Here is a 55,102-nt window from a genome sequence, read left to right as displayed (position 1 = left end):
CGCGTCAGCTCCACCGGGCGCGTGCCGCGGTGGACCTCGCGGGTCGCCAGGTCCATCCGCAGGTCGGCGAAGGCCAGCACGTCGTCCTCGCCCGCCGCGCCCGCGGCCGACGCGTACGAGCTGCGCCGCAGCAGCGCGCGGATCCGGGCGAACAGCTCGTCCAGTTCGAACGGCTTGACCAGGTAGTCGTCGGCGCCCGCGTCCAGACCGGTGACCCGGTCGCCGACGGTGTCGCGGGCGGTCAGCATGAGGATCGGCACCGTCGACCCGGACGCGCGTACCCTGCGGGCCGCGGTCAGGCCGTCCATCCGCGGCATCTGGACGTCGAGCACGATCAGGTCCGGGGCGTACGCCTCCGCCTTCTCCAGCGCGTCGATGCCGTCGACGGCGACCTCCGTGCCGTACCCCTCGAAGGCCAGACTGCGCTGGAGCGCCTCCCGGACGGCGGGCTCGTCGTCCACGATGAGGATGCGTTCGCCTTCACGGGGGGTCGTCATGGCACCAGCCTCGCACGCACTCAGCTGCTGCCGCCGTCGCGCAGTGCGTCGAGGTCGCCCTTCACGGTGTCGATCGGGATGGCGAAACCGAGGCCGACACTGCCCGCGGTGGAACCGGTCGCGGAACTGGGTGAGTACATGGCCGAGTTGATGCCGATGATCTCGCCGTTCATGTTGATGAGGGCGCCGCCGGAGTTGCCGGGGTTGAGGGACGCGTCCGTCTGGAGGGCCTTGTACGTGGTCTTCGAGGAGCCGGTGTCGCCGTTGAACTCCTGCCCGCCGAACTCGAACGGCCAGTTGCCGCCGCCGCCCTGTTGCCCCTGCCCCTGGCCCTGGCCCTGCCCCTGACCCTGCCCCTGGTCCTTCGCGACCGTCACATCGCGGTCGAGCGCGGACACGATGCCGCTGGTGACCGTGCCGGTCAGACCCTCCGGCGAGCCGATCGCGACGACCTCGTCACCCACCTTGACCTTGCTGGAGTCCCCGAGCGCCGCCGCCTTCAGCCCCTTCGCCCCGTCCAGCGCGATGAGCGCCAGGTCCTTGTCGGGATCGGTGCCGACGACCTTCGCGGTGTACGACTTGCCGTCGTCGAGCCGCACCTTGACGGTGTCGGCGCCCGCGATCACATGGTTGTTGGTGATGATCTCGCCGTCGGAGGTGATGATCACGCCCGAGCCGGTGGACTCACCGGCGGAGGTGGTCGCGTTGATCTCCACGATGCTCGGCGACACGGCCTGGGCGACGCCCGCGACGGTGCCGGCGGTCGTACGGGACACCGTGGTCCCGCTGACCGCCGAGCCGGCCGAGTCGCTGCCGTTGCCGGCGAAGTGCTGGACGAGGACGGAGGTTCCGCCGCCGACGACGGCCGCGATGAGCGCGACGGCGGCGATGAGGGCGACGGGACGCCTGGCCCTGGCCCGGTGCGTGGCAGGCTGTGCGGGCTCCTCGGGGCCGACCGGGTCGTACGGCGGGGGCGGCGGGTAGGAGGGGCCGCCGTCGAACACCGGGGCGGCGGTGTCGTACGGGTGCGCGCCGGTGGTGTACGGCTGCGGATGCGACTGCGCTGGATAGTGGTCCGTCATGCCGATGACTGTTCTCCTGCCGGATGAGAACAGTCTGAGGCGCTTCTGAGAACCACCCGAGAACCGGCGAAAGCCAGTCCCCGCACCGGGCCACGGCCTCCCGGCGCCGGACATGGGCCGCGCCGGCGCCCGGCGCCCGACAGACTCAGGCGCAGCCGCAGGACCGGCGGATCACCAGGCCCGAGGGGAACTGCTTCACCCTCTCGCGGCGCGAACCGGCCACCCGCAGGCCGTCGTCCAGCACCAGGTCCACCGCCGCCCGTGCCATCGCCGGGCGGTCCGAGGAGATCGTTGTCAGAGGCGGGTCCGTCAGGGCCGCTTCCTTGACGTCGTCGAAGCCCGCCACCGCGAGCTCGCCGGGCACGTCGATCCGCAGTTCCCGGGCGGCCCGCAGGACACCGATCGCCTGGTCGTCCGTCGAGCAGAAGATGGCCGGCGGCCGGTCGGGGCCCGCCAGCAGCTTCAGGGCCACGAGATACGCGTCGTAGCGGTTGTACGGGGCCTGGAACAGCCGGTCATCGACCGAGCGGCCGGACTCCAGCATCGCGCGGCGCCAGCCCTCGACGTGGTCGGCGACGGGGTCGCCGACGGCCGGGGTGGACTCCATGCCGCCGAGACAGGCGACGTACGCGTAGCCGTGCTCCAGGAGGTGCCGGGTGGCCAGCTGCGCACCGCCGACGTCGTCGGTGACCACCGCGACGTCGTCGATCGCCTCGGGCCGCTCGTGCAGCAGCACCACCCGCGCGTCCCACGCCTCGATCTCCGCGGCGGCCCGCTCGCTCGGTCCCTGGCTGACAAGGATCAGACCGGAGACCCGCATCCCGAGGAAGGCCCGCAGATAGTGGACCTCGCGCTCGTCGCGGTAGTCGGAATTGCCGACGAGGACCATTTTCCCGCGCTCGGCCGCGGCCTGTTCCACCGCGTGCGCCATCTCGGCGAAGAAGGGCTGCCGGGCGTCCGGGACGATCATTCCTATGAGATCCGTGCGCCGCGACGCCATGGCCTGGGCGACCCGGTCGGGCCGGTACCCCAGTTCCTTGATCGCTGCGAGAACCCGTTCGCGCGTGGCCGGGGCGACCGGCCGGGGTCCGTTGTTGATGACATAGCTCACGACGGCGGTCGACGTACCCGCCAGTCGCGCAACATCGTCCCGCGTCACCTTGGCCACGCGCGGCAGTCTACGCGTGGTGACCTACCTGTGTGCAGGGCGTACGGCCGCTTCCTCCTCCGAGGTCCCCTGCTCCGTACGGGTGGCCGAACCCGCCGCCTTCGCCTTGGCCTCCTCGGCCGCGCGCTCGACCTTCTCCGGCGCGACGAAGCGGTATCCCACGTTCCGCACGGTGCCGATGAGCGACTCGTGCTCCGGGCCCAGCTTGGCGCGGAGCCGGCGTACGTGGACGTCGACCGTCCGCGTGCCGCCGAAGTAGTCGTAGCCCCAGACCTCCTGGAGCAGCTGCGCGCGGGTGAAGACCCGGCCGGGGTGCTGCGCGAGGTACTTGAGCAGCTCGAACTCCTTGAAGGTCAGGTCCAGGACCCGGCCCTTCAGCTTCGCGCTGTACGTTGCCTCGTCGACCGACAGATCGCCGTTGCGGATCTCCATGGGGGAGTCGTCGGAGGTGATCTGCTGGCGGCCCGTCGCAAGGCGCAGCCGTGCCTCGACCTCGGCGGGGCCCGCCGTGTCCAGCAGTACGTCGTCGATGCCCCAGTCCGCGGTGACGGCCGCGAGGCCGCCCTCCGTGACGACGAGCATCAGCGGGCAGCCGGGCCCGGTGGAGCGCAGCAGCTGGCACAGCGACCGCACCTGTGGCAGATCGCGGCGTCCGTCGACCAGGATGACGTCGGCACCGGGGGTGTCGACGAGAGCGGGGCCCTCGGCGGGGGCGACCCGCACGTTGTGCAGCAGCAGTCCGAGGGCGGGAAGCACCTCCGTCGACGGCTGGAGGGCATTGGTCAGAAGCAACAGTGAGCTCATCGGGCTCCACCTGCCCAGGTCGTCTGCGTCTGACGGGGTTCGTGCACGGTTCGCTCGCCCATAACGTCGGTTCCTCCTCGGTCCCTGCGAGGACGTGATGCGGCCCTGCTTCGTTCTTCGGCTCCCGCGCGCCCTTGAGAGCCTTTGTTCACCTGCCTGTAACAACGGCCGGAAAACGCAAAAGGACCCGGGGGCTGCGTTGCCCGGATCCTCTGCCCAGCACAATAGCCCACATGAGTTCCGAGGCAGAGGGCTGATGTCACATGGTGGATGTTTCCTCGATCACCCGTGGCCCTCGGCGCGCAACCCTGCGGACCGCGGACGGGGTCCGCATCGAGGCGCTCCGCACGCCATGGGTACACGGCAACAGTGACACCGCGATCGTCGTCGCGCACGGGTTCACGGGTTCGGTGGACCGGCCGGCCGTGCGCCGGGCGGCGGCCGTCTTCGCGCAGCGTGCGGCCGTGGTCACCTTCTCCTTCCGCGGGCACGGGAACTCCGGCGGCCGCTCCACGGTCGGCGACCGCGAGGTGCTCGACCTCGCCGCCGCGGTCGAGTGGGCGCGTACCTGCGGCCACCGCCGGGTGGTCACGGTCGGTTTCTCGATGGGCGGTTCGGTCGTGCTCCGGCATGCGGCGATGCACAGGGGGCGCAGTGAGGCACGGACCGACGCCGTGGCCTCGGTGAGCGCCCCCGCCCGCTGGTACTACCGCGGTACGGCTCCGATGCGGCGGCTGCACTGGGTGGTGACCCGGCCGCTGGGCCGCGTGGTCGGCCGGTACGGCCTGCGGACCCGTATCCACACCGAGGACTGGGACCCCGTGCCGCTCTCGCCGGTGGAGGCTGTGCCGCTGATCGCGCCGACCCCGCTGCTGATCGTGCACGGCGACCGCGATCCGTACTTCCCGCTGGACCATCCCCGGATGCTGGCGGCGGCCGGGGACGCCGAACTGTGGCTGGAAGCGGGCATGGGGCACGCCGAGAACGCCGCCGACGACCGGTTGCTGGGCCGTCTCGCGGACTGGCTGGTCCCCGCGTGGCCCATGATGGATGCCGACGAAAGGAAGGGCGCCATGGCAGCGGGAACGATCCGCTACTGGGCCGCGGCGAAAGCGGCGGCCGGGATCGCGGAGGAGCCGTACACGGCGGAGACGCTCGCCGAAGCGCTCGACGCGGCACGCGAGAGGCATCCGGGAGAGCTGACGCGTGTGCTGAAACGGTGCTCGTTCCTCGTCGACGGTGATCCCGTCGGGACCCGTGACCATGAGACCGTACGCCTTGCCGAGGGCGGCACGGTCGAGGTGCTCCCGCCGTTCGCAGGAGGGTGAACCGCACACCATGAGCAGCGACCAGCAGTATCCGTACGGGCCGTACGGGCAGCAGCACGGGCAGCAGCAGCCGTACCCGCCGCAGCCGCAGTACCAGGATGCGTACCGGCAGCAGCCGCACGACGGTCAGTACGACCCGTCGTACGACCAGTCGCACGCGCAGGAGCCCTACCCGCAGCAGTCCCACCCGCGGCAGGGGCATCCGCAGGAGTCCCACCCGCAGCAGCACCAGCAGCAGGGGTATCCCCAGCAGGCGTACCCGCAGGCCGCGCAGACCTGGGAGGGCGAGACCTGGGACACGCAGTACCAGCCGGTTCTGCCCCCCGCGCAGACCCCGGTCGCCGCCGACACCGCGTATCTGCCCGTGCAGGGCGCCCACCCGCTGCCGCCCGAGACCCCCGCGTACGCCGAGCCCGCGGCCGAGCCGGTTGTCCCCGACGCATCCCCCGCCGCACCGGCGGGCGAGGGCTACAGCACGCCCACGCTCGGCGGGAACGCCCGGATCACGGACGCCCAGCGCGCCCGCGCCGAGGGCCGTTCGCCGATCATCCCGCCCGGCATCCAGCCCGCCGGGCTGACCGCCGCTCTCGGCCTGCTCCTCGCCGCCGGCGCGGCCATCGGCCCGTACGCGCTGCTCGTGCCGCTCGTCCTGCTCCAGGCCGTCACGGCCGCCGGCTGGTTCCGGCTGAACGGCATGTGGCCGGCCCGGCAGGGCATCGCGCTCGCTTTCGCGGGCGGGCTCACGGCCGACGTCGTCCTGCTCTCGGTCGGCCGGGAGAACGCACCGGCGGCCATCGTCGGCACGCTCGGCGTGTGGGTGCTCATCACCCTCGTCCTCCAGCTGCGCAGCCGTGCGGGTGCGGACGAGCGGATGCAGGGCCTGATGGCGACCGTGGCATCGTCCGCCCTGGCGATCCTTGCGACCGGCCATCTGGCGGCCGCCGACGACGCCGTGGTGATCGGCGGGATCGCCGTCGCCGTGGCGACCGTGGCCCGCGCGCTGCCGCTGCCCCCCGTCGCCTCCGTCGTGCTGTCGCTGCTCGCGGCCACGGGTGCGGGCGTCGCCGCGGGAGGCGCCACCGGCATCGGCGCCTCGGGCGCGCTGCTCGGCCTCACGGCGGGCGTCCTCGCGCTCGTCGGCCTGCGGGCGGCCAGCTACGACTACCCGTCCCGCTTCGTCCACTTCACCGCCGGGGTGGCGCTGCCGCTGACCGCCGCGGCGCCCGCGGTCTACCTGATCGGCCGCGTACTGGTCTGAGGCGGCGTACCGGTCTGGGGCTGGGGGGCCGGTCCGGGGGCGTGGGGAACGTGTGTGCGGAACCAATGCCCCCGCCCGGACGTCGATCACAGACGAGAAGGCGTCGTCCGGTCTTGGTTAGGCTCACGGGCGTCACGGGGGTCTGACGAATAAGGGTGGGGGACACCGAAGCAATGCGCGCACTGCGAATACTGCTCATCATGGCCGTCGTCCTCGGCGGCATATTCGTCGCCGCGGACCGGATCGCGGTGAACATGGCCGAGTCCGAGGCCGCCGACAAGATCAAAAGCAGTCAAGGGCTGAATTCCACTCCCGAGGTCTCCATCAAGGGCTTCCCCTTCCTCACCCAGGTGCTGGGCAAGGAGCTCGACGAGATAGACGTGAGCATCAGCGGGATCACCGGCAGCGCCGGCGGCCACACGGTGAACGTCACCGAGGTGAAGGCCGAACTGCTCGACGTGAGGATCAACAGCAGCTTCTCCTCCGCCACCGCGAGCCGCGCCGACGGCTCCGCCCGTGTCTCGTACGCGGATCTGACGAAGGCCGCCCCGAAGGGCGCCACGGTCTCCTACGCCGGTCCCGAGCGGGCCGCCCGGGGCCAGGTCAAGCTCACCGGGCCGCTGGACGAACTGCTGGACGGCGCGGGCGTCGAGATTCCCGGCGCGCTCGAAGGACTGGTCAAGGGCCGGACCGTTTCGACGTACAGCAAGGTCTCGCTCCATGCCGGCACCACGCTCCGGCTGAAGGCGGAGACGCTGCCCTCCCTGCCGGTGCCCGGCTTCGACGAGAAGCTGCGCGAGCTCGTCGACTACGACCTGAAGATCGACGGTCTGCCCGCCGGCATCAAGCTCGACAAGCTGGAGGCGACGAAGGAGGGCCTGAGGTTCTCCGGCGTCGGCAAGGACGTGTCGCTCGCGGGCTGACCCGCGCCGCCCGGGCACGGCCGCATGGTGAGACGGCCGTGTCCGCTGGGCAGATGAACACGAGGCGGGGACCGGTCCGGAGACCGCGGGGAGCGGTCCGGGCCGGTCTGCGTACCACATGCTGGACGATCGCGTCTCAGAATCCGACACGCCGGTGACATGGCGGCCGACTCGTCCCTACGATCGGTGGCATGAAGCAGCGACAGGCGGACCTCACGAAGCGGCGGGCAGTAGACCTGTGCCGCGTCGCCGCCATGCTCTGTCGCGCTGTCTGAGCGGGAGCTTTCTCCCGTTTCCCCCGGGCCCTTCGATGGTTTTCAGGGCCACCCCCGGCGCTTCGCGCAGTGCCCTCGCGCATCCGCGCAACCGCGCCCCCCGCCTCTTCGCAACACCCGCCGCACACTGCCCCGGAGGAGAACAGCATGAGCCGCAGCGACGTCCTGGTAGACGCCGACTGGGTCGAGGCCCACATCGACGACCCGAAGGTCGCCATCGTCGAGGTTGACGAGGACACCTCGGCGTACGACAAGAACCACATCAAGAACGCGATCCGGATCGACTGGACGAAGGACCTCCAGGACCCGGTCCGCCGTGACTTCATCGACCAGGAGGGCTTCGAGAAGCTCCTGTCGGCGAAGGGCATCGCGAACGACACCACCGTCGTCCTCTACGGCGGCAACAACAACTGGTTCGCCTCCTACGCGTTCTGGTACTTCAAGCTCTACGGCCACGGCGACGTCCGCCTCCTCGACGGCGGCCGCAAGAAGTGGGAGCTCGACTCCCGCGACCTGGTCGACGAGGTCCCCGAGCGGCCGGCCACGGACTACAAGGCCAAGCCCCAGGACGTCTCGATCCGCGCCTTCCGTGACGACGTGGTCAAGGCGATCGGCTCCCAGAACCTGGTCGACGTGCGCTCGCCCGACGAGTTCAGCGGCAAGCTGCTCGCCCCGGCGCACCTCCCGCAGGAGCAGTCGCAGCGCCCCGGCCACGTGCCGAGCGCCCGCAACATCCCGTGGTCCAAGAACGCCAACGACGACGGCACCTTCAAGTCGGACGAAGAGCTCAGGGCCCTCTACGAGGACGAGCAGGTCGACCTGTCGAAGGACACCATCGCCTACTGCCGTATCGGCGAGCGCTCCGCGCTGACCTGGTTCGTGCTGCACCAGCTGCTCGGCCAGGAGAACGTCAAGAACTACGACGGTTCGTGGACCGAGTACGGCTCCCTCGTCGGCGTGCCGATCGAGCTCGGCGCCAACAAGTAACCGACCCCGACCTTTCTGGAGAGCAGTATGTGTGGAGCGAAGGCCGGCGGCCCCGACGCCTCGTCGATCAAGCCCGGTGAGACCACCATCCAGGGCCACGTGACCCGCGACGGCGAGCCCGTCACCGGTTATGTGCGTCTGCTGGACTCGACCGGCGAGTTCACCGCCGAGGTCCCGACCTCGGCGACCGGACAGTTCCGCTTCTACGCGGCCGAGGGCACGTGGACCGTGCGCGCCCTGGTGCCGGGCGGTACGGCGGACCGTACGGTCGTCGCCCGGACCGGCGGCCTCTCCGAGGTCGCGATCGCGGTCTGAGCCGCTGATCGGGCACACCTGAACGGCCAAGGGCCGCACCCCCGGGGGTTGGACGCCACCGGATGGGGGTGCGGCCCTTCGGTCGTACGCTGGAGACATGTACGCACGGCGTCGGCGCGGCTATTTCTGGCTGATGGGCGGATGCGTGGTCCTGTTCGTGTCCGCCTGGTCCGTGGTGCGGCTGTGGTCGGTGCCGGTCGCCGTCGGTATGTGTGTCGTCGCCATGGTCATCCCGCCGTTCGCGGCGATGATCGCGAACCGGCGGGGGCCCGAGGACCGCTGGTGGGACGACCCGTCGGGCGACAAGCAGTCCGACGACTGGTGGGACGAGTTGGACGGCAAGAACCGACGGCAGTAGTGGACTCGGTGGCTCCCGCGGACTGCCGTACCCACTCGTGACGGACCGTCAACAAGGCGGCAGGCGCAGCTAGTAGACGAGAGCCTGCACGCCGTCGCCCATGATCTCGCTGACGAAGACCTGCGCGCCCGCGATGCGTACGCCCTCGATGACGTCCTTCTCTGTGATGTCCCGGCGGGCCGCGCACTGCGTGCAGAGCGTGATCAGCCCCACCGCCTGGATCGACTCGATGAGCGTCGGCAGCGGCGCCGCGTGCGGCAGTTCGAACTCGGCGGCCCGCCCCGGCAGCGCGAACCACGCGGACTCACCGGTCAGCCAGAGCGACACCTCCACCCCGCTGGCGGCGGCGACGGCCGCCACGGTGAACGCCTGCGAGCAGCGCTCGGGCGCATCGGAACCAGCGGTGACCTTGATCACGAGCTTCTTCGCCATATGCCGAACTGTAATGCGCGGCGGTGCAACCCACCCCGGGGCCGGTGGGTCTGTTGGGTGTGCACATACCGGAAGATCAAGAGAAGCCTGGTGAGCCCGAGGCTCCCGAGGCGGCGGCCCCGCGCGGGCGGGGCCGTACGGCGCTGGTCGTCGGGGCGGCGGCGGTGCTGGGGGTGCTGGCCGGAACGGTGACCGGCTACGCCGTACAGATGGAACGCGAGCCGACACCGCTGGCACCGTTGTCGCAGCCGGAGTTGCGGACGCCGAAGACGGTCGCCGCCGGTCCGGATACCACCCCGCTGACGGTCAGCGCGAACCGCCGGCACGCGACGGACGGCGATCTGCGTCAGCTGCTCGTCAAGAAGCCGAAGGGTGCCCGGACGGACCGGGCGGTGGTGTCCGACGGCTGGACCGACGTCGTCTCGTTCTCCGACGGCTTCGAGAAGCCCGACCGGCAGTTCACCTACCTGGCCGAGCTCGACATCCGGCGCATCGCCACGACCGCCTGGGAGCAGCGGGGCGGCATCTTCGTCACCGTCCATCTCATCCAGTTCCGGGACACGGCCAGGACCGCGGCGGCGGACTGGGTCTCCGACCAGCAGTCCTACATGCCGACGGAGGAGTTCGCCGGGCGATCCGGCGAACTCATCGCGGGCAGCAACAACGGGCGGGTGTACGTGTTCGACGAACCCGTTCGCAAGGCGGGTTACGAACCGCTGTACCAGGCCCGGGTCCTCGCGTACCGCGGTGATGTGGCCATGGAGATCTGGTACGTCGACAACAGCAGCAAGATCTCCGAGAAGGCCGTGACGGCCCTCGCCGAGCAGCAACTGGGGCGCCTGTGAACGAGCAGCCTTCCATCCCCGGGCCGCCGGCGGGCGAGGAACCTGCCGTCCCGGACCCGCCCGCATCACCGCCGGTCGTCTCCGGCGGGCAGGGCGCGGCCGGCGAGCCGCCTTCCGGCCCCGCCTCGCAGGAGCCGCTTCCCGAGGTCCTCGGCTCTCTCAAGGAGCCGCGGCGTGTGCGCCCCGGACTGATCGCTGCGGTGTCGGGGGCCCTCGCGCTCGCCGTGGTCGCCGGTGCGGGTGTTCTGGCGTTCGACCGGCTCGGTGACGCGGACCGCACCGCGCCCACCGTGGTGTGGGTCAATCCCCCGCAGCTTCCCGAGAAGCCGGCGGCGGAGCCCACGGGCCTCGCCGCCAAACTGCCTCCGGTGCCGTACGCATACCGGCTGGGACCGGACGTGGACGGCCTGGGCAACAACACCGTCCTCGGCAGGAAGCAAGCGGTCGTCAGGTTCAAGGAAGGAACCCGCGGCCTCACCCCCGCGCAGCGCAAGGCGAGGGACAAGGCGATCGACAAGCTGCGGCTCCAGGGCCTCGCCGTGCGCAGCTATGTCTCCCTCGACCAAGGGCTGATCGTCGAGATGCAGCTCGCGCAGATCGAGAACGCGAAGGACGGCCGGAAGCTGGCCGCCTTCCAGAGCGAGTTCGCCGACGCGCTCGGCGTGCTGCGCAAGGGCCCCACCGTCCCCGGCTTCGAGAACGCGACGTGCTTCCTGACGCCGAAGAGCACCGAGACGAAGCTCGACGCGATGTTCTGCAGCGCCTACGAAGGCGACGTGCTGGTCAACGTGTACGCCTACGGCCTCAGGCCGCTGGGCACCGCATCCGCCACCGAGTTGCTGAAGCTCCAGCTGGAGCATCTCGAATCCCCCGGGGAGTCCGTGTGATCGACGAAACCCGCACGGCACCCGGGGTGCGATCCGTGCACGAGGCAGACCCGGCCGCGCCGCAGGCCGACGGTGGCGCTCCACCGCAGGCCCCGCATGCCCCGGAGGCTCCGGAGGGCCAGGTGACCTCGGCGTCCGCCGCACCCGCCGCGACGCTCACGCCCGCCGCGCCCATGGTGACCTCGGCGTCCGCCGCACCCGCCGCGACGCTCACGCCCGCCGCGTCCGCCGCGCCCATGGTGACCTCCGCCCCCGCGGCGACGCTCACGCCCGCCGCACCCGGCCGCCGGAGGCGCCTTCGGACCGTGCTCCGCTGGACCGCCGCCACGGTGGTCTTCGCCGCCCTGGGAACGGCCGTCGCGTACGGCATCACCGAGCAGCAGCGCACCGACGTGCCCGGGCTCGCCACCGAGAACGACGGCCGCTGGGCCTACCCGAAGCTGGCGAAGCCGGTGCTGCCGGCCGGGGCGGTCGATCCGTTCGACCGGACCAACGAGGGTCAGGTCCACTACGCGGATCTGAGCGCTCTGCTGCTCCCCCCGCCTGCCGGGGCCCGCCCGGACAAGCAGCTCGGGGGCGGACGGGTTCCCGTCGGCCGATTCCTCGCCGAGTTCCCCGGGCACCAGCGCGAGGACCTGGACCAGGACCTCGTCGACGGGGGGCTGCGACACGTCGTGGCGCGGGGCTGGACCATGGCGGACTCCACCAGCACACGGATCTATCTGCTGCGTTTCCACTCGGCCGTGTTCGCCGACGAGTTCTTCTCGGCACACCTCGGCGGGGAGCCGGAGGCGGTCGCGCCGCTGAACGGGGTGGACCAGGTCGCGCCGGTCGACGAGTCCTACCCGGCCACCACCGCGGGCGTTCCCTCGACCGACCGCCATGTGTACGGCGAGTCGGAGCCGGGAGCGGTCCACGTGCGGCACGCTTACATCACCGCCGGCGACACCGTCGCGCTGATCGTCCAGTCCCGGAAGGGCACGTCCGCGGCGGTCCCCTTCCACCAGACCGTCGTCCTGCAGAATCAGCTGCTCGGCTGACCTCGCAGAGAGGCGTGACCGTCAACCCATTAGGCTGGGCACCGGCCCCGTTCCGCCACATCGCTCATCCGAGGAGCACCCCGTGCTTGAGGCATTCTTCGAAGCCCTTCTGGTCCTGGTCTGCGTCGGCGTCGCCGCCTTCGCCTGGCTGACCGTGAAGAAGCTCTACCAGGGTCAGCGCTAGCCGAGCCGTACCGCCGAGCCCTGTGACGACAGCCCCATCACTACAGATCGCCTGAGTTGCTCATGATCGAGATTCCGTCCGACCTGAACCCGGACCTCGTCCCCCTCGCCTTCCTCCTCGGAACCTGGGAGGGCGCGGGCGTCTCCGACTTTCCCGGCGCCGAGAAGTGCAACTTCGGCCAGTCCGTCACCTTCAGCCACGACGGCCGGGACTTCGTCGAGTACGTCTCGCACTCCTGGGTGCTGGACGCCGAGGGCAACAAGGTCAGGCCGCTGGAGAGCGAGCACGGCTACTGGCGCATCGACAAGGACCGCAAGGTCGAGGTCGTCATGGTCCGCGACCAGGGCGTGGTCGAGGTCTGGTACGGCGAACTGGCCGACCAGAAGCCGCAGATCGATCTCGTGACGGACGCGATCGCGCGGACCGCGTCCGCAGGTCCGTACAGCGGCGGCAAGCGGCTCTACGGGTATGTGAAGAGCGACCTGATGTGGGTGGGCGAGAAGTCCACGCCCGAGGTGCCGCTGCGGCCGTACATGTCGGCGCATCTGAAGAAGGTCGTCTCCCCGGAGCAGGTCGAGTCCTGGGCCAAGGACCTCGGCGACCTCCCCGACGACGGCATCGCGTTCTTCAAGTAGTCCGCGCGGCCCGTACTCCTCGGGCAGTGCGTGCTCCTTTGCGGCGGCCCGCGATCTCAAGCAACCCGAAGAGGATTCTCAGAGTCCTCTGAGGTACGGCAGGTAGCTCTGGAATGTGACCAGAGCTGCCACCGTGCTCGTCGTGGACGACGAGCCGGACATCCGTGAACTCCTCGCCCAGACGCTGCGCCTCGCCGGCTTCGACGTCAGCTGCGCGGCCACCGGCATCCAGGCCATGCAGCAGCTCGGCGGCCATGACCCGGATCTGGTCGTACTGGACGTGCTGCTGCCCGATCTCGACGGGTTCGAGATCGCCCGCATGATGCGCAGGGCCGGGCACGGCATGCCGGTCCTCTTCCTCACCGCCCCCGGCGCGGCCGACCGCTGCACCGGGCCCGCGGGTGAGGCGGACGCGTGCGTGGCCAAGCCGTTCAGCCTCGAAGAGGTGGTGCTGCGGATCCGGGCCCTCCTCGGCCGGACGCGGGACGCGGACGCGGTGCCACCCCGCCCGGACCGTCCGATCCGCGAAGTGCCCCCGCAGACCCCCGTCCGTCGCCCGGCGGCGGACCTACACTGGGTCCCGTGGTGAGCATCGACTGGAAGAGCGATCTGCGGCAGCGCGGCTACCGGCTGACCCCACAGCGGCAGCTTGTCCTGGAGGCCGTCGACTCCCTGGAGCACGCGACCCCCGACGACATCCTCGCCGAGGTGCGCAAGACGGCGTCCGGCGTGAACATCTCCACCGTCTACCGGACCCTGGAGCTCCTGGAGGAGCTCCACCTGGTCTCGCACGCCCATCTCGGCCACGGCGCTCCGACCTATCACCTCGCCGACCGGCACCACCACATCCATCTGGTGTGCCGCGACTGCACGACCGTGATCGAGGCGGACGTCTCCGTCGCCTCCGAGTTCACCGCGAAGCTACGCGAGACCTTCGGGTTCGAGACGGACATGAAGCACTTCGCGATCTTCGGCCGCTGCGAGAAGTGCTCTGCCGAGGCTTCCACCACCGAGTCGTAGGCTGGGGCACATGCTGCAACATTCACGTACAGCCAGCCCTCTGCTGTCCCGGCCCGGCGCGGTCCCCGCCGAGGGACACGATGAAGGGGTCGCCGCGCACTACGGCGACCTGTTCCGTGAGCAGCGTGCCCTCGCGGACGGCCGGGGACTCGTCGACCTCTCCCACCGCGGTGTCGTCGCCGTCACCGGTGACGACCGGCTGAGCTGGCTGCACCTGCTGCTCACGCAGCATGTGAGCGACCTTCCGGCGGGGCAGGCCACCGAGGCGCTGATCCTCTCCGCCCACGGCCACATCGAGCACGCCCTGTACCTCGTCGACGACGGCGAGACGGTGTGGATGCATGTGGAGCCGGGCACCGAGGAGGCGCTCATCGCCTACCTGGAGTCGATGAAGTTCTTCTACCGGGTCGAGGTCGCCGAGCGCACCGCCGATGTCGCGGTGGTGCATCTGCCCGCCGGCTCCATCGCCGAGGTCCCGAGCGGCGTGGTCGTACGCGAGACCCCGCACGGCCGCGATCTGTTCCTGCCGCGCGCCGACCTGGAGACGTACGCCGACGCCAACGGCCCTCTCGCCGGGATCCTGGCCTACGAGGCCCTGCGCGTGGAGACCCACCGCCCGCGCGTCGGCTTCGAGACCGACCACCGCACCATCCCGCACGAGCTGGGCTGGATCGGCTCCGCGGTCCACCTCCAGAAGGGCTGCTACCGCGGCCAGGAGACGGTGGCGCGCGTCCACAACCTGGGGAAGCCGCCGCGCCGACTGGTCTTCCTGCATCTGGACGGCAGCGAGGTCCATCTGCCCGGCCCCGGCACCCCGATCCGGCTCGCGGCCGACGGCGAGGAGGGCCGCAAGCTCGGGTTCATCACCACCTCGGCCCGCCACCACGAGCTCGGCCCGATCGCGCTGGCGCTGGTGAAGCGCAATGTGCCGGTGGACGCGGAGCTGCTGGCGGGCGAGACGGCGGCCGCGCAGGAAACGGTCGTCGAGCCGTAGACGCGACGGACCCGGGAGCGGTCGTGCCGGGTCGCGCCCCTCAGGTCCCGCCCGGCCCCGGCCGGTCAGATCTCGATCAGTCCGGTCAGATCTCGATCAGTACGGTGAACGGGCCGTGATTGGTGAGCGAGACCCGCATGCTTGCCCCGAACCGGCCCGTCCGCACCGTCGCCCCCAGTGCTCGCAGCTGCGCCACCACCTCGTCCACCAGCGGCTCGGCCACCGGCCCGGGCGCGGCCGCGTTCCAGGTGGGGCGGCGGCCCTTCCGGGCGTCCCCGTAGAGAGTGAACTGCGAAATCACCAGCAAGGGCGCATTCACGTCCGAGCAGGACTTCTCGCCCTCCAGGATTCTCAGTGACCAGAGCTTCCGGGCGAGCTGCGCCGCCTTCTCCGCGGTGTCCTCGTGGGTGACTCCCACCAGCACACACAGGCCTTCGCCGATGATCTCGCCGACCGTCTCGGAGCCGGACTCCTCCGTCACGTCGACGCTCGCGCCGTCGACCCTCTGCACCACCGCACGCATGGAGACCAACCTATCTGGGGCTGAACGGGTGCAGAGCGCCTGCGTCGGACGGTTCGGGAGTGGCACGATGCCATGAGGCGGTGCATCCCCCCGGCCCTTCCGGGCCTGCGGAGAGCCCATGCACCGGTCGAGGGGACGGACATACGCACATGAGCACATCTGGCGCCGGGCAGACGACGGGTCCCGTTTCGATTCCCGCATTCCCACCGGCGGCGGCCCGTGCCGCCCGCCCGCCCCAGCAGCGGACCGCGGACGCCCTGCCGGAGCCGCCGCAGTACGACCTCCCCGCGCTGCGGCTGCCCGAGCTGCGGGTGCTGCGCCGTGACGCCCAGCGCGACGAGGCGGACCTCAGCTATGTACGGCGGCTGCTCCAGGGTCGGATCGACATCCTGCGGGCGGAGCTCGCGCGGCGTACCGACCCCGAGACCCCGGTGGTGGACCGGCTGTCGGAGATCCTCGCCGACACCCCCTCCCGGCAGCGCTCCTCGGCCCGCCATGTGACGCTCTCGACGCCGCACGGCGAGGAGTACCGGCGGCTCGCGGCCGAGATGCTCTCCGACGTGGAGCTGTCCGACCTCGGCGCCCGTACGGACGAAGAGCTGCACGCCGGAATGGGGCAGCTGATCCGCTATGAACAGCAGGTGTCGCGCCGCCGACAGCTGCTGCAGCGCACGGCGGACGATTGCAGTGCGGAGATCGCCCGCAGGTACCGTGAGGGCGAAGCGCAAGTAGACGACCTGCTCACCTGAGGCGATCCTGCCGGGAGCGGGTTCCCGCCCCGGAAGGCCGACGATGAGCTCCACCCCCGCCAGCACCGCCATACCGCCGGTCCTCGCCGAAGTCGTACGTTCCGGCTTTGTCGAGGGCCATCACCGCGGGTCTCTCGTCGTCCTCGCGGCCGACGGCAGTGTGGAGTTCGCGCTCGGCGACCCGGTGACCCCCGTCTTTCCGCGCTCCAGCAACAAGCCGATGCAGGCGGCCGCGGTCCTCCGGGCCGGGCTCGACCTCTCGGGGGAGCGGCTGGCGCTGGCGGCCGCGAGTCACTCCGGAGAAAGCTTTCACCTCGATCTCGTACGGAAGATGCTCGCCGAGCACGGCCTGACGGCGGACGAGCTGCGGACCCCGCCCGACCTGCCGCTGGACCCCGCCGAGGCCGAGACGTACCTCGCCACGGGGCATGTGCGTGACCGGGTCACCATGAACTGCTCCGGCAAGCACGCCGCGATGCTGGCTGCCTGCGCCCGGGCCGGCTGGGACCGTACGACCTACCTCGACCCGGTGCATCCGCTCCAGCAGCTGGTGCACCAGGTCGTCGAGGACGCCTCCGGCGAGCAGGTGAGCGCGGTGGGCACCGACGGCTGCGGAGCGCCGCTGATGGCGATCAGCCTCACCGGGCTCGCCCGGTCCTTCCGCTCCTTCGTGCTCGCCGGCGCCGGCACGGCCGAACGTCGGGTCGCCGACGCGATGCGGGCGCACCCGGAGTACGTGGCCGGCACCCGCAGGGCCGACACCTGGCTGATGCGGGAGGTGCCCGGCGCACTGTCCAAGATGGGCGCCGAGGCCGTGCAGGCGGTGGCGCTGGACGACGGTCGCGCGCTGGCCTTCAAGGTCGACGACGGCGGGAGCCGCGCGCTCGGGCCCGTGCTGGCCAGGGCGCTGCGTCTGATGGGCGTGGACGCGCCGGTGGTGGCGAGGATCGGCCGGATGCCGCTGCTCGGCGGCGGGGCCGAGGTCGGGGAAATCCGCGCGACGTTCTGACGGCCGCGTGCAAGGCGTGGATGGACGCGCCCCCCGGAAGGCGCGACAAGCGCGACAAGCGCGACATGTTCTGACGTCTGCGGCGCGGGCGTGCCCGGACATCTCCTGACGTCCGGGGCGTCAGAGTGCCCGGACACCTGTGACGTCCGCGGCGCGGGGGCCGCTCGCGCGGTGATGTCCGGGCGGGGTGCGTTTGGTGCGCTCGGTGGTGCGTGTGGGGAGAGTTGTGTCTGTCAGCTGCCGGCGCTGATGGCGGGTGTGATGAGGAGAATGCCGCCGATGCCGGCGCAGGTGGCGTTCTCGGCCTTGACTCCGATGGTCAGCAGAGCGAGCCCTACGGCGGCCACGAAGCCGTACCGCAGCTGCACGTACTGCTCGAGAAGAAGGGCGATCAGGGGCACGGCGATCCCTCCTCGGGCTGGGGAGTGGAACGGCAGATGTGCGGAGTCGTCCGCGAGCGGCACCCGTACGACGGTGGACGGGGAGCAGCGGAGCTACGGACTGCGGACCGGTTCGACCTACCGGCCAAGTAGCGACCAACTTCATTGAAGTTGTCCCCACTTGGTTGCAGTCCATAAACAACTTGCAGGTAACTCCCGCTAGATGGTCAGAAGTTGTAGCGTTCTGTTGTGACCCATGAGCACAGTGCACTCGACGGCACCGGAAAACCCTCGCCCCACGAGGTGGCCGACATCCTGACCGAGCGCATCCGGTCCGGCCGGCTCCGGGCCGGTGAGCGGATGCCCACGCAGGAGACCCTGGCCGACGAGTTCGGCGTCGAGCGCCGTGCGATCCGGCAGGCGCTCGATCTGCTGCGGGACGCAGGTCTGCTCACCGCCGGCGTCCGGGGCGCCCCGGCGCGCATCACGCCGCCGAGGGAGGGCGAGGCCTCAACGGAGCCGCAGCAGACCGCCGCCGGGCTGCGGCCGCGGGTGCTGGAGGCGTTCCGGTCCCGGCACGTGACCATCGACGCGATCTGTCTGACCGCCGAGTCGCTGAATCTGGCGCTCGCCGACCCGTTGCAGCTGATGCGCTCGGGCCAGGTCACCCCCGAGAGTGTGACCGTCCGGCTGCTGCTGCCCTCGCGTGATCTGGACCTTGCCTTCCCCCGGCCCGCCGAGGACGCGGCGGACGAGAGGAAGGTCCACGAGCACTGGCTGTCGCTGCGCAACAGTCACGGCCAGGTCCTGCGCTCGAGTCTCCGGGCGCTGCGTACGACCCGCGGCATCGACGTGGACGTCACCCTGAAGGCGCTGCCCTTCACGCCGCCCGTGAAGCTCTATCTGCTGAACGGCTCCGAGGCGCTGTTCGCGTACTACACGGTGAAGAAGCGCGAGGAGCAGATCGACGACACTCCCACCGTGATCTACGACGCGCTCGGCAGCGACTCGCTGCTGTTCGCCTTCGAGCGCGCCGGGGAGGCGCGGGACGAGTCCTTTGTGATCCAGTCGCAGGCTTGGTTCGACGGCCTGTGGGGCACGCTTGCCTCGGACATCACCCTCGCCGGCTGACCCGACGGCCGCCCCGCGAGGAGCCCGGCGCGATCCGGGGGGCCGGCCCTCCTCGTCAACCACCCTTTCCGGCAACGGTGTTGCGGGCAGTATGGGGAGACGGCACCGGCCGGTCCGGACCTGCCCCCCTGCCCCGACGGACGGAGCGATGTGACCGACTCGCACCCGACCGCTGTGTCCGGCCTCTTCACCGCCGCCAAGTGCGTGCTCTTCGACTTCGACGGGCCCGTGTGCGACCTCTTCGCCGGGCACGCGGCATCCGATGTGGCACGCGCCCTGCGGCAGTGGATCGCGCGGAACATGCCGGCCGGTGTGCCGCAGCCGCAGGCCGTCGACGATCCGCTCGCCTGGCTGCGGGCCGCGGCCGTCGAGTACCCCGGCGGTGGGCTGGTGACGTCGATGGAGCGCCACCTCGCCACGCTGGAGGTGACGGCGACCCTGAGCGCTGAGCCGACCGCGGGGGTGGACGAGCTGATACGGCGCCTCGGCGCGGCGAGCTTCCGGCTGGCCGTCACCACGAACAACTCCGCACGAGCGGCACAGGGTTACCTCGTCCGCGCCGGCCTCGCCGACTTCTTCGGCGACCACATACACGGCCGCGTCGCCGACCCGCTGCGGATGAAGCCGGACCCGCACTGTCTGAGCCGGGCCCTGGAGACGACCGGGTCGACTCCTGCCGAGTCCCTGATGATCGGGGACTCGGCCGCGGACTGTCTGGCCGCGGCGGAACTGGGGGTGCCGTTCCTCGGGTACGCGCCGAACGCCGGGAAGCGCCGCGAACTGATCGCCGCGGGCGCGGACGAGGAAGCGATCGTCTCGACCATCGTGGAGCTGCTGCCGGTGCTCGACGGGCTGGGGGCGGGCCTTCCGGTCGAATAGCGGCCAACTGCGGCCGGCTTCGGGGAGATGGCCACAGGGTGGCCGCCGCTGCTGTAACTTCGCAGCACGCTTCGATCGGCTGAGCGGGGTACTCGGCGCCTCTAGTGTGCTTCGAGCGGGTGAGTTCAGACTCTGCGGGGGCGAGGCTTTGCCGAAAAAGCCGCCCCGGCACTTCCTGGACGGATAGCTTCCTCGGATCACTTCCTGATCCGGAACATCAAGGGCACCAGCGATGACAGTGGACGCGGCTTCGGAGGTTCGCCGGCGGGCCGGCGCGCTGAGCCGCGACGACCGGCTGGTCATCGGTCCGCTGGAGGGCCACCACCACGAGACGTACGCCTTTCCCCTGCCGGTCCCGCTGAAGGGCCGGTTCGAGCGGGCCAAGCTGCGGGTGCGGCGCCCGGACGTGGTGTGGTTCGACAGGCGCTGCTTCGAGGTCGAGGACGAGCTCCTGATGGTCCTTCAGGACCGGATCGACCGGATCCCGGTCCAGGACGAGGTCCTTCCGGGCGTCGTCCTCACCGGCTTCGTCGAAGGCGGCCCGCTGGGCCGCCGTTCCCCGACCGAACGGCAGCTGCGCCAGCTCGGTCTGCTGTTCCGGCAGTTGGCCGCCGTCCCGGCCGACGACCTCAGGGGACTGCGGCGCACCGGCGGACACGAGAACCACGGTGTGCGGCCCGGTGACTCGGGCGCCTTTCTGAACCGGCTCGTCGGGTTCACCACCGACGACGTCCTCCGCCACAACTACCCCGCGTACGGCGAGCTGTTCACGGCGTTCGGCGTCGAGTCCGACGCCCTGGAGGCGCTCCGGCCACGCAAGGGCCACCGGGTCCTGACGAACCGCCCCTTCACCCTGCTCCACGGCGACCTGCACCGGGACAACTTCATCGTCGACCGGTCCGGCGACCTGTGGACCATCGACTGGGAGCTCGCCCTGATCGGCGACCCCCTCTACGAGCTGGCCACCCACCTGCATCTGATGCGCTACACGGCGGGGTGGGAGACCCGCGTCGCCCGGCTGTGGGCGGACGCCCTGGACGGCACCGGGGCCACCCGCGGCTGGGAGAAGGACCTGCCGCATCTGCTCGACTACAAGCGCGTCCAGTCCGTCGTCACGGACATCGTCCGGACCGCCCAGACCATCGGCGCCCGGCCCGACGCCACCGGCCCGGAGTTCCACGACGCGGCGAACCGGGTCCATCGGGCCCTGGTCGCGGCGCGCGAACCGCTGCGGCTGACCGCCGTCCCCTCGCTGCACCGGGTGATGGCGGTCTATGCCGACTGGCTCAAGTCCTCACCGCGTCCGCATCCGGAACAGCACCCCTGACACCCCCGTCGCCACCGCCATGATCCCCGCGCACCACGCCAGCGCCGTCCACGGTGTCGTGCCCACCGGCTGGGAGAGCAGCAGGCCGCGCAGGGACTCGATCAGCGGCGTCACCGGCTGGTGGTCCGCGAACGAGTGGAGCCAGCCCGGCATCGTGTCGATCGGGACGAACGCGCTGCTCGGGTAGGGCAGGAACGACATGAAGAAGGTGAAGCCGCCCGCCGCCTCCGGACTCCTCGCCAGCAGGCCCACCGCCGCCGCGAGCCAGGAGATCGCGATCAGGAACGCGATCAGGATGCCGCCGGCCGCCAGCCAGGCCGCGGGGGACGCCGAGGGGCGGAAGCCGACCAGCAGGGCGACCGCGAGGACCAGTGCCGTGGAGAGAAGGTTGCGCAGGGTGCTGGCGGCGACATGACCCGTCAGGATCGCCGTGCCGCCGACGTCCAGGGAGCGGAAGCGGTCGATGATGCCGCCCTTCGTGTCCTCGCTCACCCCTACCGCCGTGGTCGAGGCGCCGAAGGCTGCGCACAGGACGAGGATGCCGGGCACCACGTACGTCACGTACGCCGTCCCGGTGTCGATGGCTCCGCCGAAGAAGTAGATGAAGACCACCATCATCATCAGCGGCAGCATCATCGAGGTGATGACGGCGTCGACGTTGCGCCGGCTCAGGCGGATGCTGCGGCCGGACATCGTCAGGGCGGTGGTCAGCGTGGGCGCCACCGTACGGCTCAGGGCGTCAGACACGGGCGGGCTCCTTGCCGGTCAGGGTGAGGAAGACGTCGTCGAGCGTGGCCTGCCGGACCGAGAAGCGGACGATGTCCCGGCGCTGCGGGTCGAGTTCGTCCAGCAGGGCGCGGACCTCCGCCGCGGTGCCGTCCGTCGGAAAGCCGACGGTGAGGGTCTCGGGGACGCGGTGGACGGAGCGGCCGGGTGCGTGGGACTCGATCCGCAGATACGCCGCCGCGTCGGCGAGGACCAGGTCGAGGCGGTGGCCCGCGACCCTGGCCTTGAGTTCGTCGGCCGTGCCCTCCGCGACGACCCTGCCACCGTCGACGAGTGCGATACGGTCCGCGAGCCGGTCGGCCTCCTCCAGGTACTGCGTGGTCAGGAACACCGTCGCGCCCCCGGCGGACAGTTCGCGTACCACCTGCCACAACTCGGCGCGGCTGCGCGGATCGAGACCGGTCGTCGGCTCGTCGAGGAAGACCACGTCGGGCCGTCCGACGAGCCCGGCGGCGAGGTCGAGGCGCCGGCGCATCCCTCCGGAGTAGGTGACGGTCCGGCGGCGCGCGGCGTCCGAGAGGCCGAACCGTTCGAGGAGTTCGGCGGCCCGCTGCCGGGCGGCCGGGCGGGACAGTCCGCTCAGACGGCCCATCATGCGGAGGTTCTCCTCGCCCGTCTGCTTCTCGTCGATCGCCGCGAACTGGCCGGTCAGGCTGATGGCCCGGCGCACCTGCGTCCGCTCGCGCACGATGTCGTACCCCGCGACGCGTGCCTGTCCCGCGTCGGCGGTGGTGAGAGTGGCGAGGATGCGGACGGCGGTGGTCTTGCCCGCGCCGTTCGGGCCGAGCAGGGCGAAGACGCTGCCCGTCTCGACCCGCAGATCGATGCCGTGGAGCACGTCGACCTTCCCGTACGCCTTGACGAGACCGGTGGCCTCGACGGCGGCTGACTGCTTCATGACGGGCTCCCCCTTATGCGTATGCCATACGCGCTACTGCGTAAGGGTTACGCATTACTAGGATGTGCGTCAAGCGATCGGGGCAGCGAGGCGGAGAGCGATGACGGACACCAGCGGCGACGGCGGCGGTACCGGGCTGCCCGCCAGCATCGAGGCGGCGTGGGGTCTGCGGGACCGCCCGGCGAAGGGACCGAAACCCGGCCTCAACCTCGAACGGATCGTCGCGGCGGCGGTCGCCCTGGCGGCGGCGGAAGGGCTCGGCGCCGTGTCGATGGGGCGGGTCGCCAAGGAGCTGGGCGTCTCGACGATGTCCCTGTACCGGTACGTCGCGGCCAAGGACGAGCTCTACATCCTGATGCAGGAGGCGGTCATCGGCATGCCCCCCGAGCCGCCCGGCCCGGACGCGGGCTGGCGGGTGGCGATGGCGGCCTGGGCGAGCGCGCAGCGCGAGGTCTTCCACCGCAATCTCTGGGCCCTGCGCATCCCCATCTCCGGCCCGCCGGCCACGCCCCATTCGGTGGCCTGGTGGGATCAGGGCCTCGCGGCGCTGGAGGGTACGGGCCTGGACGAGGGCGACAAGATCTCGGTGATCATGCTGGTCGGCGGCTTCGTGCGGAACGAGGCGCTGCTGACGGCGGACCTGGCGGCGGCGGTCGCCAGGAGCGGCGCCGGTCCGCAAGAGGCCATGCGTGGCTGGGCCAACACCGTGAAGCGACTGGCGGACCCGGCCCGCTATCCGTCGGTGGCCAAGCTGATGGAGTCCACGGCGATGTTCGAGCCGGACGAGCCGGGCGCCGATTTCGTCTTCGGGCTGGAGACGATCCTGGACGGCGTGGAGGCGCTGATCCGCAGGCGGGGCGGCCCCTGCGCGGCGGGGTGATCACCGTGGCCGCGCGAGGCGGTGCGTAGGCTCGGGTCCATGAGCGGTGGGACGGGCCTTCGTGAACGGAAGAAGCGGCAGACGTACCGCGCGATCTCGGACGCCGCGATCGCGCTCTTCCTGGAGAAGGGCTTCGAGGCGGTCTCCGTCGCCGAGATCGCCGCGGCGGCCGACGTCTCCAAGCCCACGCTTTTCCGCTACTTCCCCGCCAAGGAGGACCTGGCGCTCCACCGGTTCGCCGACCACGAGGACGAGGCGGCCCGCGTCGTGGCCGCACGGGAGCCGGGGGTCTCGGCGCTGGACGCTCTGCTGGGGCACTTCCTCGCCGGCCTTGACCGCGGCGACCCCGTGACCGGGCTCAGCGATGTCCCGCAGGTGCTCGCCTTCCACCGGCTGCTGTACGGCACGCCGAGCCTGGTGGCGCGGCTGTACGCGTACCAGGCGCGGTCCGAGGAGGCCCTGGCGGCGGCGCTCGACGGCGGAGAACCCCGGACGGGGGCAGCCGCGGACGGTGCCGGCGTCCCGGTGACCGCCAGGCTCGCCGCCGGGCAGATCGTCGCCGTCATCCGCATCCTGGCCGAGGAGAACTGGCGCCGGATCGCGGCAGGGGAGAGCGCCGAGGAGGTACGGCCGTCCGCCGAGGACGCCGCACGGCTGGCCTTCGCCCAACTCCGCAACGGTCTCGGTCAGGTGTGACCGGGCTCAGGTCTGACTGGTCGGTCCATCGGGCGGACGCCTGGATGAGTCTCGGTTAAGAATGTAACTCGGTTACGTTATTCTCGATGGAATGACGGCACCCGACGACGCACTCAGCCATGCCCTCACTCAGGAACGCACTTTCCACGACGCCTGCCGCGCGGCTCTGACCGGCATGGTCGACGGTGCGGCCCAGGACGTCGTCGACGGCGAGAACGCCTTCGCCTCGGGAGCCGACGCCGAAGTTCTGGGCTACGAACTGCGCAGCCGGGCCAAGGCGTTGAGCGAGGAGCCGGACAGCCCGCTCTTCTTCGGCCGCCTCGACTTCGGGCAGGAGGCGACCGCCGGCGAACACCGTGGGCAGAGCTACCACATCGGCCGCCGCCGGATCACCGAACATCCCTCCGCGCCGCCGCTCGTCGTCGACTGGCGCGCGCCCGTCTCCCGCGCCTTCTACCAGGCAGGTCCTCGCGATCCACGCGGCGTCGCCGTACGCCGCCGTTTCGGCTGGGCGCCGTTGAGCAAGGGCGATTCGGCGGATCTGACCGGCCTGGAGGACGAACGTCTCGCTGATGTGCCCGGCACCGGCACACACGACCTCGTGCCGGGCCCCTCTACCAGCCGTACCAGCGCCATCGTGGCCGACGAGATCGAGCGCCCTCGCGTCGGTCCCATGCGCGACATCGCCGCCACCATCCAGCCCGAACAGGACGACCTCGTACGGTCCGGGCTCGCCGAATCGCTGTGCGTGCAGGGCGCTCCCGGCACCGGCAAGACCGCTGTCGGACTGCACCGGGCCGCCTATCTCCTCTACACCTTCCCGCAGCGCATCCGGCGCGGCGGACTGCTGGTCCTCGGGCCCAACCGCACCTTCCTCACCTACATTTCGGCCGTCCTGCCCGCGCTCGGCGAAAGCGGTGTCCGGCAGTCGACCGTCGACGACGAGATCGCCCGTCACGAGGTACGCGCGCAGGACAGCGCTGCCGCCGCGGCCGTCAAGCACGACGTCCAGATGGCCGAGGTGCTGCACCGGGCCCTGTACGCACGGGTGTTGCCGCCCGCCGCGCCGGTCGTCGTGCCCGACGGCTCGTACCGCTGGCGCGTCCCGCTCCCCGAACTGCGGCGCATCGTCGACGAGGTGCGGGCGCAGGCGCCGCCGTACGCCGTCGGACGGGAACGCGTCCGTACCCGCGCCGTCCGGGCGATCCTGCTCCAGGCGGAGCGGCGCGCCGGGCCGATGGGCAACACCTGGGTGCAGCGGATCAGCCGTTCCCGCCCGGTCTCCGCCTTCGTCGACGCGGTCTGGCCGCGAACGCAGCCGGAGGAGGTTCTCACCGGCCTGCTCACCGACCCCGCGGATCCGCTCCTCACCGCGGCGGAGCAGGACGCGATCAGGTGGACCAGGCCTCCGCGCTCGTACAGGTCCGCGCGATGGACGGCGGCCGACCTCGTACTCCTCGACGAACTCGCCGGGCTGATCGAACGCCCGGAGGGTTACGGCCACATCGTCGTCGACGAGGCGCAGGACCTGTCGCCCATGCAGTGCCGGGCCATCGCGCGGCGCGCCGGGTTCGGATCGCTGACGGTGCTCGGCGACCTCGCCCAGGGCACCACACCGTGGGCGGCCCGCAGTTGGCCCGAGCAACTGGCCCATCTCGGCAAGGAGAACGCGGCCGTGGTCCCGCTGACGGAAGGCTTCCGTGTCCCGGCGGCGATCGTGGCCTTTGCGAACCGGCTGGTTCCCTCGCTCGGGGTCGACGTGCCGCCGGCGCGTTCGCTGCGCGGCGACGGCGCGCTGAGTGTCCGCGAGGTCGGCGACGTGGTGACCGCGACGGTCGCAGCCGTACGGGCGGCGCTGGAGCACGACGGCTCGGTCGGAGTGATCGCGGACGAGCCGGACACGCACCGGCTGCGCACCGCGCTCGCCGGGGCGGGCATCGCGACCGCCGCCGCGGACGACCTCGCGGCGGCCGCCCGCGTCACCGTGCTGCCCGCGGCGGCGGCCAAGGGCCTGGAGTACGACCATGTCGTCGTCGCCGAACCTGCCGCCATCGCCGGGGCGGAGGCCCGTGGCCTGCACCGGCTGTATGTCGTCCTCACTCGGGCCGTGTCCCGGCTCGATGTCCTGCACACCCGCCCGCTGCCGGGCGAACTCGGCCCGTAGCGACCGGTGGGGCGGTCAGGCGCCGACCGTTCCGTCGATCCCCTCGCGGAGGAAGTCGGCGTGGCCGTTGTGCCGCGCGTACTCGTGGATCAGGTGCAGCATCACCAGCCGCAGCGAGACGTCCTCGCCCCACCGCGCCTGGTAGCCGGTCACGTCGAGGGACGCGGCCTCCTTCTCGATCCGGCGCGCGTGGTCGAGCTCCGTCCGCCAGGCCGCGAACGCCTCCGCGCCGGTGGACCGGCTCGCGTCGTACGCCACCTGGTAGTCGCCCTCGTCCGACCAGACGAGCGGGATGTCCTCGCCGTTGATCACCCGGCGGAACCAGGTGCGCTCCACCTCCGCCATGTGCCGCACGAGCCCCAGCAGGGTGAGTGTCGACGGCGGCATCGACCGGCGGCGCAGCTCGTCGTCGGTGAGTCCCTCGGTCTTCATGGCGAGGGTCGCCCGGTGGTAGTCGAGGTAGGCGCGCAGCGTCTCGCGCTCGTCCCCCCGCATGGGCGGGTCGATGCGGTCGTCGGTCACGGTGGGTCCTTTCGGGAGGTCGGTCCCGAGGGCACCGACCCGGCGGCGTGCACCGGACCATGGTGGCAGGGCGGATCGCGGACGGCACGGGGTTTCGGGACGGGGTGAGGACGGGCCTCAGCAGGGCGGCGGGCGGCCGGGCAAGCGGCCGGAACCGTACGGTCCGTGGTGTTCTCACGGCGCGTACCGGCGGATCTCCCGCGAACCTCTGGCAGGCTCGGAGTGCGAGTGCGAGCCGCCCGTCGCCGGGTAGGCGGCCCCCAGGGCCGTACGGGTGTTGCGTGGAACACTATTGCAAGCAGTTGCTTGCAATAGTTAGCGCGAGTGTGCACCATCGAGAACATGGCATCACTCAACGTCGGCAGTCTCGGTGAGTATCTGCGGGAGCAGCGGCGCACGGCGCAGCTCTCCCTGCGGCAGCTCGCCGACGCCGCCGGAGTGTCCAATCCGTATCTGAGCCAGATCGAGCGCGGGCTGCGCAAGCCGAGCGCGGAGGTGCTCCAGCAGGTCGCCAAGGCCCTGCGGATCTCCGCCGAGACGCTGTACGTGCGGGCCGGGATTCTCGATGAGCGGGATCGGGATGAGCTGGAGACGCGTGCCGTCATCCTGGCCGACCCCTCGATCAACGAACGCCAGAAGGCCGTACTGCTCCAGATCTACGAGTCCTTCCGCAAGGAGAACGGATTCGAGGCCGAGGACGGCGCGGTCACGGAGGACACCGACGTTGAAGGGCCCCGCACGGCCGACGGCAGTGTTGCCGACCCACCCTCACAATGAATCTGCGTTCCGGGAGGACCACAGTCATGGCCATCACCGATGACCTGCGCAAGACCCTCACCGACCCGACCCCCCTCTACTTCGCGGCCGGCACGGCCGACCTCGCCGTCCAGCAGGCGAAGAAGGTCCCCGCGCTGATCGAGCAGCTCCGCGCCGAGGCGCCGAGCCGCATCGACGCCGTGCGCAACACCGACCCCAAGGCTGTCCAGGAGAAGGTCTCCGTCCAGGCCAAGGAGGCCCAGGCGACCGTCCAGGCCAAGGTCACCGAGGTGCTCGGCACCTTCGACGCCGACCTGAAGAAGCTGGGCGAGAGCGCCCAGGACCTGGCCCTGCGCAGCGTCGGCGTCGCCGCCGAGTACGCCGTGAAGGCCCGTGAGGCGTACGAGAAGGTCGCCGAGCACGGCGAGCAGACCGTGAAGACCTGGCGCGGCGAGGCGGCCGAGGAGATCAACGAGATCGCCGTCGCCGTCGAGCCCGATCCGGAGCCGAAGGTCACGAAGCCGGCCGAGGCGAAGCCCACGGTCGCCGCGGTCGTTCCGCCGGCCCCGGCCGCCAAGAAGAGCGGGCCGCGCAAGCCCGCGCCGAAGAAGACGGGCACGCCGCCGGCCAACTAGGGCGGCGCCGGCAACGGCGTACGGAGAAAAACGGGCCGGGCACCATTGAGGTGTCCGGCCCGTTCTCCCGATAGCTTTGGCGGCGAGGCGCTCCTTCACGACTCACGAGGCGGTACTCCATGTTGCGCGCGGGATTCGACTTCACACTCTGGCTGGTGCTGGACCTGGTCTTCCTGGTCACCTCGGTGACCGCTCTGATCATGGCCGCGCTGGCCCGCAAGGACGCCTACACCGCCGCCGACAAGCAGACGAAGAACTTCTGGCTGATCATCCTGGGCATCACGGTCGCGGTGAACCTGTTCGTGTCCGTGCTGTTCCTGTCGATCGCCGGACTGATCGCCAGCATCGTCTTCTTCGTCGACGTGCGTCCCGCGCTCGCGCAGGTGTCCGGGGGCGGCAGGCGCGGCGGCTCCAGCAGCGACGGCCCGTACGGCCCCTACAACGGCGGCAGGTAGCCCGCGGCGCGGCCACTCGCGCCGTCACGGCATCGCCGTGCGACGGCTCAGGCCGTCTGCCGGTCCCTGCTCAGCAGCAGTACCGCCACGTCGTCCGTGAGGTCGCCGCCGTTCAGCTCGCGTACCTCCGACACCGCCGACTCCAGCAGCGCCTCGCCCTCGAGCCCCTCGCCCAGCTGCCGGTTGATCATGTCGAGCATGCCCTCCTGGCCCAGGCGCTGTTTCTCGCCCGGCCCGGCACGGCCCTCGATCAGCCCGTCGGTGTACATCATCAGGCTCCACGCGCCGCCCAGCTCCACCTGGCGGCGCGGCCAGCGGGCGCGCGGCAGCAGACCGAGTGCCGGGCCGCCGTTCTCGTACGGCAGCAGCTGCGCGGCCTTGCCCTTGCGGGCGATCAGCGGGGACGGATGGCCCGCCAGGCACAGTCCGGCCCGCCGGCCGTCGGGGGCGATGTCGACCGTGCACAGCGTCGCGAAGATCTCGTCGCTCTCCCGCTCGTGCTCCAGCACCTTCTGCATCGTCGAGAGCAGCTCGTCCCCGCACAGACCCGCGAAGGTCAGCGCCCGCCAGGCGATCCGCAGCTCCACACCGAGCGCCGCCTCGTCCGGGCCGTGGCCGCAGACGTCGCCGATCATGGCGTGGACCGTGCCGTCCGGGGTGCGGACGGTGTCGTAGAAGTCGCCGCCGAGCAGCGCCCGGGAACGGCCGGGGCGGTAGCGGGCGGCGAACCGCAGATTCGAGCCCTCCAGCAGGGGGGTGGGCAGCAGGCCGCGCTCCAGCCGGGCGTTCTCCTGTGCGCGCAGCCGGGACTCAGCGAGTTTCATCTGCGCGGTGTCGGCGCGCTTGCGTTCCACGGCGTACCGCACGGCCCGGCTGAGCAGCCGGGCGTCGAGCTCGTCGCGGAAGAGATGGTCCTGGGCGCCCAGCTGCACCGCATCGGCCGCGCGCTGGGCATCGCCGGAGGTCGTCAGGGCGAGCACCGCGTGGCGCGGTGCGAGCCGCAGGACGTGCTTGAGCGGCGAGAGGGGCTCGTCGCCGGTGCCGGGCAGGGCGAGGTCGACCAGGATGCAGTGGACGTCGTCGGTGAGCAGGCGTGCGGCCTCGGTGAGGTTGCGCGCGCTGCGGACCTTGACGCGGGCGCCGGCCGTGTCGGGCAGCTCGGGTACGGAGAAGGAGCCCGCAGGGTCGTCCTCGATCACCAGGAGCGTGAGGTCGCCGCCGCTGACACCGCTGCCGCCGCCGGATACGCCTGTGGAGCCGCCGAGGCCGCTGTCGCCGAGGCCGCCGCCGGAGCGGCTGCCGACGACTCCGGCGCCGCCGACGGCGCCGTGTGCGGTCTCCGCGACGGGGACGTTCCTCTGTCGCGGTACGGGTACGGGCATTGACTCGGTTTCCTTCCCTCCCCCCGAGGGCGCGGCAGGACGCCGATCGACGTCCCGCCCGACGGGGACCATAGCGGTAGCCCCGGCCGTAGCGGAATGGCGAAGGACATAGAGCCGGTGGCATATGCCGCGCATGGGGAGGTAGTTGACGCCGGGGCCATGACGAACATCACGCCCTGGGCATGATCCACAGCGCGGTTGGCGCCATGAGCCCGGTGGTGGCGCAGGTCACGTGCTCAGGTGCCGGGCGTAGGACGGCGAGAAGCGCTCAGGTGCCGTGGCGTACGACGGCGAGAAGGGCTCATTTGTCGGGGCGTACGACTCCGAGAATCGTCATCGAACCCGCCCCCGCGAGGGTCACATTCCGCCCGGGGCGCGGGGCGTGCACGATCGCGCCGTCGCCTATGTACATCCCGACATGGCTGGCGTCGGCGTGGTAGATGATCAGGTCGCCGGGCCGCATGTCCTTGACGTCGATCCGCGGCAGCAGCCGCCACTGCTCCTGCGAGGTGCGCGGGATGCCGCGGCCGGCGGCCGACCACGCCTGCGAGGTGAGTCCCGAGCAGTCGAAGGAGCCCGGTCCCTCGGCGCCCCAGACGTACGGCTTGCCGATCTGGGCGGTGGCGAACCGCACCGCCTTCTTGCCCTGTGCGGTCGCCGCGCCGCCGATTCCCTTGAGCGCGCCCGAACTCAGCCAGGTGGTCTGCGCCTTGTACTCCGCCTGCCGTTCCAGCTCGAGAAGGCGCGCGCGCTCCTCCTTCTCCAGCAGGTCCTGTATCTTCCTGGCCGCCGCGATCTTGCCGTCGATCTTCTTCTTGGCGGCGGCCTGCTTGACGCGGTGCGCCTCCAGCGTCTTCCAGTGGGCGCCGGCGTCCTTCGAGTACGCGGCCAAATCGGCCTGCGCCCGGGTGAGTTCGCCGAGGAGGTCCTTGGTCGCCTTCTGGCTCTGCCGGATCCGGCCCATGCCGTCGAGGAACAGCCCCGGGTCGTCCGTGAGGATCAACTGCGCCTCGGGCGGCAGCCCGCCGCCCTGGTACTGCACGCGGGCGGCCGCACCGGCACGGCTCTTGAGGTCGTCGACGCGCGCCTGGACCTTGACGGTCTCCTGGGCCAGCCTGACGATCTCGGCCGACTGCTTCTCGGCCTTCTCCTCGGCGAGTTTGTACGCGTCCGCCGCGGACGCCGCCTGCCGGTAGAGGGCGTCGAGTTCGAGACGGACCTGCTCCAGCGTCTTCTTCGGCACGGCCGGCGCGCCGGAGGAGGGCGGCGGTTCGGGCGCGGCGGTGGCGGCGAAAGCCTGTCCCGATGACGCCAGCACGGTCAGAGCGCAGACCAGAGTGATCGCGGCAGTGGCACAGTGGCGTCGGTTCACGACTTCCCCTCCGTAACCCGGGCGTGTGCCAGGAAACCTGATTTACCGTCAGTAACTTTGTGTGTGATGTCGCGATGGTGCCACGGCCTCCGTCAAAGCGACAGAGTCATTCGGGAGATCACACCCACTTCACAGGGACGAACGATCAGGGCCGCACGTTCCCCGCGGGCGCGGGTTTCACCCGGAACCGGGCGCCAGCGCCGTCCAGTTCACGGTGACTTCCCCCTGCCGCCACCGCCGGTCCTTCGACAGCGGCCAGTCGGCCGCCAGTTCGGCCACCGTCCTGACCCAGCGCTGCCGCGCGCCGAGCGAGGCGTACGGGGCGGCGGCCGCCCAGGCGCGGTCGAAGTCGCGCAGGAAGGCGTGGACCGGCTCGCCCGGCACATTGCGGTGGATCAGGGCCTTGGGTAGCCGCTCCGCCAGGTCGGAGGGGCGCTCCAGGGAGGCCAGCCGGGCCGCGAAGGTGACCGTCCGCGGCCCCTCGGGCCCGAGCGCCACCCACACGTGCCGCCGTCCGATCTCGTCGCAGGTGCCCTCGACGAGCACACCGCCGGGCGCGAGGCGCGCGCACAGCCGCGTCCAGACGGCGGCGACCTCGCCCTCGTCGTACTGGCGCAGCACGTTCGCCGCGCGGATCAGGGCGGGCGGCCGGTCCGACGGGACCTCGAACCCGCCGTGCCGGAAGGTGAGCCCTTCGCGTTCGTACGGCTTCGCCGCCGCGACCCGCACCGGATCGATCTCGATGCCGACGACCTCGCAGCGGGGGTCGGCCGTACGCAGCCGCTGGAGCAGTTCGACGGCGGTCCAGGGGGCCGCGCCGTACCCGAGGTCGACGGCGACCGGCCGCTCGCCGCGGCGCAGAGCGGCGCCGTGGGTGGCCGCGATCCAGCGGTCCATCCGGCGCAGCCGGTTGGGGTTGGTCGTCCCGCGGGTCGCGGTGCCGACGGGACGGTTCATGCCAGCGAGGGTATACGTGCCGAGGTGACGGTAATGATTTGGCAAAGCAGGGGGTGGCGGGAAATGGAAGCCACGGGTCCGCTGTTGTAGCTGGCTGGTAGGGCTGCGTGCCCGCAGTTCGCCGTGCCCGGACCGAGGAGGACATCCGACGTGAGCCAGTATGTCTCGCGCCTCGGCAGCAGCCTGGTGACCCCGCGCATCCGGTTCCCCGGCGGCCAGCGCAAGCCGCGCCGGATCGCGATGCTCAGCGTCCACACCTCACCGCTGCACCAGCCCGGGACGGGCGACGCGGGCGGTATGAACGTCTACATCGTGGAGCTCGCCAAGCGGCTCGCCGCGATCAACATCGAGGTCGAGATCTTCACCCGGGCCACCACCGGTGGTCTGGCGCCGCGCGTCGAACTCGCCCCCGGAGTGCTCGTACGCCACGTCGACGCCGGCCCCTACGAGGGGCTCGCCAAGGAGGAGCTGCCCGGCCAGCTCTGTGCCTTCACCCACGGCGTGATGCAGGCGTGGGCCCGCCACCGCCCCGGCTACTACGACCTCGTGCACTCCCACTACTGGCTCTCCGGCCACGTCGGCTGGCTCGCCGCCGAACGCTGGGGCGTCCCCCTGGTGCACGCCATGCACACCATGGCCAAGGTCAAGAACGCGGCGCTCGCCGACGGTGACACGCCCGAGCCCGCCTCCCGCGTCATCGGCGAGACGCAGATCGTCGACGCGGCGGACCGTCTGATCGCGAACACCGCGGAGGAGGCGGACGAACTCGTCCGGTTCTACGACGCGGACCCGGCGAAGGTCGCGGTCGTGCACCCCGGCGTGAACCTGGACCGCTTCCGGCCCCTGGACGGCCGCGGACCCGCGCGCGCCCGCCTCGGAGTGCCGCAGGGCGCCTTCGTCCCCCTCTTCGCGGGCCGCATCCAGCCCCTGAAGGCCCCCGACATCCTGCTGCGCGCGGTGGCACTGCTCCTGGACCGCGTGCCCTCGCTGCGCTCGAAGGTCTACGTCCCCATCGTCGGCGGCCCCTCGGGCAGCGGCCTCGCCAAGCCGGAAGGCCTGCAGAAACTGGCCGCGCGCCTCGGCATCGCGGACGTCGTCCACTTCCACCCGCCGGTCGGCCAGGACACCCTCGCGGACTGGTTCCGCGCCGCGTCCACGCTGGTCATGCCCTCCTACAGCGAGTCCTTCGGCCTCGTCGCCATCGAGGCGCAGGCGACCGGCACGCCGGTGATCGCGGCGGAGGTCGGCGGCCTTCCGGTAGCCGTACGCGACGAGGTCACCGGCCTGCTGATCCCCGGCCACGACCCCGCCGACTACGCGGAGGCGCTGCACCGCCTGCTCGCGAACCAGGACCTCGCGGGCCGCATGGGCGCGGCGGCGGCCCGCCACGCGGAGTCCTTCGGCTGGGACACCGCGGCGTCGGCGACGGCAGACGTCTACACGGCCGCGATGTACGAACACCGCCGGCGGGTACGCTCGCATCATGGCTGACCTACGGCAGGCCGCGGAGATCATCGAGAAGACACTGGGCGACGCGGACCTCGCCTGGGAGAACCCGGCACCCGGCACATACGTGGTCCAACTCCCCGGCACCCGCAAGCTGTCGACGACCTGCTCCCTGCGGGTCGGCAAGCACGCCCTCTCGGTGAACGCCTTCGTGATCCGCCACCCCGACGAGAACGACGCGGCGGTCCACCGCTGGCTGCTCGAACGGAACCTGAAGCTGTACGGGGTGAGCTACGCGATCGACACCCTCGGCGACATCTACCTCACGGGCACACTCCCGCTCTCCGTGATCACCCCGGAGGAACTGGACCGCCTCCTGGGCACGGTCCTGGAGGCGTCGGACGGTGCGTTCAACACGCTGCTGGAGCTGGGTTTCGCGAACGCGATCCGCAAGGAGTACGCGTGGAGGGTGTCGCGAGGCGAGTCGACGCGGAACCTGGACGCGTTCACAAACCTGACCGCGGAGGAGTAGCTCCCGGCACGCCGGGGGGCCCGCACCTCATGTGTCTCAGCCGCGCGCGGGAGGGGTTGCACCTGTGTGTTTTGCGGGGCCGACGCCCCACACCCCCCATGGGGCGGCAGCTTCGCGCCGCGAGGGCCTACCGCCACCGGACCGGTGCGGGGGAAAGGGGGCTTGCGGGACTGCGCCCCACGGCCCCGCTGGCGCGGCAGTTTCGCGCCGCTGAGTCACCCGCCCCTGTCCGGTGCGGGTGAGAAGAAGAAGTTCATGCAGGGCCGACGCCCCATACCCCCATGGGGCGGTAGCTTCGCGCCGCGAGCGGCCTACCCCCACGCTGGCGCGGCAGCTTCGCGCCGCTGAGTCACCCGCACCTGTCCAGTGCGGGTGAGAAGAAGGAGTTCATGGGGGGCCGGCGCCCCACGCCCCCCTGGGCGGCAGCTTGCGCCGCAAAACAGGCGCGCCTACGCGTGTGCCCGGACGCCAACGGGTCTCGCCCTCGGCCGCCCGGGAGGGGGCGTGCAGGGTCGGCCCCGCAGGGGATCGGCGGCAACACCCGGGTGCTCAATGCAAGGAACCTGTACGCCGCCGACCCCGAGGAGTCGAGCCCGGAGGGCCCCCGGACAACCACCCGAGGCCCCAAGCACCTCGCCCACCCCCCGGACCCGACGCCGGACAGACCGAGGCCCAGGCGCCTCGCCCGCGCCCCGGACCAGCACCCGAGGCCCCAGGCGCCTCGCCCACGCCCCGGACCCGCCACCGGACAAGCACCCGAGGCCCAAGCACCTCGCCCACCCCCCGGACCCGACGCCGCACAAGGGCCCGCACCCCAAAGGCCCGCACGCACCCGCACCCCGCACAACCCCCCCGCACACCCCTTCCCGCACCCCACACCCTCATGGCATGCTCACCACCAACTCCCATATGAACGTTGTTCACATTCGTGGAAGGCGGCTCATGGACACCGGTCAGCGCCCCATCAGCAGACGCACTCTGCTCGGCAGTGCCACCGCCGTCGCAGCAGCCTGTGCCACCAGCGGCACCGTCTTCAGCGGCACCGCACACGCCGCCGACCCCTCCTCCCTGTGGCGCGAGTACCGCCGCAACCCCTTCAACCACCCCCAGATCCCCTACATCGGCCGCGCCGGCCGCCACCGCGGTGACCACCACGCGCCGAGGCACCACACGCACACGCACACCACCGTCGACGTCCTCGACTTCGGGGCAAAGCCCGACGGCTCCGCCGACGCCGCCCCCGCCATCAACCGCGCCCTCGCCGCCGTCGGCAAGCGCGGCGGCGGCACCGTCCGCATACCCCCCGGCACCTACCGCATCGACGACGTCATCCGCATCGGCCACAGCAACGTCGTCCTCAAGGGCGCCGGCAGCACCCGCACCAAGCTGCTCGCCGCCAAGAACCTCACCGAGCTCATCGGCCCGTACGGCAGTCGTTACGGCGGCGACAAGTCCTCCTGGTCCTGGGCCGGAGGGCTCATCTGGCTCTGCCCGAACGGGCGTTGGGACAGCCTCGTCGATGCCATCCGGGCCAAGGACTGGCCCTTCGAGGGCTGGACCGGCAACCAGCGCGACGAGTGGCGCACCCTCGCCACCGTCCGCGCCGCCAAGCGCGGCGACTGGACCGTGACCGTCCCCGACACCCGCGAACTGCGCCGCGGCCAGCTCGTCCTGCTGCGCATCGCGGACGACGCCCAGTACACGCTGCTGGAGCACATGGCCGGAGACGGCCCCGGCCCCGAGGCGTACTTCTGGGCCGACAAGACCAAGCTGACCAGCTACATCCCGTACGAGTGGCCGGTCCGCATCACCGCGGTGAAGCGGAACAGGGTCACGTTCGAGCGCCCCCTGCCGCTGGATCTGCGCCCCGAGTGGGACCCCCGACTCGTCACACCGGTCACGCCGCTCACCGACTCGGGTGTCGAGGGGCTCACCCTGGAGGCCGTCGAGACCCCGCAGTCCCCGCACCTGCTCGACAAGGGCTACAACGGCGTCACCTTCCAGTGCGCGTACGACTGCTGGGCGGACGACGTGACGGTCCGTCACGCGGACAACGGGTTCGGCCTGGTCGCCGCGTCCGCCTGCACCCTGCGCCGTACCCGGGTCGAAGGCCGCGGCTCCCACCACCCGTACTTCTGCCGTGAGGGCTCGCACGACAACCTCGTCGAGGACTTCACCATCGCCCGGCGCACCGTCCCGGCCCCGGCCGGCACCCAGTTGCACGGCATCAACGTCGAGGGGCTGTCCAGCTACAACGTCTGGTCGCGCGGCCGGATGGAGATGGGCACCTTCGACACCCACCGCGGTATGCCGTTCGCCAACGTCCGCACCGAGATCACGGTGAACAACGACGGCCGGCACGGCGGCGACGCCGGCGCGGGCCCGCTCTACGGCGCCCGGTTCACGCACTGGAACATCACCGTCACCAACGAACGCGCAGGACTGATCAAGATCGACGGAATCGCCCCGTACAGCGCGACCGTCGCCATCTCCACGGTCCGAGAGTTCGACCAGACGGACGTACCCGACTTCACCGGAGACCTGCACTCCCGGCTGGAGGCATACGGAGCCCCGGGTGGCGTGCAGCCGCGCAATCTGCATCAGGCGCAGCGCGCTCTGCACCCGTAGGCGCCCCTGACCTCTCCCTCTCCCCGGGCGTGCGGGACACCCCGGGGAGGGGGAGAATCCCACCATGAGCGACAAAACGGGGAGTGTTGCGCCCGGTACGGCCGCTTCCGGAGCCGCCGGGCCCCATCAGACCCTGGCCCTCGCGGCGATGCTGTTCGCGGTGTCGATGACGTTCATCGACCAGACCATCGTGGCCATCGCCGCCCCGAGCATCGTCGACGAACTCGATCTCTCCACCTCGGGCGTGCAGTGGGTCGTCAACGCCTATCTGCTGGCCCTGGCCGCGTTCTTCGCCCTCGGCGGCCGGCTCGCCGACATCCTCGGCCACCGCCGGATGATGGTGATCGGCACTCTGGTCTTCGTCATCTCCTCCGTGCTCTGCGGCTGCGTCCCCGACGACAGCTTCGCCCAGACCTGGCTCATCATCTTCCGGGCCACCCAAGGCCTGGGCGCCGCCCTGATGTTCCCCGCGGCGCTCGCCGTCGTCGTCGCGGTCTTCCCGGTGGAGAAGCGCGGCCGGGCCCTCGCCCTGTTCTTCGGCCTGTCCGGCGCGCTGACCGCACTCGGCCCGCTCCTCGGCGGCTGGCTCACCGACTGGACGTGGCGCGCGATCTTCTGGGTCAACGTGCCCGTCGCGATCATCGCCCTCGTCCTTACGGCGTACGCCCGTATCCCCAACCAGAAGCGCCCCGAACGCCTCGACCTGCCCGGCGCCGTCCTCGTCGCCGTCGGTATGGGCCTGAGCGTGCTCGGCCTCCAGCAGGCGTCCGCGTGGGGCTGGAGCAGCGTCACCACTTGGGCCTGCATCATCGGCGGCCTCGCCGTGCTGGTCGTGTTCTGCGCGTACGAACTCCGCGTCGAGCAACCGCTCATCAGGCTCCAGGTCTTCCGCGACAAGGCGTTCAGCGTCGACTCGGCCGTTCTCTTCTTCGCGATGCTCGCCTTCGTCCCGGTGTTCTTCTTCGCCTCGGTGTACGCGCAGGTCTCGCTCAGCGCCTCACCGAACCAGGCCGCGCTGTTCCTCCTCTACTTCTTCATCGGCTTCGGCATCGCCTCCCAGTGGGGCGGCCGCATCCTCGACAAACGCGGTGCGCGGCCCGCGATGAAGCTGGGCACCGCGCTCGGCGCCGTCGGATTCTGGCTGTGGGCGGGCGAACTGACGAACCTTTCGATGCACGACCAGTGGCTGTACGCCGCGCTCGCCGGCGCCGGTATCGGCTTTCTGCTCGCCCCCGCCTCCACGGACGCCGTCAACCGGTCGATCAACGCCTCGTACGGAGAGGTCACCGGCATCACCCAGACCGTGCGCAACTTCGCGGCGGCGGTGGGCATGGCGGTGTTCGGCACGATCCTCACCCATGTCACCACCGACAAGGTCGTGTCGACGCTCCGGGCCAAGGGCGTACCCGAGGGCCCGGCACGGGACGCGGCCCGCGATGTCGCCGAGGCGGTCACCGGCCACCCGGACACGAAGACACCGACCGGCGACGGGCCGATCGCGACGACGATGCGCGACTCGATGAACGCCATCCGGATGGACTTCGCCGAGGCCAACCAGTACGTGTTCTACGGCATGGCCATCGCGCTCGCCATCGCGTTCGTGTGCTCGCTGCTGCACCCCGGGACGCGGGTGACGGACGAGAGGGAGGCGACGTCGCGGGTGCGGGCGGACCGCTGAGGCGCGGAAGCTGCGGCGGCCCGCCATCGGTGGTCCTCGGCCGGCGACCGCGGTCAGGCGCCGGCTTTCTCCGCCGCGCCGGTGTCCGTGAGCGTGACGGGCGTGACGGATGTGACGGGCGTGACGGGCGCGACCGGCGTGACGGGTGCGATCGGTGTACCAGGCGTATCCGGGACGGGGATCTCCGACGCGGCCGGTTCCTCGTCCGGCAGGCTGCGCATCAGCAGCCAGTACCCGAGCCCGGCCACCGTCCCGAGCACCGCGCACATGCCCCACAGGAGCCCGGCGCCGTAGTGGTCGATGACGAAACCGGCCAGCAGCGGGGCGATCAGCGCGGCGACCGACCACGACATCGTGTACATGCCCTGGTAACGGCCCCGGCCGTGCAACGGCGAGAGCCGCACGACCAGCCCGGTCTGTGTGGGGGCGTTGACGATCTCGGCCAGCGTCCACACGCACACGGTCAGCGCGTAGACCGCGATGGACCCGGCGAAGGCGGTGAGCCCGAAGCCGTACCCCGCGAGCAGCGAGGAGATGATCAGCAGACGGCGCGGGTCGCGGTGCTCGATGTAGCGGGTGACGGGGATCTGCATGACCACGATCAGCACACCGTTGATCGCGATGGCCGCGCCGAAGTCGGAGGCGGAGAAGCCGTCGGCGCCCATCGCGAGCGGCAGGCCCATGTAGCCCTGCATGAAGACCAGCGAGACGAGGAACGACAGCCCGACGACGCCCATGAACCGCCCGTCGCGCAGCACGGTCCCGAGCCCGATCCGCGGCTCCGCGGCGCCCGTGGCGGCCTCCTCGGCCGACTGCTCGGGCCGCGACTCCGGCAGCTTCACGAAGACGACGACGGCGCAGATGAGGGTCATCACGGCTTCGCCGAGGAAGCCCGCGAGATAGCTGTACTCGGCGATGAAACCGGCGGCGACGGAGGAGACGGCGAAGCCGAGGTTGATGGCCCAGTAGTTGAGCGAGAACGCCCGCACACGGTCCTGCGGCCGGACGATGTCGGCCATCATCGCCTGCACGGCGGGGCGGGAGGCGTTCGACGCCATGCCCACCACGAAGGCGACGGCCGCGATCGCCACCGGGTGCTGGACGAATCCGAGCACGGCCACGGACACGGCCGTCGAACTCTGCGCGATGAGCAGGGTGGGGCGGCGCCCCAGCCGGTCGGCCATCACACCGCCGCCGAGGGAGGAGATGACGCCGCCGAGACCGTGCAGAGCGACGACGAGACCCGCGTACGAGGCCGAGTAGCCCTCCTCCAGCGTCAGGTACAACGCCATGAAGGTGGCGACGAAAGCCCCGAGCCGGTTCACCAGCGTGCTCGTCCACAGCCACCAGAACGCCGGGGGGAGCCCCGAGACGCTTTCGTGGACGGCTCTGCGCAGTGCGGCTGTGGACATGTGTCTCCCCCGGGGCCTCGGCAGGCGTGTAAGTGGCTTCGTCGGCATCCGCAAGTTACTCAGCGGGGGGTCCCGGCCGCCAGTCAATTGACGTCTGCCGTCAACCGTGGACGCGACCTGTCCGCCCGGGAGGCGTCCATTAGGCTCGGACACATGGCCGAAGCACCGTACAAGCTGATCCTGCTCCGCCACGGCGAGAGCGAATGGAACGCGAAGAACCTGTTCACCGGCTGGGTGGACGTCAATCTCACCGAGAAGGGCGAGAAGGAGGCGGTCCGCGGCGGTGAGCTGCTCAAGGACGCCGGCCTGCTGCCCGACGTACTGCACACCTCGCTGCAGAAGCGGGCCATCCGCACCGCCCAGCTGGCCCTGGAATCCGCCGACCGTTTGTGGATCCCGGTCCGCCGCTCGTGGCGGCTGAACGAGCGTCACTACGGTGCGCTTCAGGGCAAGGACAAGGCACAGACCCTCGCGGAGTTCGGCGAGGAGCAGTTCATGCTGTGGCGCCGCTCCTACGACACCCCGCCGCCGCCGCTCGAGGACGGCACGGAGTTCTCCCAGAGCGACGACGCGCGCTACGCCACGATCCCGCCGGAGCTGCGCCCGCGCACCGAGTGCCTCAAGGACGTCGTCGTCCGCATGCTGCCGTACTGGTACGACGGCATCGTCCCGGACCTGCTGACGGGCCGCACGGTCCTGGTCGCCGCGCACGGCAACTCCCTGCGTGCGCTGGTCAAGCACCTCGACGGCATCTCGGACGAGGACATCGCGGGCCTCAACATCCCCACGGGCATCCCGCTGGTGTACGACCTCGACGCCGACTTCAAGCCCCTCAACCCGGGCGGCACCTACCTCGACCCGGACGCGGCGGCGGCGGCGATCGAGGCGGTCAAGAACCAGGGCAAGAAGAAGTAGGTTTCGTGATCACGCCCCCGACCTGCGCCGATGGCGCGGCTCGGGGGCGTTTTCGCGGCGCGGGCCTGTCGCTGGACGATGAGTTCCGTCGTCGTTGCCGGTCTGTATCACCGACGGACGACCGACCGCACCCGAGGAGAGCACCATGACCGCCACCTACACGTTCGACGTCTTCTCCAGCCTCGACGGCTTCGGAGCCGCCGGCGGCGACTGGACCGGCTACTGGGGCAAGCAGGGCCCCGAGCTCCTCGACCACCGGCTCTCCCAGTACGGGGAGGAGCAGCGGATGGTCTTCGGGGCCAACACGTACCGGCTGTTCGCGCAGATGCTGGCGTCGAGCACCGAGGAGTCCGAGGTGCGCGACCCCTGGGTGACGCGGATGAGGAGCCTGCCGGCGACGGTGGTGTCGAACACACTCGACGGGCCCCTCGACTGGCCGGAGGCGAAGATCGCGAGCGGCGACGCCGTCGACGTCGTCGCCCGGCTCAAGGAGGAGTCCGACGTACCGCTGCGCTCGCACGGCAGCCTCTCGGTGAACCGGGCGCTGATGGCCGCCGGTCTGGTGGACCGCGTCCAGGTGACGCTCTACCCGGTGATCACCGGCCGGACCGGGCTGGACCCGATCTTCCGGGGGGCGGCCGACTTCGACCTGGAACTGATCGGGCAGCGGACGCTCGACGGCCACATCCAGGAGCTCGTCTACCGGCCCGCGCTGCACGGTTGAGTCCGTCGCCGCTGCACGCTTCACGCAGGTGCGGGCCGCGCCCGGGTGCACGGACGAAAGCGCCGATGGCGTTCCTCAGGACACCCCTGGCCAGGGCCCGTTGGTGCCCCGCGGCCTGTCCGGCACGGCCGTACGGAGCCAGTCGGCGAGCACCCTGAAATCCTCGTCGGCCAGGCCCCGGCCCGCGTCCACGCGGTGCAGCAGTGCCGCTCCGGGGTGCTCGGACGCGACCCACAGGCGGTCCATCGCGCCGATCTCGTCGTCGATCCAGATGAACGGGCGCCCGCCCGCCCACTCGACGACGGTGCGCGTCTTCCAGTGCAGGCCCCGCGGTCCCTCGGGGACGGCATCCGGCCACCTCACCACCGGCAGTCTGGGCAAGCCGATCCGTGGTGCGACGACCTCGTTCGCGTCGTCCAGCCATGTCGTCGCCCACACCATCGCGCAGCCCAGCGCCGTCAGACGAGTTCCGACCGAGGGGTCGAGGCGTTCGAGCAGTGGGTTTCCCGGATCGGAGACGTTCCCGGAAACGGAAGGAGACAGACCGGAAGGCCGGCCCGATGACGGTCCGAAGGGGATGAATGGGCCGTCGACATCGAGGAAGAGGAGGGGGCGTTCCGCCGGGCCGGTCACGGGCGGAACACTAACCGCGCAACGATCCCGCCATCTCTTGGGCAACCCCCTTCACACCCCGCACAGCAGGCATGCAAAGATGCCCTGCCCCGGCAGGCGTCCGGGTAGGAGGGGAACTCAGTGAAATCAAGGAAATTGAGCCGTACGCGCCGCCGCGCGACCATATTGACGGCAGCGGTCGCCTCGGCTGTCGCCGGCGCGGCCATGCTGCCCAACTGGAGTGCCGGCGCGGCCAGTGCCGACAACGTGGCGGTGGACCCGCAGACCAGGGCCACCTTCCAGCGGCTGGCGGACGCGGTCTTCACCGACCGCACGGACGCCCTCGTGGACCGCAAGCAGAACCCGGGCAAGGCGCCGCTGACGTCCGGCTTCTCCGGCGACGTACGGCTGTCCGCGTCGCTGGAGAACAAGGAGGACTCCGCGCTCTCCTCGCTCCGCAGCCGCAAGTCCCGCCTCGCCACCCTCGGTGAGCGCTACACCTCGGCCAAGACCAGCGTCACCCTCGACAAGGCGCGGACGCGGGGACGTCACGCCACCGTCCAGGTCACCGAGACCACGACGCTGACGTACCAGAAGATCCGTGGCGACGAGCCGGGCACCACCGGTTTCCAGGCCCGCCACGAACTCACCTTCGCCGCCGACCGGCAGGGCAACTGGCAGCTGACCGGCATCCGCGACACCGATGACGGCTACATCGCGGTGAACCAGCCCGCCCAGCCGCGCACCGGGGCGACCGTCGCCGACGGCGCCATGCCGGTGGCCACGCGCGCGGCCACCACGCGGCCCGCGCCGGCCAAACCGAAGGCCCTCAACTCCGGTACGTACAACTACAAGGCCATGGCCGCGTACGCGGAGAAGTACTGGACGAAGTACAACACCGCCTACCCCAACTACCACTCGGCCGGCGGCGACTGCACGAACTTCGTCAGCCAGGCCCTGCGGGCCGGTGGGTGGAAGGACGTCCCGGGGACGACCACCACCGACTACAAGAAGTGGTTCTCCAACACCACGCGCCAGTCGGACTCGTGGGTCGGCGTGAACGAGTTCTCGTGGTTCGCCCTGTCCTCCAAGCGGGTCACCAGCCTGGCGAACGTCTACCAGATGGATCTGGGTGACGTGATGCAGATGGACTTCGACAAGGACGGGTCCAAGGACCACACGATGATCGTCTCGTACCGCAGCTCGAGGGGCGTGCCGTACCTGACGTACCACTCCAACAACACGTACCGCAGGTCGGTCGCGAGCATCATCGCCTCGTACCCGAACTCGGCGTACTACGCCTACCGCACCTGATCCGACGCACATCGCGCCTCGGCGTACGGCCACGCACGCCGAGGCGCACACGTCCACCGGCGCACAGGTGGACAGTCGGACAGATGTCGGACAGACGTCAAACAGACAAGGGCCCCGTCCGGAACCGGACGGGGCCCTTGTTCGCTGTCGCCGCCGCTAGCCGCAGCAGCCTCCGCACTGGCACGGTGCCCCCGACTGGCAGCCGCAGCCGCAGCCCGAGCCGCAGCCACAGGCACCGAGAACGGGCAGGAACGTCACGTCGGTCGTCCCGCCGGACGTTTCCTGCTGAGGGTCGGTCGTGGGGGATTCGGCCATGGGTCCCTCCTCAAGGGCGTACGAGATGTGCCGCCTCTGCCCATGTCATTCCCCCCGGGGCAGGCGCATCAACAGCGCGCGGAGGCACAATCGCCCCCGGCGACTAGGCGCCGTCCACCTGCGTCGGCTGCTGAAGCTCGTCCGCGTGCTCGCCCGTGACCAGGTACACGACACGCTTCGCCACCGAAACCGCGTGGTCCGCGAAGCGCTCGTAGTAGCGGCCGAGCAGCGTCACGTCCACCGCCGTCTCGATGCCGTGCTGCCAGCGGTCGTCCATCAGGTGCTGGAACAGCGTGCGGTGCAGCAGGTCCATCTCGTCGTCGTCCGTCTCCAGCTGAAGCGCCAGGTCGACGTCCTTCGTGATGATGACCTCGGCCGCCTTCGCCATCAGGCGCTGCGCCAGCTGGCCCATCTCCAGGATGGTCGCCTGCAGGTCCTGCGGCACCGCGGTCTCCGGGAAACGCAGCCGGGCCAGCTTGGCCACGTGCTGGGCCAGGTCGCCCGAGCGCTCCAGGTCGGCGCTCATGCGCAGGGAGGTCACCACTATCCGCAGATCCGTGGCGACGGGCTGCTGGCGCGCCAGCAGCGCGATCGCCCGCGCCTCCAGGTCGTGCTGCAGGTCGTCGACCTTCTGGTCGGCGGCGATCACATTCTCGGCAAGCTTCAGATCGGCGTCGAGCATCGCCGTCGTGGCGCGCCCGATCGCCGACCCGACCAGCCGGGCCATCTCGACCAGGCCCTCGCCGATCGAGTCCAGTTCCTCGTGGTACGCGTCCCGCATGGGATGTCCCTCTCTCAATCTGCCGGGGTCCGGAGTGGTACGGGGGTGTCTCGGGCCCCCACGCTCCCACGTTCTGTCCGGAACGCGTCCTGCTCCACCCTCGGAAGTGAACCGGCTCTATCCCCTCGGTGAACTCTGAGCGACGAGTGTTCGAGGTGCCACCCGTTTGGCTGGGAGCATGCTCGTGACCACGCCTAACCTGGAGGCATGGACGTGAACGCGGCGGTTGCCGCAGCGGCAGCGATCGCCGGGTTGTGCACCGGCGTCATCGCCATGCTGGCGTTCCGCTGGAGCGAACGCGACCAGGCGAGACCCACCCGCACCTCTCTGCACACCGACGCCGCGCTGCCGCCCGGCGTCGACACCGTCCTTTCCGTGCTCCGCTCCTCCGCGGTCGTCCTCGACGAGAGCGACGCCGTGGTCAAGGCCAGCTCCGCCGCGTACGCCCTCGGCCTGGTCCGCGGCGGAAAGCTCGCGGTCGAGCCGATGCTGCACATGGCACGCGACACCCGGCGTGACGGTGAGATACGGCAGGTGGAACTGGACCTGCCCCGCCGCGGCACCGGCCGCGGCGAAGCCCTCGCCGTGTCCGCCCGCGTCGCACCCCTCGGCTCCCGCCTCGTCCTCCTGCTGGTGGAGGACCTCACCGAGGCCCGCCGTATCGAAGCCGTACGACGCGACTTCGTGGCCAACGTCAGCCACGAGCTCAAGACCCCCGTCGGCGCTCTCTCCCTGCTCTCCGAGGCGGTCATGGACGCCTCCGACGACCCCGAGGCGGTCACCCGCTTCGCCGGCCGCATGCAGATCGAGGCGACCCGGCTCACCAACCTCGTACAGGAGCTCATCGACCTCTCCCGGGTGCAGAACGACGACCCGCTGGAGGACGCCGAGCCCGTACGCGTGGACGAACTGGTCGCCGAGGCCATCGACCGCTCCCGGCACCCCGCGTCCACCAAACAGATCACCATGGCCGTCGGCGGGACCACCGCGCCCGGTGCCGAGGGAGCCACCTCCGACCTGCACATCTGGGGCAACCGGGGCCAGCTCGCCGCCGCACTCGGCAATCTCGTCGAGAACGCCGTCAACTACTCCCCGGCCCGCACCCGCGTCGGCATCTCCGCCCGCCGCATCTCCGCGTCCGGCGGCGACCTCATCGAGATCGCCGTCACCGACCAGGGCATCGGGATCTCCGAAAAGGACCGCGAAAGGGTCTTCGAACGCTTCTACCGCGTCGACCCCGCCCGGTCCCGCGCCACCGGAGGCACCGGCCTCGGACTGGCCATCGTCAAACACGTGGCCGCCTCGCACGGCGGGGAGGTCTCCGTGTGGAGCTCCGAGGGACAAGGCTCCACCTTCACCCTGCGGCTACCGGAAGCGGGCGCCGTGCGGGACCGTTCATCCACCGGACCGGCTCGCGTCGACGAGGACGACGACCGGCCCTTCGACAGCGAACCCTCTGACCAGAACACCGTGATCCCTGCCCCGGAGGTCCTTCCGTGACCCGAGTGCTCGTCGTCGAGGATGAGGAATCATTCAGCGACGCCCTGTCCTACATGCTCCGCAAAGAGGGCTTCGAGGTCGCCATCGCGACCACGGGCCCCGAGGGGCTCGACGAGTTCGAGCGCAACGGCGCCGACCTCGTCCTGCTCGACCTGATGCTGCCCGGACTGCCGGGCACCGAGGTGTGCCGTCAGCTGCGCGGCCGCTCCAACGTCCCGGTCATCATGGTGACCGCCAAGGACAGTGAGATCGACAAGGTCGTCGGCCTCGAAATAGGAGCCGACGACTACGTCACCAAGCCCTTCTCCTCGCGGGAGCTCGTCGCCCGTATCCGCGCGGTGCTGCGGCGCCGCGGCGAGCCGGAGGAGGTCACCCCGGCCGCCCTGGAGGCCGGCCCGGTCCGCATGGACGTGGACCGCCACGTCGTCACCGTCTCCGGCGGCAAGGTCGACCTCCCGCTGAAGGAGTTCGACCTGCTGGAGATGCTGCTGCGCAACGCGGGCCGCGTGCTGACCCGTATGCAGCTGATCGACCGGGTGTGGGGCGCGGACTACGTCGGCGACACCAAGACGCTGGACGTCCACGTCAAGCGCCTGCGCGCCAAGATCGAGCCGGACCCGGGTGCGCCGCGCTACCTGGTGACGGTCCGCGGTCTGGGCTACAAGTTCGAGCCGTAGACCGGCCCGGCCCGAAGGACTCCCCTCCGGACGGCCGTCCCCGGGGCCACGACATGAGGGCGCCCCGCCGGAGTCCCGGCGGGGCGCCCTCATGTCCGCTGTCAGTGCTCCGCGTCGCCCCCGGCCGAGGCGGAGGAGGAGTCCGAGGGAGTCCCCGGCTCACCCGACTCACCGTTGCCCGGCTCGCCCGACGCTCCGGCCTCACCCTCGGCCGGCTCCGAGGCGCCGTCCGACGGCTCACTTCCGTGCTCGCCCTCCGCCGGCACGGCCGGACTCTGCGACGGCTCCGCGGGCGTCTGCGCCGGCGGCTTCGGCAGGACGCTCGGGCCGAAGCCCTGGTAGTAGCCCGCGGCCGGGTGCACGAGCGCCTCGACCTTCACATCGCCGGTCTCGCTGAAGCGGATGACGACGTCCTGCACCCCGCCGACGTTCTTCGTCAGCTCACGGCCGTTCTCCAGCACCGCGGACGCGTTGCCCTTGCCGCCGAGGATGATCGAGCCCTGGGCGGGGACGGTGACCGGGCCCGTGCCCTGGGCCGGGGACAGCTTCATGGTGCCGTTGACGCCGGGCAGCGTGATCGCGTCGATTGTCTGCGGCTCGGATTCCTCGTTGAAGATCGTCGCGGAGAAGGTCGCGGGCCCGTCGGTGTCGCGCTGCGGCTGGGTGATCACCACGGCGTTCTGGATCTTGATCGAGTCGACCGAGACCTCGGCGTTGTCGGGCCTGACGCCGAGCGTCTGGGCGTTCTCGCCCGCGCTGCAGGCACCGAGCGCGAGGACGGAGAACGCGACGGCGGTGACGGCGAGGACGCCGCGTCGAAGGCGGGCGCCCCCGGACGGAGTTTGGGGGAGGCTCACGGCGGCGGCATCTCCTTGAACGTTCGGACTGGCTAGGGACGGGCCCCCGGCGCCCGGAGGCCTCGGGGAAGGGCGAACCGGCGCAATACCGGCCGGGGCCGCGTCAGTTCGCCGACAGATTACCGAGCCACCGCTCCCGCCCCGCACCCGACCCGCCCCTACACCCGCGACGCGCCGCCCCGGGCCGCGTCACCGTCCCCGCCGGACCCCCTCCGATCATGGGCATTCGAACGCTGTTCACATATCCGCAGTGATCAATTTCCCGGACCGTCCGCATTCCCCGCGAATAGCTCCGGTGATCAATTCCGGATTGCCGGCGACATCCGTCCGTACGGGTGACCGACCGCCGAACGGAGTACGGGAAGTTCACCACTGGAAACCCGGCAAATCGGGACGTTCGGCCGCGCGCGGGGGCCTTGCGCGGTGTGTGGCGGGTGCGTTTCCGTCCGTCTGTGCAGCCGCTCCGACCTGCGAATACCTCGTTCCGCAGACCGCCCGCAGCACGTCCACGTTGCAGTTGTCAAGCCCCGAGATATGCCCTGACCTGCGAAAACGCCATTCAGAAGAAGCCGTATCCGTGTTACCCTGGATAGCCACGGAAGGGGTACCTGTCACATGACGTTCAAGGTTGGCGACACCGTGGTCTATCCCCATCACGGGGCCGCGCTGATCGAGGCCATCGAAACTCGCCAGATCAAAGGCGTGGACAAGACCTACTTGGTGCTCAAGGTCGCCCAGGGCGACCTGACGGTGCGCGTGCCGGCGGACAATGCGGAGTTCGTCGGGGTACGCGATGTGGTCGGGCAGGACGGGCTGGACCGGGTCTTCGAGGTGCTGCGCGCGCCGTACGCCGAAGAGCCGACGAACTGGTCCCGTCGCTACAAGGCAAATCTCGAGAAGCTCGCCTCCGGCGATGTCATCAAGGTCGCCGAAGTAGTGCGTGACCTGTGGCGTCGTGAGCGTGAGCGTGGTCTGTCCGCAGGTGAGAAGCGGATGCTCGCCAAGGCCCGCCAGATCCTGGTGAGCGAACTCGCACTCGCGGAGAACACGAACGAAGACAAGGCCGAGGCTCTGCTCGACGAGGTCCTCGCGTCCTGACGCAGCCGCGCCGGATGCAAAGCTGCTGTCCACATAGTGCCGCGGTGCCCGCTGACAAGCTGTGACCACAGTTCTGTCGCCGGGCGCTGCGGCATGTTCGTCTCTCGTTCACAGCGGTACCCCACCCTGTGCTGTGCCGGGCCCGGGCGGCTGGCGCAGACCGATGGTCACGGAAGGGTCCGGTCAAGGCGTCGCGCCCGGCACTCCCCCAACCTACGGTCGGGGGTACCCCAGGCCATACCCATGTCGGCCGAGGAAACAAACCTGCCGGAGTGCACCCGATGTCTGACCAAACGCGTCCGTCCCGTACCGCAGCGGTGATCCCGGCCGCCGGCAAGGGCGTACGGCTCGGCCCCGGCGCCCCCAAAGCGCTCCGCACGCTGAGCGGCACACCCATGCTCGTCCACGCCGTACTGGCCATGGCCGCCTCCCGCGCCGTGTCCCTCGTCGTGGTCGTCGCCCCGCCCGACGACGTCGCGGGCGTGAAGAGCGCCCTCGCCGAACACGCGATGTCCGACCGGACCGAGGTCCTCGTCGTCGCAGGCGGCGACACTCGCCAGGAATCCGTACGGCTCGGCCTCGACGCCCTGCCCGAGGACATCGGCATCGTCCTCGTCCACGACGCGGCGCGGCCCCTCGTGCCCGTCGACACCGTCGACGGCGTCATCGAGGCCGTACGCGACGGAGCGCCGGCCGTCGTACCCGCCCTCCCGCTCGCGGACACCGTCAAGGAAGTCGAACCCGCCGAGAAGGGCGAACCCGAACCGGTCGTCGCCACCCCCGAGCGGGCCCGGCTGCGCGCCGTGCAGACCCCGCAGGGCTTCGACCGGGACACCCTCGTGCGCGCCCACCACATCGTCCGGCCGGACGGCGAGGGCGCCACCGACTGCGCCGGCATGGTCGAGCGGCTCGGTGGCCCGGTCGTCGTCGTCCCCGGACACGAGGAGGCCTTCAAGGTGACCCGTCCCCTGGACCTCGTCCTCGCCGAGGCCGTGCTCGCCCGCAGGAGGGCCAATGACGGCTTCTAGCCACCCGCCCGTGCCGCTCATCGGGATCGGCACCGACGTCCACGCCTTCGAAGAGGGCCGCGAACTGTGGTGCGCCGGCCTGCTGTGGGACGGCCCCGACGGCGGTCACGGCCTCGCCGGACACTCCGACGGCGACGTCGCCGCCCACGCCGCCTGCGACGCCCTCTTCTCCGCCGCCGGCGTCGGCGACCTCGGCGCCCACTTCGGCACCTCCCGGCCCGAGTGGTCCGGCGCCTCGGGCGTCACCCTCCTCACCGAGGCCGCCCGCATCGTGCGCGCCGAGGGATTCGAGATCGGGAACGTCGCCATCCAGGTCATCGGCGTACGGCCCAAGATCGGCAAGCGCCGGGACGAGGCCCAGAAGACCCTCGGCGCCGCGGTCGGCGCCCCGGTCTCCGTCTCCGGCACCACCACCGACGGCCTCGGGCTCACCGGCCGGGCCGAGGGCCTCGCCGCCATCGCCACGGCACTGGTCTTCCGGGCCCCGGCCCCCGCGTCCCCGTGAGCCTCGCCACCTCGGTCCCGTCCGCGTCCCCAGGCGTCGCCGGTACGGGTGAACCACCCGGCGGCGGCCCCCTTCGGCAGCGCGTCGCACAAGGCGTCGTACAACACGTCGTACAAACGTCACGAAGTTGTCCCCGCGGCCCGAAAGGGTCGCGGGGCACTGCCGTGGGCCCACTACCCTTGTTGCGTGACCATTCGCCTGTACGACACCAGCGCCCGGCAGATCCGTGACTTCTCCCCGCTCACGCCGGGCTGTGTCTCGATCTACCTGTGTGGCGCGACCGTGCAGGCCGCCCCGCACATCGGGCACATCAGGTCGGGACTGAACTTCGACATCATGCGCCGCTGGTTCGAGTACCGCGGCTACGACGTGACCTTCATCCGCAACGTCACCGACATCGACGACAAGATCATCACCAAGTCGTCCGAGCAGAGCCGCCCGTGGTGGTCCATCGGCTACGAGAACGAGCGCGCCTTCGACGACGGCTACACCGCCCTCGGCTGCCTGCCGCCCACGTACGAACCGCGCGCCACCGGCCACATCACCGAGATGGTCGAGATGATGCGCGGCCTCATCGAGCGCGGCCACGCCTACGAGTCCGAGGGCAACGTCTATTTCGACGTGAAGTCCTTCCCCGGCTACCTCGAACTGTCCAACCAGGACCTCGACGACCTGCGCCAGCCCTCCGCCGACGGCGAGACCGGCAAGCGCGACCCCCGCGACTTCGCCATGTGGAAGTCCGCCAAGCCCGGCGAGCCCAGCTGGGAGACCCCGTGGGGCCGCGGCCGCCCCGGCTGGCACCTCGAGTGCTCCGCCATGGCGCACAAGTACCTCGGCACCGCCTTCGACATCCACGGCGGCGGACTCGACCTGGTCTTCCCGCACCACGACAACGAGATCGCGCAGGCCAAGGCCTACGGGGACGAGTTCGCCAGGTACTGGGTGCACAACGCCTGGGTCACCATGGCCGGCGAGAAGATGTCCAAGTCGCTCGGCAACTCGGTCCTCGTCTCCGAGATGGTCAAGCGCTGGCGGCCCATCGTCCTGCGCTACTACCTCGGCACCCCGCACTACCGGTCCATGATCGAGTACAGCGAGGAAGCACTGCGCGAGGCGGAGTCCGCCTTCGCCCGCATCGAGGGCTTCGTACAGCGCGTCACCGAGAAGGCGGGCGAGGCCGTACCGCCCGCGGACCAAGTGCCGCCCGCGTTCGCCGAAGCCATGGACGACGACCTGGGCGTGCCCCAGGCCCTCGCCATCGTCCACACCACGGTCCGCCAGGGGAACTCCGCACTGGCGGCCGACGACAAGGAAGCCGCCGTCGCGCGCCTCGCCGAGGTCCGCGCCATGCTCGGCGTCCTCGGACTGGACCCGCTCGACCCGCACTGGGCCGGCGAGACCGACCGCGGCGAAGACCTCCACGGCGCCGTCGACACCCTCGTACGCCTCGTGCTCCAGCAGCGCGAAGCGGCCCGGGCCCGCAAGGACTGGGCCACCGCCGACGCCATCCGCGACCAGCTCACCCAGTCCGGACTCGTCATCGAAGACGGTCCCGACGGGCCACGGTGGACCCTCGGCCCCCGCTGAGCACCCATGCAGATGTGCCGCCCGGCCCGCCGGGCGGCACACTTTCTTACATACGCACGCACGCAGACTTGAAGAAACAGGGAAACAGGTAGTCATGGCCGGGAACAGCCAGCGCAGGAACCGCCGCACGTCCAACAAGAAGGGCGCGCAGGTCGGCAGCGGTGGCCAGCGACGCCGCGGCCTCGAAGGCAAGGGCCCCACCCCGCCCGCGTCCGCCCGCAAGGGCCACAAGAAGAACCGCGTCGCCACCGCCCAGGCCAAGAAGGCCGCCGGCCGGCGCCCCGTCGCCCGCCGCGGCGGCAAGGGCACCTCCGAGATGGTCGTCGGCCGCAACCCCGTCTTCGAGGCCCTGCGCGACGGCGTCCCCGCCTCCACGCTCTACGTCCAGCAGTTCATCGACAACGACGAGCGCGTACGCGAGGCACTCCAGCTCGCCACCGGCCGCGGCAACATCCACATCATGGAAGCCCCGCGGCCCGAACTCGACCGCATGACCAACGGGCTCAACCACCAGGGCCTCGTCCTCCAGGTCCCGCCCTACGAGTACGCGCACCCCGAGGACCTCGCGGCCGCCGCCTTCGACGACGGCGAGGACCCGCTCATCGTCGCTCTCGACGGCGTGACCGACCCGCGCAACCTCGGCGCCGTCGTCCGCTCCGTCGCCGCCTTCGGCGGCCACGGCGTCGTCGTCCCCGAACGCCGCGCCGCCGGCATGACCGCCGGTGCCTGGAAGACCTCCGCCGGCACCGCGGCCCGCACCCCCGTCGCCCGCGCCACCAACCTCACCCGCGCCCTGGAGTCGTACCAGAAGGCCGGACTCACCGTCGTCGGCCTCGCCGCCGACGGCGACCGCGAGGTCGGTGACCTCGCCGAACTCGGCGGCCCGCTCGTCATCGTCGTCGGCAGCGAGGGCAAGGGCCTGTCCCGCCTCGTCGGCGAGACCTGCGACTTCCTCGTCCGCATCCCGATGCCCGGTGGCGCCGAATCGCTCAACGCCGGTGTCGCCGCCGGTGTCGTCCTCTACGAGGCCGCCAAGCGCCGCGCCTGACACCGCATTTCCGCGCTTCCGACGCGTTAACCGGCCAATTCACCAGCCTTGACGGGTCTCGGACAGATAGGGCCCGTCACGGCAGTGTCCTAAGTCCACGTCACTCGGTTAGATGAGTGTGGACACCAGAACGCCCCGGCCCGGGTTCGATGATCAGCAGCCTGCGCTGAGCATGGTCAAGGTTGACTGCGATCCCGCGCAGGTCATCGTGAACCACGCCAGCTTCCGGGTGCAGCTCGCCCAGAGCCCGCGCCCCGCACGTGCCCTCGCGGAGACCGCCCTCATTCCCGTCGTCGGCGCGGCCGGCCGGGTGGTGCGCAGGCGGGCGCCCGTCGTCTGGAGCGGCAAGTCGGCGCCCGGGGATGTCGGCGCCACCGGCCTGCTCCAAGCCGCACGCAGCACCGCCGCCGAGCGCGACGCCTACGGGAGCGACCGCTACGACACCGGCGCCACGCAGACCATCCCGCGCCTCGACCTCGCCGAGGACACCGAGCCGACCCCCGTCGTTCCCGCCCCCGGCGGCGGCGGCGACCGGCCCCTCCTGCCGCCCATGCGGCAGGCGGTCGGCGCCTACGACTCGTACCACTCCTACGGCCAGGAGCCGTACGAGGACGACGAGTTCGACCTCACCGAGAACGGCGACGACGACCGCCCGCAGCGCCACGGCGCCGACACCGTCCGGCACGCCTACTACCCCGGCCGCCGGATGAACCTCGGCGTGGTCCTGCTGCCGCTCCGCGTGTTCCTCGGCTTCATCTCCATCTACGCCGGCATGGGCAAACTGTGCGACCCCGTCTACTTCGACGGCGGCGAACGCGGCTCCATGGTGAAGTGGCTCAACTCCCTCCACCCCTGGGCCCTTGCCGAACCCCTGCGGGACTTCGCCCTCTCCCACCCCGTCGGCGCGGGCCTCACCGTCGCCTTCCTCCAGGTCGTCGTCGGCGTCCTCACCGTGCTCGGCCTGTGGCAGCGCGTCGCCGCCGTGATCGGCGCGCTCCTGTCGGCCGCCCTGATCCTCACCGTCAGCTGGAAGACCGTCCCCGCCTACGACGCGCCGGACATCATCTACCTCGCCGCCTGGTCCCCGCTGATCATCGCGGGTGCCCCGGTGTACTCCATCGACGGACGCCTCGCGGGCGAGGCATGGCGCAAACTCGGCCCCCGCTCCGAACTGTGGGAACTGCGCCGGCGTGTGCTGCGCCGCGGAGCGATCGTCGCCTCCGTCGTCGTCGGCCTCACCCTGCTCATCGGCTCCGTACTCGGCGGAGCCGTCCGCTCCACCGACATGGTCACCGTCCCCGGCCCCAACCAGGACCCGACCAACCACCGCCCCGGCTCTCCGCTGGAGCAGGAGCCGACCAGCGGACGCAGTTCCTCGGGCCCGTCCGGTGACAGCGACAGGCCCACCCCGTCCGCGAGCCGCGCCCAGACCCCCGAGCAGGAGAAGCCGACGCCCTCGAAGGAGGCCGTCCGCGAGAGCGGACGCGTCGCCGAACGCCCCAGCCAGACACAGGGAAGCAGCCAGGAACAGCCCGGCCGCTCCGAGCCGGCCGAGGAACCCCCGTCCAGCAGCTCGGGCCCCAGCTCCAGCGGCGGCAGCGGCGACGGCTCCGGCGGCGGAGGTGACGGCGGCTCCTCCGGCGGGAACTCCGGCGGCTCGTCGGGCGGATCCGGCGGCGGTTCGGGCGGCGGACGCGTGATCGGCGGCCTGCTCGGCTGACCCGGCGACGCACCGCGACGACGAGGCGGGCCCCCGGGGTGCGGGGGGGCCCGCGGCGGGGGCGCCCGGGCCCGGGGGGCCGACATGTTGCCGCGCGGGGCGGTGCCGCACGCCCCCCCCCCCCCGGCGGGGGGGGCGGCGCGCCCGGGGGCCGACGCCGCGCGTCGTGACGGCCGTGCCGCCCGCGCGCAC

At 71.1% G+C, this 55,102-nt stretch carries 57 protein-coding genes and 1 pseudogene (1 of these 58 cut by a window edge); 41 read left to right on the top strand and 17 right to left on the bottom strand.

Features of this window, described 5'->3' with window-relative positions:
- From ABTX78_RS31775 to ABTX78_RS31760, 4 genes are all read right to left on the bottom strand, one after another.
- Positions 1–497, bottom strand: partial view of a response regulator transcription factor gene (locus ABTX78_RS31775; RefSeq protein WP_352210240.1) — the 5' portion only. 229 nt of this gene lie to the left of the window's left edge; the window shows 497 of its 726 coding nt (coding positions 1–497); the start codon lies at positions 495–497; its stop codon lies beyond the left edge, outside the window.
- Between the two features lie 20 nt (positions 498–517).
- Complete coding sequence (locus tag ABTX78_RS31770; protein WP_352210239.1) at positions 518–1,579, bottom strand: S1C family serine protease; 1,062 nt, start codon at positions 1,577–1,579, stop codon at positions 518–520.
- A gap of 145 nt (positions 1,580–1,724) precedes the next feature.
- On the bottom strand, positions 1,725–2,747 hold the full coding sequence (locus tag ABTX78_RS31765; RefSeq protein ID WP_352210238.1) for a LacI family DNA-binding transcriptional regulator: 1,023 nt from the start codon (positions 2,745–2,747) through the stop codon (positions 1,725–1,727).
- 24 nt (positions 2,748–2,771) lie between these two features.
- Complete coding sequence (locus tag ABTX78_RS31760; RefSeq protein ID WP_352210237.1) at positions 2,772–3,551, bottom strand: winged helix-turn-helix transcriptional regulator; 780 nt, start codon at positions 3,549–3,551, stop codon at positions 2,772–2,774.
- Between the two features lie 263 nt (positions 3,552–3,814).
- Here ABTX78_RS31760 and ABTX78_RS31755 point away from each other — a divergent pair.
- From ABTX78_RS31755 to ABTX78_RS31720, 8 genes and pseudogenes are all read left to right on the top strand, one after another.
- Positions 3,815–4,588, top strand: a pseudogene (locus tag ABTX78_RS31755) (alpha/beta hydrolase); the annotation flags it as partial.
- 6 nt (positions 4,589–4,594) lie between these two features.
- Positions 4,595–4,879, top strand: coding sequence for a MoaD/ThiS family protein (locus ABTX78_RS31750; RefSeq protein ID WP_352210249.1), 285 nt, complete (start codon positions 4,595–4,597; stop codon positions 4,877–4,879).
- A 10-nt stretch (positions 4,880–4,889) separates the two neighbouring features.
- Positions 4,890–6,137, top strand: coding sequence for a hypothetical protein (locus tag ABTX78_RS31745; RefSeq protein WP_352210236.1), 1,248 nt, complete (start codon positions 4,890–4,892; stop codon positions 6,135–6,137).
- 173 nt (positions 6,138–6,310) lie between these two features.
- Positions 6,311–7,060 (top strand): LmeA family phospholipid-binding protein, encoded by a 750-nt coding sequence (locus tag ABTX78_RS31740; RefSeq protein WP_352210235.1) that lies wholly within the window; start codon positions 6,311–6,313, stop codon positions 7,058–7,060.
- Between the two features lie 191 nt (positions 7,061–7,251).
- Positions 7,252–7,335, top strand: a complete 84-nt coding sequence (locus tag ABTX78_RS31735) for a putative leader peptide (protein WP_350807544.1) — start codon at positions 7,252–7,254, stop codon at positions 7,333–7,335.
- A 147-nt stretch (positions 7,336–7,482) separates the two neighbouring features.
- Positions 7,483–8,322 carry a sulfurtransferase gene (locus tag ABTX78_RS31730; RefSeq protein ID WP_352210234.1) on the top strand — a complete coding sequence of 280 codons (840 nt, stop codon included), beginning with the start codon at positions 7,483–7,485 and terminating at the stop codon, positions 8,320–8,322.
- A 27-nt stretch (positions 8,323–8,349) separates the two neighbouring features.
- A complete protein-coding gene (locus ABTX78_RS31725; protein WP_352210233.1) occupies positions 8,350–8,637 on the top strand; it encodes a DUF1416 domain-containing protein in 288 nt (95 codons plus the stop codon).
- Between the two features lie 97 nt (positions 8,638–8,734).
- Positions 8,735–8,995 carry a DUF3099 domain-containing protein gene (locus ABTX78_RS31720; RefSeq protein ID WP_352210232.1) on the top strand — a complete coding sequence of 87 codons (261 nt, stop codon included), beginning with the start codon at positions 8,735–8,737 and terminating at the stop codon, positions 8,993–8,995.
- Positions 8,996–9,064: 69 nt separating this feature from the next.
- Here the strand turns inward: ABTX78_RS31720 and ABTX78_RS31715 are convergent, their stop codons facing one another.
- Positions 9,065–9,427, bottom strand: a complete 363-nt coding sequence (locus tag ABTX78_RS31715) for a DsrE family protein (RefSeq protein WP_313945539.1) — start codon at positions 9,425–9,427, stop codon at positions 9,065–9,067.
- A 23-nt stretch (positions 9,428–9,450) separates the two neighbouring features.
- Between ABTX78_RS31715 and ABTX78_RS31710 the strand changes: the two genes are divergently transcribed.
- The 7 genes from ABTX78_RS31710 (at position 9,451) to ygfZ (ending at position 15,032) form a co-directional block, all read left to right on the top strand.
- Positions 9,451–10,272 (top strand): hypothetical protein, encoded by an 822-nt coding sequence (locus tag ABTX78_RS31710; RefSeq protein ID WP_352210231.1) that lies wholly within the window; start codon positions 9,451–9,453, stop codon positions 10,270–10,272.
- A complete protein-coding gene (locus tag ABTX78_RS31705; protein WP_352210230.1) occupies positions 10,269–11,159 on the top strand; it encodes a hypothetical protein in 891 nt (296 codons plus the stop codon). The genes ABTX78_RS31710 and ABTX78_RS31705 overlap by 4 nt, the downstream gene beginning before the upstream one ends.
- On the top strand, positions 11,156–12,199 hold the full coding sequence (locus ABTX78_RS31700; RefSeq protein ID WP_352210229.1) for a hypothetical protein: 1,044 nt from the start codon (positions 11,156–11,158) through the stop codon (positions 12,197–12,199). Before ABTX78_RS31705 ends, ABTX78_RS31700 begins: the two co-directional genes overlap by 4 nt.
- A gap of 246 nt (positions 12,200–12,445) precedes the next feature.
- The gene (locus ABTX78_RS31695; RefSeq protein ID WP_352210228.1) at positions 12,446–13,018 is read left to right on the top strand and encodes a heme-binding beta-barrel domain-containing protein; all 573 of its coding nucleotides are present in this window, start codon (positions 12,446–12,448) and stop codon (positions 13,016–13,018) included.
- A gap of 115 nt (positions 13,019–13,133) precedes the next feature.
- Positions 13,134–13,607: a response regulator transcription factor gene (locus ABTX78_RS31690; protein ID WP_352210227.1), complete on the top strand. Its 474-nt coding sequence runs from the start codon at positions 13,134–13,136 to the stop codon at positions 13,605–13,607.
- Positions 13,601–14,038 (top strand): Fur family transcriptional regulator, encoded by a 438-nt coding sequence (locus ABTX78_RS31685; protein WP_313945545.1) that lies wholly within the window; start codon positions 13,601–13,603, stop codon positions 14,036–14,038. Before ABTX78_RS31690 ends, ABTX78_RS31685 begins: the two co-directional genes overlap by 7 nt.
- Before the next feature lie 10 nt (positions 14,039–14,048).
- The gene (gene ygfZ / locus ABTX78_RS31680) at positions 14,049–15,032 is read left to right on the top strand and encodes a CAF17-like 4Fe-4S cluster assembly/insertion protein YgfZ (RefSeq protein WP_352210226.1); all 984 of its coding nucleotides are present in this window, start codon (positions 14,049–14,051) and stop codon (positions 15,030–15,032) included.
- Positions 15,033–15,117: 85 nt separating this feature from the next.
- Here ygfZ and dtd read toward each other — a convergent pair whose 3' ends face one another.
- Positions 15,118–15,555, bottom strand: coding sequence for a D-aminoacyl-tRNA deacylase (gene dtd, locus ABTX78_RS31675; protein WP_352210225.1), 438 nt, complete (start codon positions 15,553–15,555; stop codon positions 15,118–15,120).
- 149 nt (positions 15,556–15,704) lie between these two features.
- Here dtd and ABTX78_RS31670 point away from each other — a divergent pair, with 149 nt between their 5' ends.
- On the top strand, positions 15,705–16,304 hold the full coding sequence (locus ABTX78_RS31670) for an RsiG family protein (protein WP_352210224.1): 600 nt from the start codon (positions 15,705–15,707) through the stop codon (positions 16,302–16,304).
- Positions 16,305–16,347: 43 nt separating this feature from the next.
- Complete coding sequence (locus tag ABTX78_RS31665; RefSeq protein ID WP_352210223.1) at positions 16,348–17,313, top strand: asparaginase; 966 nt, start codon at positions 16,348–16,350, stop codon at positions 17,311–17,313.
- Between the two features lie 233 nt (positions 17,314–17,546).
- Here the strand turns inward: ABTX78_RS31665 and ABTX78_RS31660 are convergent, their stop codons facing one another.
- Positions 17,547–17,714 (bottom strand): hypothetical protein, encoded by a 168-nt coding sequence (locus ABTX78_RS31660; RefSeq protein ID WP_352210222.1) that lies wholly within the window; start codon positions 17,712–17,714, stop codon positions 17,547–17,549.
- A gap of 228 nt (positions 17,715–17,942) precedes the next feature.
- Between ABTX78_RS31660 and ABTX78_RS31655 the strand changes: the two genes are divergently transcribed.
- The 3 genes from ABTX78_RS31655 (at position 17,943) to ABTX78_RS31645 (ending at position 21,030) form a co-directional block, all read left to right on the top strand.
- Complete coding sequence (locus tag ABTX78_RS31655) at positions 17,943–18,824, top strand: GntR family transcriptional regulator (RefSeq protein ID WP_352210221.1); 882 nt, start codon at positions 17,943–17,945, stop codon at positions 18,822–18,824.
- Between the two features lie 150 nt (positions 18,825–18,974).
- Positions 18,975–19,703: an HAD family hydrolase gene (locus ABTX78_RS31650; protein WP_352210220.1), complete on the top strand. Its 729-nt coding sequence runs from the start codon at positions 18,975–18,977 to the stop codon at positions 19,701–19,703.
- Positions 19,704–19,935: 232 nt separating this feature from the next.
- Positions 19,936–21,030, top strand: coding sequence for a phosphotransferase (locus ABTX78_RS31645; RefSeq protein ID WP_352210219.1), 1,095 nt, complete (start codon positions 19,936–19,938; stop codon positions 21,028–21,030).
- Here ABTX78_RS31645 and ABTX78_RS31640 read toward each other — a convergent pair.
- A complete protein-coding gene (locus tag ABTX78_RS31640; protein WP_352210248.1) occupies positions 20,998–21,723 on the bottom strand; it encodes an ABC transporter permease in 726 nt (241 codons plus the stop codon). The two genes, ABTX78_RS31645 and ABTX78_RS31640, sit on opposite strands and share 33 nt — an antisense overlap.
- Positions 21,724–21,769: 46 nt before the next feature.
- The gene (locus tag ABTX78_RS31635) at positions 21,770–22,714 is read right to left on the bottom strand and encodes an ATP-binding cassette domain-containing protein (RefSeq protein WP_352210218.1); all 945 of its coding nucleotides are present in this window, start codon (positions 22,712–22,714) and stop codon (positions 21,770–21,772) included.
- Between the two features lie 100 nt (positions 22,715–22,814).
- Here ABTX78_RS31635 and ABTX78_RS31630 point away from each other — a divergent pair, with 100 nt between their 5' ends.
- The 3 genes from ABTX78_RS31630 (at position 22,815) to ABTX78_RS31620 (ending at position 26,454) form a co-directional block, all read left to right on the top strand.
- The gene (locus ABTX78_RS31630; RefSeq protein ID WP_352210217.1) at positions 22,815–23,594 is read left to right on the top strand and encodes a TetR/AcrR family transcriptional regulator C-terminal domain-containing protein; all 780 of its coding nucleotides are present in this window, start codon (positions 22,815–22,817) and stop codon (positions 23,592–23,594) included.
- A gap of 39 nt (positions 23,595–23,633) precedes the next feature.
- A complete protein-coding gene (locus tag ABTX78_RS31625; protein WP_352210216.1) occupies positions 23,634–24,290 on the top strand; it encodes a TetR/AcrR family transcriptional regulator in 657 nt (218 codons plus the stop codon).
- Between the two features lie 91 nt (positions 24,291–24,381).
- Complete coding sequence (locus ABTX78_RS31620) at positions 24,382–26,454, top strand: HelD family protein (RefSeq protein WP_352210215.1); 2,073 nt, start codon at positions 24,382–24,384, stop codon at positions 26,452–26,454.
- Positions 26,455–26,469: 15 nt separating this feature from the next.
- On the opposite strand, the gene ABTX78_RS31615 is transcribed toward ABTX78_RS31620, so the two are convergent.
- Positions 26,470–26,949, bottom strand: a complete 480-nt coding sequence (locus ABTX78_RS31615; RefSeq protein WP_502994023.1) for a DinB family protein — start codon at positions 26,947–26,949, stop codon at positions 26,470–26,472.
- Positions 26,950–27,318: 369 nt separating this feature from the next.
- Here ABTX78_RS31615 and ABTX78_RS31610 point away from each other — a divergent pair, with 369 nt between their 5' ends.
- The 3 genes from ABTX78_RS31610 (at position 27,319) to ABTX78_RS31600 (ending at position 28,822) form a co-directional block, all read left to right on the top strand.
- On the top strand, positions 27,319–27,753 hold the full coding sequence (locus ABTX78_RS31610) for a helix-turn-helix domain-containing protein (RefSeq protein WP_352210213.1): 435 nt from the start codon (positions 27,319–27,321) through the stop codon (positions 27,751–27,753).
- A gap of 26 nt (positions 27,754–27,779) precedes the next feature.
- Positions 27,780–28,367 (top strand): hypothetical protein, encoded by a 588-nt coding sequence (locus ABTX78_RS31605; RefSeq protein WP_352210212.1) that lies wholly within the window; start codon positions 27,780–27,782, stop codon positions 28,365–28,367.
- A 119-nt stretch (positions 28,368–28,486) separates the two neighbouring features.
- Entirely contained in the window at positions 28,487–28,822 is a 336-nt protein-coding gene (locus ABTX78_RS31600) for a DUF2516 family protein (RefSeq protein ID WP_313945564.1), read from the top strand.
- Positions 28,823–28,869: 47 nt separating this feature from the next.
- On the opposite strand, the gene ABTX78_RS31595 is transcribed toward ABTX78_RS31600, so the two are convergent.
- The 3 genes from ABTX78_RS31595 to ABTX78_RS31585 form a co-directional block, all read right to left on the bottom strand.
- The gene (locus ABTX78_RS31595; protein WP_352210211.1) at positions 28,870–30,204 is read right to left on the bottom strand and encodes a PP2C family protein-serine/threonine phosphatase; all 1,335 of its coding nucleotides are present in this window, start codon (positions 30,202–30,204) and stop codon (positions 28,870–28,872) included.
- 301 nt (positions 30,205–30,505) lie between these two features.
- Positions 30,506–31,576, bottom strand: a complete 1,071-nt coding sequence (locus ABTX78_RS31590) for a C40 family peptidase (protein ID WP_352210210.1) — start codon at positions 31,574–31,576, stop codon at positions 30,506–30,508.
- A gap of 177 nt (positions 31,577–31,753) precedes the next feature.
- Positions 31,754–32,533 carry a class I SAM-dependent methyltransferase gene (locus tag ABTX78_RS31585; protein WP_352210209.1) on the bottom strand — a complete coding sequence of 260 codons (780 nt, stop codon included), beginning with the start codon at positions 32,531–32,533 and terminating at the stop codon, positions 31,754–31,756.
- A gap of 150 nt (positions 32,534–32,683) precedes the next feature.
- Here ABTX78_RS31585 and mshA point away from each other — a divergent pair, with 150 nt between their 5' ends.
- The 4 genes from mshA to ABTX78_RS31565 all read left to right on the top strand — a co-directional run bounded on the left by mshA (position 32,684) and on the right by ABTX78_RS31565 (position 38,817).
- Positions 32,684–34,024 (top strand): D-inositol-3-phosphate glycosyltransferase, encoded by a 1,341-nt coding sequence (gene mshA, locus ABTX78_RS31580; RefSeq protein ID WP_352210208.1) that lies wholly within the window; start codon positions 32,684–32,686, stop codon positions 34,022–34,024.
- Positions 34,017–34,511 (top strand): type III secretion system chaperone family protein, encoded by a 495-nt coding sequence (locus ABTX78_RS31575; RefSeq protein ID WP_352210207.1) that lies wholly within the window; start codon positions 34,017–34,019, stop codon positions 34,509–34,511. The genes mshA and ABTX78_RS31575 overlap by 8 nt, the downstream gene beginning before the upstream one ends.
- Positions 34,512–35,453: 942 nt before the next feature.
- Positions 35,454–37,139: a glycosyl hydrolase family 28-related protein gene (locus tag ABTX78_RS31570; protein ID WP_352210206.1), complete on the top strand. Its 1,686-nt coding sequence runs from the start codon at positions 35,454–35,456 to the stop codon at positions 37,137–37,139.
- Between the two features lie 64 nt (positions 37,140–37,203).
- A complete protein-coding gene (locus tag ABTX78_RS31565; protein WP_352210205.1) occupies positions 37,204–38,817 on the top strand; it encodes an MFS transporter in 1,614 nt (537 codons plus the stop codon).
- Positions 38,818–38,870: 53 nt separating this feature from the next.
- Here ABTX78_RS31565 and ABTX78_RS31560 read toward each other — a convergent pair whose 3' ends face one another.
- Positions 38,871–40,229 (bottom strand): MDR family MFS transporter, encoded by a 1,359-nt coding sequence (locus tag ABTX78_RS31560; protein WP_352210204.1) that lies wholly within the window; start codon positions 40,227–40,229, stop codon positions 38,871–38,873.
- 153 nt (positions 40,230–40,382) lie between these two features.
- Between ABTX78_RS31560 and ABTX78_RS31555 the strand changes: the two genes are divergently transcribed.
- Positions 40,383–41,144 (top strand): phosphoglyceromutase, encoded by a 762-nt coding sequence (locus ABTX78_RS31555; RefSeq protein WP_352210203.1) that lies wholly within the window; start codon positions 40,383–40,385, stop codon positions 41,142–41,144.
- A 145-nt stretch (positions 41,145–41,289) separates the two neighbouring features.
- Entirely contained in the window at positions 41,290–41,868 is a 579-nt protein-coding gene (locus ABTX78_RS31550) for a dihydrofolate reductase family protein (RefSeq protein WP_352210202.1), read from the top strand.
- 75 nt (positions 41,869–41,943) lie between these two features.
- Here the strand turns inward: ABTX78_RS31550 and ABTX78_RS31545 are convergent, their stop codons facing one another.
- A complete protein-coding gene (locus ABTX78_RS31545) occupies positions 41,944–42,501 on the bottom strand; it encodes an HAD domain-containing protein (RefSeq protein WP_352210201.1) in 558 nt (185 codons plus the stop codon).
- Positions 42,502–42,621: 120 nt separating this feature from the next.
- Here ABTX78_RS31545 and ABTX78_RS31540 point away from each other — a divergent pair, with 120 nt between their 5' ends.
- The gene (locus ABTX78_RS31540) at positions 42,622–43,794 is read left to right on the top strand and encodes an amidase domain-containing protein (RefSeq protein ID WP_352210200.1); all 1,173 of its coding nucleotides are present in this window, start codon (positions 42,622–42,624) and stop codon (positions 43,792–43,794) included.
- A gap of 418 nt (positions 43,795–44,212) precedes the next feature.
- Here the strand turns inward: ABTX78_RS31540 and phoU are convergent, their stop codons facing one another.
- Positions 44,213–44,890 (bottom strand): phosphate signaling complex protein PhoU, encoded by a 678-nt coding sequence (gene phoU, locus ABTX78_RS31535; protein ID WP_352210199.1) that lies wholly within the window; start codon positions 44,888–44,890, stop codon positions 44,213–44,215.
- A 207-nt stretch (positions 44,891–45,097) separates the two neighbouring features.
- Between phoU and phoR the strand changes: the two genes are divergently transcribed.
- Positions 45,098–46,390, top strand: coding sequence for a two-component system sensor histidine kinase PhoR (gene phoR, locus ABTX78_RS31530; protein ID WP_352210198.1), 1,293 nt, complete (start codon positions 45,098–45,100; stop codon positions 46,388–46,390).
- A 5-nt stretch (positions 46,391–46,395) separates the two neighbouring features.
- A complete protein-coding gene (gene phoP, locus ABTX78_RS31525; RefSeq protein ID WP_466295925.1) occupies positions 46,396–47,067 on the top strand; it encodes a two-component system response regulator PhoP in 672 nt (223 codons plus the stop codon).
- Positions 47,068–47,168: 101 nt separating this feature from the next.
- Here phoP and ABTX78_RS31520 read toward each other — a convergent pair whose 3' ends face one another.
- The gene (locus ABTX78_RS31520; protein WP_352210197.1) at positions 47,169–47,924 is read right to left on the bottom strand and encodes a DUF461 domain-containing protein; all 756 of its coding nucleotides are present in this window, start codon (positions 47,922–47,924) and stop codon (positions 47,169–47,171) included.
- A gap of 615 nt (positions 47,925–48,539) precedes the next feature.
- Here ABTX78_RS31520 and ABTX78_RS31515 point away from each other — a divergent pair.
- The 6 genes from ABTX78_RS31515 to ABTX78_RS31490 all read left to right on the top strand — a co-directional run bounded on the left by ABTX78_RS31515 (position 48,540) and on the right by ABTX78_RS31490 (position 54,910).
- Positions 48,540–49,022, top strand: a complete 483-nt coding sequence (locus ABTX78_RS31515; protein ID WP_003953493.1) for a CarD family transcriptional regulator — start codon at positions 48,540–48,542, stop codon at positions 49,020–49,022.
- Between the two features lie 281 nt (positions 49,023–49,303).
- Positions 49,304–50,050: a 2-C-methyl-D-erythritol 4-phosphate cytidylyltransferase gene (gene ispD, locus ABTX78_RS31510; RefSeq protein ID WP_352210196.1), complete on the top strand. Its 747-nt coding sequence runs from the start codon at positions 49,304–49,306 to the stop codon at positions 50,048–50,050.
- A complete protein-coding gene (ispF, locus tag ABTX78_RS31505; protein ID WP_352210195.1) occupies positions 50,037–50,555 on the top strand; it encodes a 2-C-methyl-D-erythritol 2,4-cyclodiphosphate synthase in 519 nt (172 codons plus the stop codon). Before ispD ends, ispF begins: the two co-directional genes overlap by 14 nt.
- Before the next feature lie 186 nt (positions 50,556–50,741).
- The gene (gene cysS, locus ABTX78_RS31500) at positions 50,742–52,142 is read left to right on the top strand and encodes a cysteine--tRNA ligase (protein WP_352210194.1); all 1,401 of its coding nucleotides are present in this window, start codon (positions 50,742–50,744) and stop codon (positions 52,140–52,142) included.
- A gap of 94 nt (positions 52,143–52,236) precedes the next feature.
- A complete protein-coding gene (rlmB, locus tag ABTX78_RS31495) occupies positions 52,237–53,190 on the top strand; it encodes a 23S rRNA (guanosine(2251)-2'-O)-methyltransferase RlmB (RefSeq protein WP_352210193.1) in 954 nt (317 codons plus the stop codon).
- Between the two features lie 112 nt (positions 53,191–53,302).
- On the top strand, positions 53,303–54,910 hold the full coding sequence (locus tag ABTX78_RS31490) for a DoxX family protein (RefSeq protein ID WP_352210192.1): 1,608 nt from the start codon (positions 53,303–53,305) through the stop codon (positions 54,908–54,910).
- Positions 54,911–55,102: the final 192 nt, after the last annotated feature.

Origin of the sequence: Streptomyces sp. NPDC096193 (assembly GCF_040302905.1) — a bacterium.
Classification (GTDB): domain Bacteria; phylum Actinomycetota; class Actinomycetes; order Streptomycetales; family Streptomycetaceae; genus Streptomyces.
Note: the sequence above shows the minus strand (reverse complement) of the source record. Positions and strands in the feature narration are given on the sequence as shown.

What these genes read in the sequence shown, in the direction of transcription:
- ABTX78_RS31565 (WP_352210205.1), top strand. Translation starts at nt 37,204, where the DNA reads ATGAGCGACAAAACGGGGAGTGTTGCGCCCGGTACGGCCGCTTCCGGA.
- ABTX78_RS31695 (WP_352210228.1), top strand. Translation starts at nt 12,446, where the DNA reads ATGATCGAGATTCCGTCCGACCTGAACCCGGACCTCGTCCCCCTCGCC.
- ABTX78_RS31595 (WP_352210211.1), bottom strand. Translation starts at nt 30,204, where the DNA reads ATGCCCGTACCCGTACCGCGACAGAGGAACGTCCCCGTCGCGGAGACC.
- ABTX78_RS31715 (WP_313945539.1), bottom strand. Translation starts at nt 9,427, where the DNA reads ATGGCGAAGAAGCTCGTGATCAAGGTCACCGCTGGTTCCGATGCGCCC.
- ABTX78_RS31720 (WP_352210232.1), top strand. Translation starts at nt 8,735, where the DNA reads ATGTACGCACGGCGTCGGCGCGGCTATTTCTGGCTGATGGGCGGATGC.
- ABTX78_RS31620 (WP_352210215.1), top strand. Translation starts at nt 24,382, where the DNA reads ATGACGGCACCCGACGACGCACTCAGCCATGCCCTCACTCAGGAACGC.
- ABTX78_RS31490 (WP_352210192.1), top strand. Translation starts at nt 53,303, where the DNA reads ATGAGTGTGGACACCAGAACGCCCCGGCCCGGGTTCGATGATCAGCAG.
- ABTX78_RS31670 (WP_352210224.1), top strand. Translation starts at nt 15,705, where the DNA reads ATGAGCACATCTGGCGCCGGGCAGACGACGGGTCCCGTTTCGATTCCC.
- ABTX78_RS31635 (WP_352210218.1), bottom strand. Translation starts at nt 22,714, where the DNA reads ATGAAGCAGTCAGCCGCCGTCGAGGCCACCGGTCTCGTCAAGGCGTAC.
- ispD (WP_352210196.1), top strand. Translation starts at nt 49,304, where the DNA reads ATGTCTGACCAAACGCGTCCGTCCCGTACCGCAGCGGTGATCCCGGCC.
- ABTX78_RS31575 (WP_352210207.1), top strand. Translation starts at nt 34,017, where the DNA reads ATGGCTGACCTACGGCAGGCCGCGGAGATCATCGAGAAGACACTGGGC.
- dtd (WP_352210225.1), bottom strand. Translation starts at nt 15,555, where the DNA reads ATGCGTGCGGTGGTGCAGAGGGTCGACGGCGCGAGCGTCGACGTGACG.
- ABTX78_RS31570 (WP_352210206.1), top strand. Translation starts at nt 35,454, where the DNA reads ATGGACACCGGTCAGCGCCCCATCAGCAGACGCACTCTGCTCGGCAGT.
- ABTX78_RS31550 (WP_352210202.1), top strand. Translation starts at nt 41,290, where the DNA reads ATGACCGCCACCTACACGTTCGACGTCTTCTCCAGCCTCGACGGCTTC.
- ABTX78_RS31560 (WP_352210204.1), bottom strand. Translation starts at nt 40,229, where the DNA reads ATGTCCACAGCCGCACTGCGCAGAGCCGTCCACGAAAGCGTCTCGGGG.
- ABTX78_RS31630 (WP_352210217.1), top strand. Translation starts at nt 22,815, where the DNA reads ATGACGGACACCAGCGGCGACGGCGGCGGTACCGGGCTGCCCGCCAGC.
- ABTX78_RS31610 (WP_352210213.1), top strand. Translation starts at nt 27,319, where the DNA reads ATGGCATCACTCAACGTCGGCAGTCTCGGTGAGTATCTGCGGGAGCAG.
- ABTX78_RS31760 (WP_352210237.1), bottom strand. Translation starts at nt 3,551, where the DNA reads ATGAGCTCACTGTTGCTTCTGACCAATGCCCTCCAGCCGTCGACGGAG.
- ABTX78_RS31640 (WP_352210248.1), bottom strand. Translation starts at nt 21,723, where the DNA reads ATGTCCGGCCGCAGCATCCGCCTGAGCCGGCGCAACGTCGACGCCGTC.
- ABTX78_RS31725 (WP_352210233.1), top strand. Translation starts at nt 8,350, where the DNA reads ATGTGTGGAGCGAAGGCCGGCGGCCCCGACGCCTCGTCGATCAAGCCC.
- ABTX78_RS31625 (WP_352210216.1), top strand. Translation starts at nt 23,634, where the DNA reads ATGAGCGGTGGGACGGGCCTTCGTGAACGGAAGAAGCGGCAGACGTAC.
- ABTX78_RS31585 (WP_352210209.1), bottom strand. Translation starts at nt 32,533, where the DNA reads ATGAACCGTCCCGTCGGCACCGCGACCCGCGGGACGACCAACCCCAAC.
- ABTX78_RS31600 (WP_313945564.1), top strand. Translation starts at nt 28,487, where the DNA reads ATGTTGCGCGCGGGATTCGACTTCACACTCTGGCTGGTGCTGGACCTG.
- ispF (WP_352210195.1), top strand. Translation starts at nt 50,037, where the DNA reads ATGACGGCTTCTAGCCACCCGCCCGTGCCGCTCATCGGGATCGGCACC.
- ABTX78_RS31770 (WP_352210239.1), bottom strand. Translation starts at nt 1,579, where the DNA reads ATGACGGACCACTATCCAGCGCAGTCGCATCCGCAGCCGTACACCACC.
- ABTX78_RS31665 (WP_352210223.1), top strand. Translation starts at nt 16,348, where the DNA reads ATGAGCTCCACCCCCGCCAGCACCGCCATACCGCCGGTCCTCGCCGAA.
- ABTX78_RS31555 (WP_352210203.1), top strand. Translation starts at nt 40,383, where the DNA reads ATGGCCGAAGCACCGTACAAGCTGATCCTGCTCCGCCACGGCGAGAGC.
- ygfZ (WP_352210226.1), top strand. Translation starts at nt 14,049, where the DNA reads ATGCTGCAACATTCACGTACAGCCAGCCCTCTGCTGTCCCGGCCCGGC.
- ABTX78_RS31735 (WP_350807544.1), top strand. Translation starts at nt 7,252, where the DNA reads ATGAAGCAGCGACAGGCGGACCTCACGAAGCGGCGGGCAGTAGACCTG.
- ABTX78_RS31745 (WP_352210236.1), top strand. Translation starts at nt 4,890, where the DNA reads ATGAGCAGCGACCAGCAGTATCCGTACGGGCCGTACGGGCAGCAGCAC.
- phoU (WP_352210199.1), bottom strand. Translation starts at nt 44,890, where the DNA reads ATGCGGGACGCGTACCACGAGGAACTGGACTCGATCGGCGAGGGCCTG.
- ABTX78_RS31730 (WP_352210234.1), top strand. Translation starts at nt 7,483, where the DNA reads ATGAGCCGCAGCGACGTCCTGGTAGACGCCGACTGGGTCGAGGCCCAC.
- phoR (WP_352210198.1), top strand. Translation starts at nt 45,098, where the DNA reads ATGGACGTGAACGCGGCGGTTGCCGCAGCGGCAGCGATCGCCGGGTTG.
- rlmB (WP_352210193.1), top strand. Translation starts at nt 52,237, where the DNA reads ATGGCCGGGAACAGCCAGCGCAGGAACCGCCGCACGTCCAACAAGAAG.
- ABTX78_RS31515 (WP_003953493.1), top strand. Translation starts at nt 48,540, where the DNA reads ATGACGTTCAAGGTTGGCGACACCGTGGTCTATCCCCATCACGGGGCC.
- ABTX78_RS31645 (WP_352210219.1), top strand. Translation starts at nt 19,936, where the DNA reads ATGACAGTGGACGCGGCTTCGGAGGTTCGCCGGCGGGCCGGCGCGCTG.
- ABTX78_RS31605 (WP_352210212.1), top strand. Translation starts at nt 27,780, where the DNA reads ATGGCCATCACCGATGACCTGCGCAAGACCCTCACCGACCCGACCCCC.
- ABTX78_RS31750 (WP_352210249.1), top strand. Translation starts at nt 4,595, where the DNA reads ATGATGGATGCCGACGAAAGGAAGGGCGCCATGGCAGCGGGAACGATC.
- ABTX78_RS31615 (WP_502994023.1), bottom strand. Translation starts at nt 26,949, where the DNA reads ATGCGGGGGGACGAGCGCGAGACGCTGCGCGCCTACCTCGACTACCAC.
- ABTX78_RS31740 (WP_352210235.1), top strand. Translation starts at nt 6,311, where the DNA reads ATGCGCGCACTGCGAATACTGCTCATCATGGCCGTCGTCCTCGGCGGC.